This is a genomic window from Staphylococcus sp. HMSC061G12 (assembly GCF_001838465.1).
GTDB lineage: Bacteria > Bacillota > Bacilli > Staphylococcales > Staphylococcaceae > Staphylococcus > Staphylococcus simulans.
In genome coordinates this window covers 1-57,671 of sequence record NZ_KV837068.1, presented here as the reverse complement: position 1 = coordinate 57,671, position 57,671 = coordinate 1, and the positions used below count along the sequence as shown (strand labels likewise).

General features: G+C 35.2%; 58 protein-coding genes and 1 tRNA gene (1 of these 59 running past the window's edge). 9 read left to right on the top strand and 50 right to left on the bottom strand.

Translation table 11 applies throughout. The features are described 5' to 3' along the window. The 10 genes from HMPREF2937_RS06610 to coaBC form a co-directional block, all read right to left on the bottom strand. On the bottom strand, positions 1–893 hold the 5' portion of the coding sequence (locus tag HMPREF2937_RS06610) for a glycosyltransferase (RefSeq protein ID WP_070864258.1). The gene continues 166 nt to the left of window position 1, outside the view; only the first 893 of its 1,059 coding nucleotides appear in the window; its start codon is at positions 891–893; the stop codon falls past the left edge of the window. Continuing rightward, the gene (locus tag HMPREF2937_RS06605) at positions 890–2,275 is read right to left on the bottom strand and encodes a lipopolysaccharide biosynthesis protein (protein WP_070864257.1); all 1,386 of its coding nucleotides are present in this window, start codon (positions 2,273–2,275) and stop codon (positions 890–892) included. The genes HMPREF2937_RS06610 and HMPREF2937_RS06605 overlap by 4 nt, the downstream gene beginning before the upstream one ends. Then, positions 2,262–3,569 (bottom strand): O-antigen ligase family protein, encoded by a 1,308-nt coding sequence (locus HMPREF2937_RS06600; protein WP_070864256.1) that lies wholly within the window; start codon positions 3,567–3,569, stop codon positions 2,262–2,264. The genes HMPREF2937_RS06605 and HMPREF2937_RS06600 overlap by 14 nt, the downstream gene beginning before the upstream one ends. A 90-nt stretch (positions 3,570–3,659) precedes the next feature. Then, the gene (locus tag HMPREF2937_RS06595) at positions 3,660–4,430 is read right to left on the bottom strand and encodes a tyrosine-protein phosphatase (protein ID WP_070864255.1); all 771 of its coding nucleotides are present in this window, start codon (positions 4,428–4,430) and stop codon (positions 3,660–3,662) included. Beyond that, positions 4,427–5,119 carry a polysaccharide biosynthesis tyrosine autokinase gene (locus HMPREF2937_RS06590; protein ID WP_070864254.1) on the bottom strand — a complete coding sequence of 231 codons (693 nt, stop codon included), beginning with the start codon at positions 5,117–5,119 and terminating at the stop codon, positions 4,427–4,429. Before HMPREF2937_RS06590 ends, HMPREF2937_RS06595 begins: the two co-directional genes overlap by 4 nt. Before the next feature lie 15 nt (positions 5,120–5,134). Next, positions 5,135–5,806 (bottom strand): Wzz/FepE/Etk N-terminal domain-containing protein, encoded by a 672-nt coding sequence (locus HMPREF2937_RS06585; protein WP_070864253.1) that lies wholly within the window; start codon positions 5,804–5,806, stop codon positions 5,135–5,137. A 237-nt stretch (positions 5,807–6,043) separates the two neighbouring features. Next, complete coding sequence (locus HMPREF2937_RS06580; RefSeq protein ID WP_023015733.1) at positions 6,044–6,361, bottom strand: hypothetical protein; 318 nt, start codon at positions 6,359–6,361, stop codon at positions 6,044–6,046. Between the two features lie 188 nt (positions 6,362–6,549). Continuing rightward, complete coding sequence (locus tag HMPREF2937_RS06575; RefSeq protein ID WP_070864252.1) at positions 6,550–7,182, bottom strand: NAD(P)-dependent oxidoreductase; 633 nt, start codon at positions 7,180–7,182, stop codon at positions 6,550–6,552. Between the two features lie 302 nt (positions 7,183–7,484). Further along, a complete protein-coding gene (gene priA, locus HMPREF2937_RS06570; protein WP_070864251.1) occupies positions 7,485–9,893 on the bottom strand; it encodes a primosomal protein N' in 2,409 nt (802 codons plus the stop codon). After that, the gene (gene coaBC / locus HMPREF2937_RS06565) at positions 9,893–11,104 is read right to left on the bottom strand and encodes a bifunctional phosphopantothenoylcysteine decarboxylase/phosphopantothenate--cysteine ligase CoaBC (protein WP_070847722.1); all 1,212 of its coding nucleotides are present in this window, start codon (positions 11,102–11,104) and stop codon (positions 9,893–9,895) included. Before coaBC ends, priA begins: the two co-directional genes overlap by 1 nt. A 216-nt stretch (positions 11,105–11,320) precedes the next feature. Between coaBC and HMPREF2937_RS06560 the strand changes: the two genes are divergently transcribed. Next, complete coding sequence (locus tag HMPREF2937_RS06560) at positions 11,321–11,638, top strand: thioredoxin family protein (protein ID WP_002480631.1); 318 nt, start codon at positions 11,321–11,323, stop codon at positions 11,636–11,638. Between the two features lie 71 nt (positions 11,639–11,709). Here HMPREF2937_RS06560 and rpoZ read toward each other — a convergent pair whose 3' ends face one another. Continuing rightward, complete coding sequence (gene rpoZ / locus HMPREF2937_RS06555; protein ID WP_002480630.1) at positions 11,710–11,940, bottom strand: DNA-directed RNA polymerase subunit omega; 231 nt, start codon at positions 11,938–11,940, stop codon at positions 11,710–11,712. Continuing rightward, positions 11,940–12,563 (bottom strand): guanylate kinase, encoded by a 624-nt coding sequence (gene gmk, locus HMPREF2937_RS06550; RefSeq protein WP_002480629.1) that lies wholly within the window; start codon positions 12,561–12,563, stop codon positions 11,940–11,942. Before gmk ends, rpoZ begins: the two co-directional genes overlap by 1 nt. Before the next feature lie 169 nt (positions 12,564–12,732). On the opposite strand from gmk, the gene HMPREF2937_RS06545 reads away from it, so the two are divergent. Continuing rightward, a complete protein-coding gene (locus HMPREF2937_RS06545; protein WP_070864250.1) occupies positions 12,733–14,451 on the top strand; it encodes an Rqc2 family fibronectin-binding protein in 1,719 nt (572 codons plus the stop codon). A gap of 51 nt (positions 14,452–14,502) precedes the next feature. Here the strand turns inward: HMPREF2937_RS06545 and HMPREF2937_RS06540 are convergent, their stop codons facing one another. From HMPREF2937_RS06540 to bshC, 36 genes are all read right to left on the bottom strand, one after another. Next, the gene (locus HMPREF2937_RS06540) at positions 14,503–15,267 is read right to left on the bottom strand and encodes a tyrosine-protein phosphatase (RefSeq protein WP_070864249.1); all 765 of its coding nucleotides are present in this window, start codon (positions 15,265–15,267) and stop codon (positions 14,503–14,505) included. Between the two features lie 149 nt (positions 15,268–15,416). Continuing rightward, on the bottom strand, positions 15,417–15,818 hold the full coding sequence (locus HMPREF2937_RS06535; RefSeq protein ID WP_002480626.1) for a VOC family protein: 402 nt from the start codon (positions 15,816–15,818) through the stop codon (positions 15,417–15,419). A gap of 503 nt (positions 15,819–16,321) precedes the next feature. Further along, positions 16,322–16,513: a hypothetical protein gene (locus tag HMPREF2937_RS06530; protein WP_002480625.1), complete on the bottom strand. Its 192-nt coding sequence runs from the start codon at positions 16,511–16,513 to the stop codon at positions 16,322–16,324. Positions 16,514–16,539: 26 nt separating this feature from the next. After that, the gene (pyrE, locus tag HMPREF2937_RS06525) at positions 16,540–17,151 is read right to left on the bottom strand and encodes an orotate phosphoribosyltransferase (protein WP_023015755.1); all 612 of its coding nucleotides are present in this window, start codon (positions 17,149–17,151) and stop codon (positions 16,540–16,542) included. 1 nt (position 17,152) lies between these two features. Further along, the gene (pyrF, locus tag HMPREF2937_RS06520; protein ID WP_002480623.1) at positions 17,153–17,857 is read right to left on the bottom strand and encodes an orotidine-5'-phosphate decarboxylase; all 705 of its coding nucleotides are present in this window, start codon (positions 17,855–17,857) and stop codon (positions 17,153–17,155) included. Further along, complete coding sequence (locus HMPREF2937_RS06515) at positions 17,857–18,774, bottom strand: dihydroorotate dehydrogenase (RefSeq protein WP_070864248.1); 918 nt, start codon at positions 18,772–18,774, stop codon at positions 17,857–17,859. The genes pyrF and HMPREF2937_RS06515 overlap by 1 nt, the downstream gene beginning before the upstream one ends. Then, positions 18,771–19,535 carry a dihydroorotate dehydrogenase electron transfer subunit gene (locus tag HMPREF2937_RS06510; protein ID WP_060803939.1) on the bottom strand — a complete coding sequence of 255 codons (765 nt, stop codon included), beginning with the start codon at positions 19,533–19,535 and terminating at the stop codon, positions 18,771–18,773. Before HMPREF2937_RS06510 ends, HMPREF2937_RS06515 begins: the two co-directional genes overlap by 4 nt. A 57-nt stretch (positions 19,536–19,592) precedes the next feature. After that, positions 19,593–22,766 (bottom strand): carbamoyl-phosphate synthase large subunit, encoded by a 3,174-nt coding sequence (gene carB / locus HMPREF2937_RS06505; RefSeq protein ID WP_070864247.1) that lies wholly within the window; start codon positions 22,764–22,766, stop codon positions 19,593–19,595. Then, positions 22,759–23,859: a carbamoyl phosphate synthase small subunit gene (locus HMPREF2937_RS06500; RefSeq protein ID WP_002480619.1), complete on the bottom strand. Its 1,101-nt coding sequence runs from the start codon at positions 23,857–23,859 to the stop codon at positions 22,759–22,761. The genes carB and HMPREF2937_RS06500 overlap by 8 nt, the downstream gene beginning before the upstream one ends. Before the next feature lie 6 nt (positions 23,860–23,865). After that, positions 23,866–25,137, bottom strand: a complete 1,272-nt coding sequence (locus HMPREF2937_RS06495; RefSeq protein ID WP_002480618.1) for a dihydroorotase — start codon at positions 25,135–25,137, stop codon at positions 23,866–23,868. Next, the gene (locus HMPREF2937_RS06490) at positions 25,124–26,032 is read right to left on the bottom strand and encodes an aspartate carbamoyltransferase catalytic subunit (protein ID WP_060803937.1); all 909 of its coding nucleotides are present in this window, start codon (positions 26,030–26,032) and stop codon (positions 25,124–25,126) included. The genes HMPREF2937_RS06495 and HMPREF2937_RS06490 overlap by 14 nt, the downstream gene beginning before the upstream one ends. A gap of 30 nt (positions 26,033–26,062) precedes the next feature. Then, a complete protein-coding gene (locus HMPREF2937_RS06485) occupies positions 26,063–27,364 on the bottom strand; it encodes a uracil-xanthine permease family protein (RefSeq protein ID WP_070864246.1) in 1,302 nt (433 codons plus the stop codon). A gap of 221 nt (positions 27,365–27,585) precedes the next feature. Next, on the bottom strand, positions 27,586–28,113 hold the full coding sequence (pyrR, locus tag HMPREF2937_RS06480; RefSeq protein ID WP_057511005.1) for a bifunctional pyr operon transcriptional regulator/uracil phosphoribosyltransferase PyrR: 528 nt from the start codon (positions 28,111–28,113) through the stop codon (positions 27,586–27,588). A 472-nt stretch (positions 28,114–28,585) separates the two neighbouring features. Next, entirely contained in the window at positions 28,586–29,419 is an 834-nt protein-coding gene (locus tag HMPREF2937_RS06475; protein WP_057511004.1) for a hypothetical protein, read from the bottom strand. 84 nt (positions 29,420–29,503) lie between these two features. After that, complete coding sequence (locus HMPREF2937_RS06470; protein ID WP_070864245.1) at positions 29,504–30,466, bottom strand: exonuclease domain-containing protein; 963 nt, start codon at positions 30,464–30,466, stop codon at positions 29,504–29,506. A gap of 161 nt (positions 30,467–30,627) precedes the next feature. Beyond that, positions 30,628–31,545, bottom strand: coding sequence for an RluA family pseudouridine synthase (locus HMPREF2937_RS06465; protein ID WP_023015765.1), 918 nt, complete (start codon positions 31,543–31,545; stop codon positions 30,628–30,630). 12 nt (positions 31,546–31,557) lie between these two features. After that, positions 31,558–32,040 carry a signal peptidase II gene (lspA, locus tag HMPREF2937_RS06460; RefSeq protein WP_002480607.1) on the bottom strand — a complete coding sequence of 161 codons (483 nt, stop codon included), beginning with the start codon at positions 32,038–32,040 and terminating at the stop codon, positions 31,558–31,560. A 129-nt stretch (positions 32,041–32,169) separates the two neighbouring features. Continuing rightward, entirely contained in the window at positions 32,170–32,655 is a 486-nt protein-coding gene (locus HMPREF2937_RS06455) for a CHAP domain-containing protein (RefSeq protein ID WP_070864244.1), read from the bottom strand. A 6-nt stretch (positions 32,656–32,661) separates the two neighbouring features. After that, positions 32,662–33,456 carry a VOC family protein gene (locus HMPREF2937_RS06450; RefSeq protein WP_002480605.1) on the bottom strand — a complete coding sequence of 265 codons (795 nt, stop codon included), beginning with the start codon at positions 33,454–33,456 and terminating at the stop codon, positions 32,662–32,664. A 179-nt stretch (positions 33,457–33,635) separates the two neighbouring features. Then, complete coding sequence (gene ileS, locus HMPREF2937_RS06445) at positions 33,636–36,383, bottom strand: isoleucine--tRNA ligase (RefSeq protein WP_070864243.1); 2,748 nt, start codon at positions 36,381–36,383, stop codon at positions 33,636–33,638. Between the two features lie 234 nt (positions 36,384–36,617). Continuing rightward, entirely contained in the window at positions 36,618–37,232 is a 615-nt protein-coding gene (locus HMPREF2937_RS06440; protein WP_023015769.1) for a DivIVA domain-containing protein, read from the bottom strand. A 26-nt stretch (positions 37,233–37,258) separates the two neighbouring features. Continuing rightward, positions 37,259–38,032, bottom strand: a complete 774-nt coding sequence (locus tag HMPREF2937_RS06435; RefSeq protein ID WP_070864242.1) for a YlmH family RNA-binding protein — start codon at positions 38,030–38,032, stop codon at positions 37,259–37,261. Positions 38,033–38,103: 71 nt separating this feature from the next. Further along, a complete protein-coding gene (locus HMPREF2937_RS06430) occupies positions 38,104–38,397 on the bottom strand; it encodes a YggT family protein (protein ID WP_002480600.1) in 294 nt (97 codons plus the stop codon). 11 nt (positions 38,398–38,408) lie between these two features. Further along, a complete protein-coding gene (locus HMPREF2937_RS06425; RefSeq protein WP_002480599.1) occupies positions 38,409–39,011 on the bottom strand; it encodes a cell division protein SepF in 603 nt (200 codons plus the stop codon). Positions 39,012–39,016: 5 nt separating this feature from the next. Then, on the bottom strand, positions 39,017–39,691 hold the full coding sequence (locus HMPREF2937_RS06420; RefSeq protein ID WP_002480598.1) for a YggS family pyridoxal phosphate-dependent enzyme: 675 nt from the start codon (positions 39,689–39,691) through the stop codon (positions 39,017–39,019). A gap of 19 nt (positions 39,692–39,710) precedes the next feature. Beyond that, on the bottom strand, positions 39,711–40,499 hold the full coding sequence (gene pgeF, locus HMPREF2937_RS06415; protein ID WP_070864241.1) for a peptidoglycan editing factor PgeF: 789 nt from the start codon (positions 40,497–40,499) through the stop codon (positions 39,711–39,713). A 222-nt stretch (positions 40,500–40,721) separates the two neighbouring features. Then, positions 40,722–41,888 carry a cell division protein FtsZ gene (gene ftsZ / locus HMPREF2937_RS06410; protein WP_002480596.1) on the bottom strand — a complete coding sequence of 389 codons (1,167 nt, stop codon included), beginning with the start codon at positions 41,886–41,888 and terminating at the stop codon, positions 40,722–40,724. A gap of 29 nt (positions 41,889–41,917) precedes the next feature. Beyond that, complete coding sequence (gene ftsA / locus HMPREF2937_RS06405) at positions 41,918–43,336, bottom strand: cell division protein FtsA (RefSeq protein ID WP_002480595.1); 1,419 nt, start codon at positions 43,334–43,336, stop codon at positions 41,918–41,920. A gap of 102 nt (positions 43,337–43,438) precedes the next feature. Beyond that, positions 43,439–44,368 (bottom strand): cell division protein FtsQ/DivIB, encoded by a 930-nt coding sequence (locus tag HMPREF2937_RS06400; RefSeq protein ID WP_057510999.1) that lies wholly within the window; start codon positions 44,366–44,368, stop codon positions 43,439–43,441. A 14-nt stretch (positions 44,369–44,382) separates the two neighbouring features. Continuing rightward, positions 44,383–45,732, bottom strand: coding sequence for a UDP-N-acetylmuramoyl-L-alanine--D-glutamate ligase (gene murD / locus HMPREF2937_RS06395; RefSeq protein WP_070864240.1), 1,350 nt, complete (start codon positions 45,730–45,732; stop codon positions 44,383–44,385). A gap of 3 nt (positions 45,733–45,735) precedes the next feature. Then, positions 45,736–46,701, bottom strand: coding sequence for a phospho-N-acetylmuramoyl-pentapeptide-transferase (gene mraY / locus HMPREF2937_RS06390; protein WP_057510997.1), 966 nt, complete (start codon positions 46,699–46,701; stop codon positions 45,736–45,738). A gap of 81 nt (positions 46,702–46,782) precedes the next feature. After that, on the bottom strand, positions 46,783–48,936 hold the full coding sequence (locus HMPREF2937_RS06385) for a penicillin-binding protein (RefSeq protein ID WP_070864239.1): 2,154 nt from the start codon (positions 48,934–48,936) through the stop codon (positions 46,783–46,785). Beyond that, positions 48,917–49,315, bottom strand: coding sequence for a cell division protein FtsL (gene ftsL, locus HMPREF2937_RS06380; protein WP_023015775.1), 399 nt, complete (start codon positions 49,313–49,315; stop codon positions 48,917–48,919). Before ftsL ends, HMPREF2937_RS06385 begins: the two co-directional genes overlap by 20 nt. A 20-nt stretch (positions 49,316–49,335) precedes the next feature. Next, on the bottom strand, positions 49,336–50,271 hold the full coding sequence (gene rsmH / locus HMPREF2937_RS06375) for a 16S rRNA (cytosine(1402)-N(4))-methyltransferase RsmH (protein WP_023015776.1): 936 nt from the start codon (positions 50,269–50,271) through the stop codon (positions 49,336–49,338). A gap of 14 nt (positions 50,272–50,285) precedes the next feature. Next, positions 50,286–50,717 (bottom strand): division/cell wall cluster transcriptional repressor MraZ, encoded by a 432-nt coding sequence (mraZ, locus tag HMPREF2937_RS06370; RefSeq protein ID WP_002480588.1) that lies wholly within the window; start codon positions 50,715–50,717, stop codon positions 50,286–50,288. A 143-nt stretch (positions 50,718–50,860) separates the two neighbouring features. After that, positions 50,861–52,474 (bottom strand): bacillithiol biosynthesis cysteine-adding enzyme BshC, encoded by a 1,614-nt coding sequence (gene bshC / locus HMPREF2937_RS06365; protein ID WP_070864238.1) that lies wholly within the window; start codon positions 52,472–52,474, stop codon positions 50,861–50,863. A gap of 148 nt (positions 52,475–52,622) precedes the next feature. Between bshC and HMPREF2937_RS06360 the strand changes: the two genes are divergently transcribed. Beyond that, positions 52,623–53,069 (top strand): N-acetyltransferase, encoded by a 447-nt coding sequence (locus HMPREF2937_RS06360; RefSeq protein ID WP_002480586.1) that lies wholly within the window; start codon positions 52,623–52,625, stop codon positions 53,067–53,069. Between the two features lie 90 nt (positions 53,070–53,159). Here HMPREF2937_RS06360 and HMPREF2937_RS06355 read toward each other — a convergent pair whose 3' ends face one another. After that, positions 53,160–53,840 (bottom strand): YjjG family noncanonical pyrimidine nucleotidase, encoded by a 681-nt coding sequence (locus HMPREF2937_RS06355; RefSeq protein WP_070848764.1) that lies wholly within the window; start codon positions 53,838–53,840, stop codon positions 53,160–53,162. Positions 53,841–54,186: 346 nt separating this feature from the next. On the opposite strand from HMPREF2937_RS06355, the gene HMPREF2937_RS06345 reads away from it, so the two are divergent. The 3 genes from HMPREF2937_RS06345 to HMPREF2937_RS13985 all read left to right on the top strand — a co-directional run bounded on the left by HMPREF2937_RS06345 (position 54,187) and on the right by HMPREF2937_RS13985 (position 55,821). Continuing rightward, positions 54,187–54,924 carry a hypothetical protein gene (locus tag HMPREF2937_RS06345; protein ID WP_070864236.1) on the top strand — a complete coding sequence of 246 codons (738 nt, stop codon included), beginning with the start codon at positions 54,187–54,189 and terminating at the stop codon, positions 54,922–54,924. A gap of 134 nt (positions 54,925–55,058) precedes the next feature. Continuing rightward, a complete protein-coding gene (locus tag HMPREF2937_RS06340) occupies positions 55,059–55,238 on the top strand; it encodes a hypothetical protein (protein ID WP_002480583.1) in 180 nt (59 codons plus the stop codon). A 79-nt stretch (positions 55,239–55,317) separates the two neighbouring features. Continuing rightward, on the top strand, positions 55,318–55,821 hold the full coding sequence (locus tag HMPREF2937_RS13985; protein WP_023015780.1) for a hypothetical protein: 504 nt from the start codon (positions 55,318–55,320) through the stop codon (positions 55,819–55,821). Between the two features lie 40 nt (positions 55,822–55,861). Here HMPREF2937_RS13985 and HMPREF2937_RS06330 read toward each other — a convergent pair. Then, positions 55,862–55,935: transfer RNA gene (locus tag HMPREF2937_RS06330), tRNA-Arg, on the bottom strand. A gap of 314 nt (positions 55,936–56,249) precedes the next feature. Here HMPREF2937_RS06330 and HMPREF2937_RS06325 point away from each other — a divergent pair. The 3 genes from HMPREF2937_RS06325 (at position 56,250) to HMPREF2937_RS06315 (ending at position 57,624) form a co-directional block, all read left to right on the top strand. After that, positions 56,250–56,384, top strand: a complete 135-nt coding sequence (locus HMPREF2937_RS06325) for a beta-class phenol-soluble modulin (protein WP_002480580.1) — start codon at positions 56,250–56,252, stop codon at positions 56,382–56,384. Between the two features lie 166 nt (positions 56,385–56,550). Continuing rightward, complete coding sequence (locus tag HMPREF2937_RS06320) at positions 56,551–57,210, top strand: 3'-5' exonuclease (RefSeq protein WP_070864235.1); 660 nt, start codon at positions 56,551–56,553, stop codon at positions 57,208–57,210. A 15-nt stretch (positions 57,211–57,225) separates the two neighbouring features. Further along, positions 57,226–57,624, top strand: a complete 399-nt coding sequence (locus HMPREF2937_RS06315) for a YkvA family protein (protein WP_070864234.1) — start codon at positions 57,226–57,228, stop codon at positions 57,622–57,624. The last annotated feature ends 47 nt before the right edge of the window (positions 57,625–57,671 follow it).

Sequence of the window (57,671 nt, the reverse complement as noted above, 5' to 3'; positions counted from 1 at the left end):
TTTGATTGTATTTTATAACCCGTTTCTCCTATTATTTTATAGCTCTCACCAGCATCTGTAGTAACAACTGGTACACCAATTGACATTGCTTCACCAATAACATTTGGAAACCCTTCACTTTTTGATGTCAAAATTAATACATTAATATCATCGTAAAGTTCAAATGGGTTTTTCATTTCTCCGTACCAAGAAAACTTATTCTTGTTATTTCGATTAATATATTTTGAAAATTTATCAAAGCTCATTCCTTTTCCAGCAATCTTCAATTCTACATTCTTATTACTTGAAAATTCATTAAACCCCTCAATAAGCAATTCTTGATTTTTAATTTTATGATATCTCCCTACATATCCAAATGTTAATTTTTCATTCTTATTTGGTTCTTTATATTTATAATTTTTCATCATAAATCCATTTGGTATGACAATTGAATCGTTAAATATTAAACCTGCATTTCTATACTCATTATAAGAAGATTCAGAAACAAATATTGTGCCGTCAGAATGCTCAAAAAATTTATTCAAAAATAATCGTTCAATTAAATTGTATTTTTTGTTTATACCATTTCTAAAGTTCAATAATGTTATTACATTTTTATTAAGATATTTTAATATTGGCGCATATAAATTTGATTTCATCCATGTTTGTAAAATATCAGGCTTAATTTTCTTCACGATCTTGTTTATAAAATAAGGAGTTATTATCTTAGTTAGAATATTGTTCTTTAAATCTAATGAGATAACTTTAACGTTTTCATTTAATTCATAATGACGTTTTGATTTTAGAAGTGTTATTATAATGTGCTGGTTACTATTATCGTTATTTACTATATTTGATAGCATTCTTTCTGCACCACCACTTTCTAAACTTGTTATTATATGTAGTATTTTCAATTATTTCCCTCCTTACTATTAACAAAAAATCTTTTTTTCATTAGGTATGTCAATATCAAAATTTGAAGTAAAATTAGTAATAATGATTTTACTAATATTGTAATATACACGTTTCCTGTATCTATAAATACTGTTGCTAGTATTCCTATTATCATAATAATGACTGAAACCCAAATTCTTTTTGGGAAAAAGTTAATTTGAAAGTCTTTTGCTATTAATTTATATAATAAAATATTGGAAGTGAAAAATGCGATCATTCCAGAAATAGCAGCACTAATTAATCCAATTCTAGGTAATAGTATTAAATTTAATACTATATTAATCACTACAGCAACTCCTGCTGGTATAAATATCAATTTAGTATCTTCCATCATTTGAATTGCTTGACCATATACAAATGAATTGATTCCATGAATAAATGTTAAAATGACAATCATTACAATTATTATCCAACTAGTGCTATAACCAAACCTTTCAAACACTTTAGTCATGTCTGTTGATATAGTTATAAACACTCCTAATATTGGCAATGAAATTATATATAAAATTAAAATATATTTATTAAATTCTCCAATTCTTTGTTTCAAACTTTTTAACTTAAGTATTCTTGGTAAAGAAGCCATACCTAATGCACCCATTACCATATATAAAGAATTGTGTACAAAGTCATAAACTAAAGAGTAATCTCCTGTCCGTGTCACTCCTAATTGATAACTAATCATAAATTTATCAATATTTTGAAGCAAAACTCCTAATGCAAAAGATACAGTTAATGGTATACCATAATAAGCAAATTTATGGATTAATTTTTTTTTAACGTTATAATTTATTTGCTTTTCTCTATGCATAAAAAAGTATACATTAGAAAGTATTATGCCAAGACAAAAGCTTAATAATGCATGCTCGAGTCTTATATTTACACCTATGCTCCATAATGTTAATAAACCTACTACATAAACGAAGTTCTTAATTAAATTGCCATATAAAACTACTTTAGGCATAATTCTCGCTCTATAGTAGTTATTGAGAAATTCATTGGCAATAAAATTCATTAAAATCAATTCAATTAACACTATGTTAATTAAATTAAAGTTCATGATATATAATATTGGCATTATAAAGATACAAATCACAACAATTAAAACTATTTGAGAAGTGATTGCTGTGCCTACTAAATCCTTATACTCATTATAGTATCGGAGCATACCAGATCTTATCCATTGTGATGTTATAATATTCACTAGTCCAATCGATAAAATAATAATACTAAAATAACCATAATCCTTTGCATTCATATTAGTTAAATACATAAATAATATGGCGAAACTTAATATAGCTGGTAAACCTTTAGAGAGTAGATAATATACACTATCCTTGACCATTAACAACAACCTCTTTATCGTATAATATTACTAAGCTAAATAACGTAATACCAAATGTATGATAATACGAAATGAAAAATTGACCAAAGAAAGCAGAAATTATAACCACTAGAAATGGAAGTAAAATAATCGCTTTAGCTTTACTATTCAATAACCATAATTTAGAGGTGAATATAATATACGCAAAAAGTAAAATAACAATAATCAAACCTATTATTCCCCATATAGATAAAACTTCAAGTAAAACATTATGGGTTGATTGAGTGATTGTATAATCTATTTTAGAAAACTTGTCCATATAATTTTGCATACCGACCCCAAACAATAAAATCATTCCATTACTTAATAAAATCATTAAATATTGTGTATATATTGTGAACCTAGATCCTGTAATATCATTTGAATCAAATAGTCTGCTATAGAGAGAATCCATCAACCCTTCGTTAAAAATTAACACACCTATAAATATTGATAATATAATCCCAAACATAATTATAGGAAATATTTTTTTGTCTAAGATACTAAAAAACAGGTAAATAATCAAAATCAAACCTAATACAAGTAAAAATGTTCTTGATAAGGTTAATAAACCAACAATAGAAATTGATACTAATACACCCAGATACCATATATTAAAAGAAATTTTTCCAAAATAATTAAAACTTAATACCATTGTAATTATAAAAGCACAATACTTACCAACTGTATTAGGATTTATAATTAAGCCAGCCATTTCATCTTCTCGTTTGTGTGGCACAAATCCAAACCTTCTTATTTCGTTAAAGAAATCACTAATATTGTATTTAAATATATAAATTCCAGTAGTTATCAATATAAAACCCATTACGCCAAAAATCAGTAAATTAAAAGTACCTTTAACATCAATCGATTTGCTAAAAGTTTCTATAAATCCAAAAAGCAATATACATGCCGCAAAACCAAGTAGTTTTATTATACTCTCATCAAGTCCTGTATTGACGTTAATGAATACATGTGCGCTTTCTATTAAAATTATAAGGAATATTAAGATGAAGGCTTTATTCAATTGAATTTCTTTTCTAAAATGGATGATTAAAAATATTAAGAATAAGATATTGACTAAATACAAAATAGCTCCGCTAGATAACGGTATTAGATATAAATATAACCCCATTAATTGACTGGTGTTTACAAGCAAAAATGCAGTGATGCATAAAAAAGCAAACACAAGTGTTGGTATCGGACTAACTACTTCACTTATAAATTGAAATAAAAATATAAGGAATAGATTAATGTAAAATAAAGTTTTTTTCATATCTTTCCTTTCCTTTACATATGTATTACTTTATGAAATTCTAATTAAAGCTTACTTAAACTTTCATTTTAAAAAGTAATACCGCTAATTTTATTTGGAAAAAAGTCCAAATATTTTCTTCCTTTTATACTCGATTGGTCTCAATTTGTTTATCCTTCTGTTACGGATCAATCTTTCATTATTCATATACAGTTTATTAATCTCTGTTTCATAATTTTTTAATTTTTTATTCTGAAACAAACTAACCGCTTTAAAGGGACGTGTGCTAGTATTATGGGCATCTGATGCAATAAAATGAACTAAATTATGTTCTAATAAATCAATAGAAATTTTTTGTAATTTTTTCCCCATATCTCCAGATAAAGACGAAACAGTTATTTGACTTAATGCACCTATGTTTATTAATCCATACAATAAATTAATATCTTGAGCTATTAATTTATTTCTTTCAGGATGTACTATTACTGGAGTATATCCTCTCGTCTGTACTTCATAAATTAATCTTTGTATATAATTCGGTATACTATTCGAAGGTAATTCCAGCAATAAATAGCTAGAATAGTTTATACCTTTAACTCTACCGTGATCCAAATCAACCAATAACTGATCACTCACTCTAATCTCTTGACCTGGATAAATTGTAATACCCATTTCTTTGATTAATTCATTATTATTTATTTCATTAACATATTTTTCGACTTCGCTAAAATCATTATTATATCTATGATGCAAATGATGCGGAGTAGCAACAATCCCTTTAATATTTTGCGAAGCTGCTTGTCTAATCAAAGCAATCATTTCTTCTTCATTCTTTGGTCCATCATCTATATTAGGAATTATATGGTTATGAATATCAATCATTGTTCTTCTCCATAGTATGCATAATAGCTTGATGACTTGTCTTGGTCTGTTTTATTTAAAACAACACCCAATACTTTGGCCCCTGTTTTTTGAATTAATTCTTTACTTTTTAAAACTGATCTACGATCGTTATTTTTAACATTTACAACTAGAGCTACATAGCCACTGATTTCTGCATAGAGTTGTGCATCTGTGACAGTATTAACTGGAGGAGTGTCTATAATTATAAAATCATATATTTCATTTAACTCTTCTAAAAGTTTTTGAAACTGTAGTGAACCAATCAATTCGGAAGGATTCGGCGGAATGGGGCCAGAAGTTATTAAATCCAAACTAGTAACTTCTGTATTATTAACCGCTTTTTCAATGTAAGATTTATTTATAATCAAATTTGAAAGTCCGTCAATATTTGGAACATTAAATATATAATGCTGGGTTGGCTTTCTCATATCGCCATCAATCAGTAATGTCTTATAACCAGCTTGCGCATAAGCTATCGCTATATTTGCAGAAACTAGTGATTTTCCTACTGTTGGTTGTTCTGATGTAATAACTAATGTTTTTACGTCGTTACCTGCTGTAGAAAACATGATATTTGTTCTAATTCCTCTAAACTTTTCACTAATAACTGATTTTGGGCTATTATGAGTGATTAAGGAATCAGTAAATGTTTCTTTTTTCTTCTTCATCTTCAAACCTCTCCTTTATTTACGATTATCAAATTCAGGAATTGAGCCTAAAACTGGTAAATCCAATATTTCTTCTACATCTTCTTCAGTTTTGATTCTTCGGTCCATGACTTCAATTAATATTATTAATATTACTGCAATAACTAATCCAATAAACACACTAATAATAATGTTTACAAATGGTTTCGGTGCTACTTTTTTGGCATCCTCTGCTTTTGATAGTGTAGAAACGTTATTAATACTCATAATTTGGCTCGCATCTTCACTAAATACTTTTGAAATTGTATTTGCCACTTTCATAGCATCTTTTTTACTCTTAGCTTCAACTGTTATGTTCATTATTTGAGATTCTGCTTGATTATTTACAGTTAGCATGCTCGAAATTTCTTTGGTTGAATATTTACCTTTCATCTTTTTTGAAACTTCATCTAATATTCTAGGACTTTTAATAATTTCTGAGTATGTTTTAACAAGTTGAATATTTGATTGAACTTGTTGGGCCATCATGTCGTTATTCGATTCTTTTTGATTAACAAGAACTTGCGTGGTAGCTGAATATTTCGGTTGAATTACCAAAAAACTCAATATTAAACTTAACAACAAAAATATTAAGGGTAATATCAGTAACAGCCTTATATGTTTTTTTAATGCTGCCATTACTTTACCTAAATCAGTAGATTTTTCCATAGTAACCTCCAAGTATGTATATTACATATTACTTAACGTATATTTTACATTATATAGGATAACATGACGGTTTTGAAACAAATTTTAAATATTTTTACAATCAAAATCAGATTGTAATATTTTTTAATACAACCTACAAAATTATAACAATTACTGAGAGCACCAAAAGTTGTTTGTTACAGGACATAGTTCTTAATAAAAAAGCACCTACCAAGATTTCTTAGTAGATGCTTTAAACTATTGTAAAATAATAAAGAAAACAATAACAAATATGCTTACAATGAACCTTACACTTTGTGCTAAAAAGATGATTTTCCCAAAAGTTCTCTTTTGATAGATACCTATGCCTACTTGGATCATCGCAAACCCAATGATTAAAAGAATCAGAGCTGGTATGAAATTAGCAATTAAAGCTCCGATATCTAACAATAAGCTTCCTACTATTAAGAGGATCATTGTAATTTTAGGTGTTTTCGGATTACGTGCTAACATTAATATCGCAGATAAAAATGTGAAAACTGAAAATGCTATGATAAACGTTTTGAGCAGAATCATAAAATCACTCCTTGATTCCTTATTATACATGAAAATAATCATTACAATATCAAAAAAGGGATATTAACTTACAGTTACCTATATAAAATATATACACCTGTACAAGTTAGTGCATTCGTAATAATAAAACCTCATTAAAAGCAATAGAAAGTTAAATTGCTTTTAATGAGGTTGCTTTTTATTATCAGTTAACCAGAAACTACTGTGATACCTTGGTTTGGATATTGATTATTTTCAGCTTCATCTATAAATGCGTTACTAAAATCACTGTACGATACATAAGATTTATTTTTTGAGTTATAAATAATTGTATCAGTACCCAATTTATAATCGTTGGTTTCTGGACCATTAAAATCAAACATGCTTGCAGGACTTACAAACGTCCAGTCTTTTAGTTTGTCTTGCGCTGCTAGAATATCATAAGCTTCAGCCATTTTTATTGCTGATTCTTTTACAGCCTCTGGGATATTTGGATTATCCGCCACTCTTGTTGTTTTACTATCATCTATAAACAATCTACCTGTTCCACCAACAAACATTAGTTTCACATCTATACCAGCTAGAATATCAATAAGGTGATTGGTCATTTGAATATATAATTCTTCTTTCCCTTTTGGTGCGCCAAATGCGACGAATACTGCATCAAAACCTTCTAAATCTTCACGAGTAATATCTAATATGTCTTTTTCTACATATGGAACATCAAATTGTAATTTATTATGATTTCTGACAAACGCAGTAACTTCATGGCTTCTCTCTAACGCTTTTTCAGTTAAGATTGTTCCTTGTTTACCCGTTGCGCTTATGATTGCTATTTTCATCGTTTCATCATCCCCTTTTGAAAATTAATTATAACTTTGATACTTTACTTACTTTTAACAGTATTGTGCCTAATAAAGACTCCTTAATCGTATATCTATATGAAGTTCGTAAGCAGATAAGCATTTATAATTTAATTTATTTTACACCACTTTTTGTATAGTACGCAATAATAAAGAACTTTCAAAAAGTGTTACACTTATACATTGATGTTGGCTGAAAATAAAAAGATAAGTGACAATCTAAAAAGCATCTAATACTTCCTAAATCATCACTTATCCTTGATTTTATGCTATTTTATTCACTACATCATGACATAAGGGTTTATGTCTATCTTTAATGAAAGCTTATCTTTTTGATAGCGTTCATGATAGTAATCATCTAAATATTGAAGTGCTTTGTGTAATTCGGGTTCACTTTTGTATTTGACTAGAACTTGGAAACGAAATTCTCTATTAATTCTAGCGATAGCTGCTGGTGATGGTCCTAAAATCAAAGCCCGATCCGTAAGATGTTGTAATAATATTTTATGAACATGTGCAGCTGCTTGCATAACTTCTTTCATATTTTGGTGAGAAATCGTAAAGTTAATCAAGAAATAGTATGGTGGATACTTACCAATTTGTCTGTATTTCATTTCTTTATGATAGAACGATAAATAATCATTAAGCTGGACATCTTGTATCGCATAATGATCAGGATTATAAGTTTGAATAATAACCTTACCTTCTTTTTCATGACGTCCTGCACGCCCTGCTACTTGAGTCAATAATTGGAAAGTTCTTTCACTGGAACGAAAATCTGGTAAGTTCAACATAGTATCAGCGTTTAACACACCGACAAGTGTAATATTTGGGAAATCCAACCCTTTCGCAATCATTTGAGTACCGAGCAGAATATCCCCTTTACCATCTCCGAAGTCATTCAATAACTTCTCATGTGCACCTTTTCGTGATGTTGTATCTGCGTCCATACGAATAATCTTCGCATTTTTAAATTCACGATTTAAAAGTTCTTCAACACGTTGGGTACCAGTTCCCATTTGACGAATATGTTCACTTTCGCAGTTTGGACATTTATTAGGCGGTGTTTCTTCATAACCACAATAGTGACATTTCAATTTATCGCTAGATTTATGGTAGGTCAATGAAATATCGCAGTTTGGACATTGCGGTACATGACCACAGTCTCGGCATAATATAAATGAAGAATAACCACGTTGATTTAGGAACAGTACAATTTGTTCATTGCGAGATAAACGGTCTTGAATTGCTTCTCGCAATTCTGTCGAAAACATTGACCGGTTACCATTTGCTAATTCTTCACGCATATCTACAATATCAATTTCAGGTAATGGTTGATTATTCACACGATCAGGTAAGCTTAATAAGTGATAAACTCCCTTTTCAGCACGTGCATATGATTCAAGACTTGGTGTCGCACTACCTAAAATTAATGGACATTGATGGTATTTTGCGCGCCATAATGCAATTTCTTTCGCATGATAACGAGGATAATCTTCTTGTTTATATGTTGCCTCATGTTCTTCATCAATAATAATCATACCCAGATTTTTAAATGGTGCAAAAACACTAGAACGCGCGCCTACACTTACACGTGCACGACCATCACGTATTTTTTGCCACTCATCATAACGTTCGCCTTTTGAAAGACCAGAATGCAATACTGCAACTTCATCACCAAATCTACGTTTAAAACGTAAAACCATTTGTGGTGTTAAAGCAATTTCTGGAACTAACATCATAGCCTGTTGATTTTTTTCTAGAACAGCTTCTATCGTTTGAAGATAAACTTCAGTTTTACCAGAACCTGTTACACCATGTAATAAGAAAGTCTCTTGTTTTTCTTCATCAATAACCTTTTTAATCTCATCGTAAGCGATTTGTTGGCTTGGAGTGAGTTGTCGTTTTTCTTCTTGTTCAAATACTCTTGATGCATATGGGTCACGTTCTACTATGGCATCATACTTCTCTACAAAACCATTACGTTCCAATGTTTTAGCACTTGAAGCTGATAACCCTACTTCTTCAAGTTCTTTTAAAGGAACATCTCTATTTTGTGCATCTAGCAAGTAAGCATAAACATCATATTGTTTAGGGTGTCGTTCTAACATTGCTAAAACTTCATCTGGTTGATGATCATCTCTTATTCGTATTGCACGTTGTGTTTTTTTCTTTGTATTTTGAGACAGTAACGTTTCTTCTCTAACGATACCTTCTTCTAATAAAGGAACTAAATGTTTTAAATCACCATTTTGTTGAGCAGCTTTATAAGCATAACGCCCTTCTTTATTAAAGCGTTTTAAAATGTCATCTGGTATTGATTCATCTTCTACAATTTCAAACACTTTGGTATATCTTGCTTTAATAGCGCTTGGTAACATGGCTTCTAAAATAGAAATACGTTTCGTGACATGATATTTACCATACCAGGCGCTTAAATCAACTAATTCAGGTGTCAGTTCTGGTTTGATATCTTGAATTTCTTGGATTTCTTTTAGTTTAGATAAATCTAGTTCTGGATCTGGTTCCTCAGCTATTTCCATAACATACCCTTGAATGGTTCTGTACCCAAAGGGTACAACGACTCGTACACCAACTTGAATAATGGGTACGAGTCGCTCTGGTATTTTATAGTCAAAGGTAAAGTCTACGTTTTTAGCTGGGACATCTACAATTACCTTTGCATACATTATTTCCACCTACGTTCTAATTCTTCTAAGATTCTTCCAGCAAGCTGCTGTTTCTTACCTTTCTCTATATTAACTGCTTCGTCATTTTTGAAGTATAATGTGACTTCATTATCATCAGAACTGAAACCGATAGATGTGTCTCCTACGTTATTCGCAATAATCACATCTGCATTCTTTTTCTCTAATTTAGCTTTTGCATATTTTTCAATATCTTGTGTTTCAGCTGCAAAGCCAATTAATTTTTGATGCGATTTATGCTCACCTAAATATTTCAATATATCTTTAGTTCGTGTAAATGAAATGGTTAAATCTCCATCTTGTTTTTTCATTTTATGTTCCAGTTTTTCTGATGGTTTGTAATCTGAAACTGCAGCCGTTTTAAAGACAAAGTCCTGAGCATCAAAACGTTCAACTACTGCGTTAAACATATCTTCCGCACTAGTTACAGGTACAAAGTCCACATTTTCTGGTGGCGTTAAGCTTGTTGGACCACTCACTAAAGTTACTTTAGCGCCTCTCTTTTGTAATGCATCAGCAAGTGCATATCCCATTTTTCCTGATGCTCTATTAGACACAAAACGTACAGGATCAATAACTTCGACCGTCGGTCCTGCTGTAACTAAGGCATGTTTACCATTGAACCAATCACTCTCATTGATGACTGATTGATTATTATTTTGTTCCATCGTTTGGCGCATGAATGCCATGATATCCAATGGTTCCATCATACGGCCCTTCGCTACATAGCCGCAGGCTAAAAAGCCTTCACCAGGTTCGGCGAAATGATATCCATCTTCAGTCAATACTTGCATGTTTGCTTGTACTCTTGGATTTTCATACATATGCACATTCATAGCAGGAGCAACAAATTTAGGAACAGTCGTCGCTAATAAAGTTGAAGTAATCATATCGTCAGCAATACCGTTTGCTAATTTACCGATAATATTGGCAGTTGCTGGTGCAATAATCACTGCGTCTGCCCAATCACCTAACGCTATATGTTGAATTTCAGCTGGATTTTCTTCTTTAAATGTACTCGTGTATACAGGATTACGACTGATTGCTTGGAAAGCAAGCGGTGTCACAAACTCTTGTGCATGTTCAGTCAGCATTACACGTACGTCATACCCTGCTTGTGTTAATTTACTTGTTAAATCAATCGCTTTATAAGCTGCAATACCACCCGATACTGCTAATAAAATATTCTTCATCGCAATCTTTGCCTCCAAGTTTATTCTCTCTTTATGTATACGGCTTAATATTAAAAAATGAGTCCAAATGAAATGGCCTCATAATTCATCAATCATTTTATATTTTAACACTCTAGGTCAAAAAAGTCCTTTGCTTTGCAAAGCAATAAAGTTGATTCTCTACCTCTATCCGCGTAAGATAGCTTTCGATACAGACAATAGAAAGAAGGTTTGAAGATGGAGACTTTAAAGCAATATGATGATATTACACAACGCATTGAATCAGAAAATAAATTCTTATTATATGTCATGGCGAATGGTTGCTCAGTCTGCCATGCAGACCAACCTAGAGTAGAAAAATTAGTAAATCAGTTAGAAATACCTGCAGCACAAATTATTGTAAATGATATTCCTGAAGCTGCTGGTCAACTCTCGCTCTTTACTGCGCCTGTCGTCATTCTTTTTAATAATGGAAGAGAATTTCATAGACAAGCACGTATTATAGATTTCGATCAGTTAGAACGTTCTATGGAGCAATTGAAGATGTCTTATTAAATGAAAAACAACCTTTAAAGCAGTTTTTTTGCCTTAAAGGTTGTTTTTAATTTATATAATCACTTTTAAACTCAGTCTTTTGTTTCGAATTCACTTTCGTTTAATTCTGGTTCGATTGGAGTGATTTTGCCATCGGCAATCTCTTCTAGAGCTTCTCCAACTGTTTTAACTGAGTGATATTTTTCTAATAACGCAGTGTCTTTTTTGTCATATAATTCACGTGCGCGTTTGGCTGCCACTGTTGCGATTAAATATTTTGATTTTACTTTTGAAGTTAATTGATTAAGCGGTGGGTATAACATTATTTTTTGGCCTCCAATATCATTTTTCTATACTTTGCTTCTATACGTTCGCGTTTTAGATGTTCGGCTGCAACGATTGCTTGAATACGTTCTTTAGCAAGTTCTACTTCATCGTTTACCACAACGTAGTCATAAAGATTCATCATTTCCACTTCTTTACGTGCTTCTTTCACACGACTTTGAATCTTTTCGTCTGATTCTGTACCGCGGCCGACTAAACGCTCTCTTAAGTGGTCTAAACTTGGCGGTGCTAGGAAGATAAATAATGCATCAGGGAATTTCTTGCGTACTTGTTTCGCACCTTCAACTTCGATTTCTAAGAAGACATCATAGCCTTCATCCATAGTGTCTTTCACATACTGTACAGGTGTACCGTAGTAGTTACCTACATATTCTGCATACTCAATAAATTGATCTTGTGCGATAAGTTGCTCAAACTCTCGTTTTGTCTTGAAAAAATAATCAACGCCATCTTGTTCACCTTCACGCATTTCACGTGTCGTCATTGAAATTGAATATTTGTATGATGTTTTCGGATCATCAAATATTTCTTTGCGGACAGTACCTTTTCCGACTCCAGATGGACCTGATAAGACAATTAGTAAACCTTTTTCATTATCCATGCCTTACGACCTCTCTAAGCTATTGTTGTATTATATAATGATACCATATTCTAAATAAAATTGTATAGATGCCAATAGATAAAATCTTAATTTGGAAGTTTACCATATTCACATGGTACAATAATAAGAACGTAGTACAAGAACGAAAATAAAAAGGTAGCTGATAATTATGGCATTTGATGGCCTATTCACAAAGAAAATGGTAGAAGAACTGTCCTTTCTTGAAGGTGGACGTATTCATAAAATCAACCAACCTGATAACGATACAATTATAATGGTCATTCGTCAGAATCGTAAAAACCATTCATTACTGTTATCTATCCATTCTAATTTCTCTCGTATGCATATTACGAAAAAGAAATATGATAACCCATTTGAACCGCCAATGTTTAACCGTGTCTTTCGTAAACACTTAGACGGCGGAATTATACAAGCAATTCGTCAAATTGATAATGACCGTCGTATCGAAATCGATGTTCAAAGCACAGATGAACTCGGTGATAAAATATATCGTACCGTTATCCTAGAAATTATGGGTAAACACAGTAACTTAATACTAGTTGATGATAATCGCAAGATTATCGAAGGTTTCAAACATTTAACACCAAACACAAACCAATATCGTACCGTTATGCCAGGATTCCAATATGAAGCACCACCTACACAAAATAAAATCAATCCTTATGAAGTTTCAGGTCAAGACGTATTAAAATATATAGATTTCAATCAAGGTAATATTGCGAGACAACTGTTACAAACTTTCGAAGGTTTCAGTCCACTCATTACAAAAGAAATTACAGAACGTCGTCAATTTATGACTACTGAAACATTACCAGCAGCATTCGATGAAGTTATGGAAGAAACTAAACTTAAACCTGTTCCGATTTTCCATAAAAATCATGAAACAGGTAAAGAAGATTATTACTTCATGCGTTTAAAACAGTTTGATGATGACAGTGTGACTTATGAATCACTTGATGAGTTATTAGATCGTTTCTACGATGCACGTGGCGAACGTGAACGTGTTAAACAACGTGCGAATGATTTAGTTCGTTTTGTCCAACAACAACTTCAAAAGAATCGAAACAAACTCGTTAAATTAAACGCTGAGTATGAAGGTACGCAATCAAAAGAAGATATGCAGTTATATGGTGAACTCATTACCGCAAACATCTATCGTATTAAACAAGGTGATGAAACCTTAACTACTGAAAATTACTACACAGGTGAAGAAGTGACAATTAAGTTAGATTCGACTAAATCACCTTCACTGAATGCTCAATATTACTATAAGCAATATAATCGTTTAAAAACACGTGAACATGAGCTTGAACATCAAATACAACTCACAGAAGAAAACATCGCATACTTTGAATCTATTGAGCAACAGTTGGTTCATATCACTGTAGAAGATATTGACGAAATCCGTGAAGAACTTGCAGAACAAGGCTTTATGAAACAACGTCAAAATCGTAAGAAAAAGAAACAACCGCAAATGCAGTTGCAAACTTACCTTTCTACAGATGGCTCAACTATATATGTAGGTAAAAACAACAAACAAAACGATTATCTAACAAATAAAAAAGCACGTAAGCACCATTTATGGTTCCATACAAAAGATATTCCTGGTTCTCACGTAGTCATTTTTGAAGATGAACCAAGCGATAAAACAATAGAAGAAGCTGCAATGTTAGCAGCCTACTTCTCTAAAGCAGGAAACTCTGGTCAAATTCCAGTAGATTACACGGATATCAAAAATGTACACAAACCTTCTGGTGCGAAACCTGGCTTTGTAACGTATGATAATCAAAAAACGTTATACGCCACACCAGATTATGATCACATCCAATCGATGAAAAGCGATTCAGAAAAAGTGAAATTAAAATAATCAATTTACTTTAAAAGCACTCGAAGACAAAATGTTTTCGAGTGCTTTATTTTAAAATATCCAACCTTTAATTTTTTGACTATCAGGAACAAACGGTTCACGCTTATCAATTTCTTCATTTTTAATAATTGCTTCTGCATTCTTGATTAACTTCATCATAGATTCACGAAAATCCAATAACGCTTCTTCTTTAAATAAAGACTTAATAATAAAAGGTCTGGCTTCAAAATCATGCGCATCAGATGCTATAAAATGAGCAAGATTACATTTCATTAGTTCAATCGATACATCTTGAATTCCTTTGCCAAAATACCCTATTAAAGACGTTGAAGTAATTTGACTTAATGCTCCTTGCTGAACTAAGTTATATAAAACACTCATATCTTTCAACAAAGCGATATTACGTTCAGGATGTGCAATGATGGGAATATAACCTAATTCCTGTATATTTTGAAACATTTGATACGTATAATCAGGAATGTCGTTAGGAGGAAACTCAATGAGTAAGTATCTGGACTTGTTTAAACCACTTACCTTTCCGGATTTAATATCTTCAATTAAATTCTGATGAATTCTTACCTCTTGTCCTGGATAAATTTGAATTCCTAAATCTTTAACCTCTTTTAATTTACATAATCTTTTTATTTTTAACTTTACTTTATCAAAAGAATTATCGTATTTATTAGTATAATGAGGTGTTGCAATAATTTTTGTTACATTTTCTTTTTTAGCTTGTCTTAATAATTGAATAGCCGCTTCTTCATCTCTTGGTCCATCATCTGCATCAATTAATATATGATTATGCATATCTATCATGGGTATCACTCCAAAATTCAGACTACCAATCTATCTTTTTAAATGGCGTTTGTTCATAACTCACCTTTATTATATTCTTCTTTCATAGCCTGCTGTAAATAAAAAACAACCCACCTATCAGGTGAGTTGTTTACATATCATTGATGAAATTAATCCATTAATGCTAGTTGGAAATTCACACCGAAGCGATCTTGTATCCATGCGAATTCTCTGTAAGGTCCAAGCTCAGTTTTGGCCATTAAAATGGCACCGCCGCTTTTTAATCCACTGTATAGACGTTCCATTTCCATAGCATTATCTACTGTCACAAATAAAGAAATAGATGGATTCATCGGTATTTCAGTTCCATTAGAATTATCAATCGCCATAATAATTTGGTCTTTTAAACGAATAATTGCGTGTTGGACTGCACCCGCTTCTCCGCTTCCAAACTCATCATACTTCACCATTGAAACTACTTCACTATCTTCAAATACTGAAGTATAAAGTTCAATCGCTTCTTCAGCTTCATTATTAAACATTAAAAATGGTGTTACCTTTGGTATTTGCACACTATCCCCTCCTCATAGACTTACTATTTACTAATCACATAGTAATTTAAAATTAAGCAATTAAAAATCACTATTTTGACACTTAAAACGATACATGAATGACTATACAAAAGCAACTCAACCTATACATAGAACTGCCTTAATTGAGATTGTGTTTTTTCTCAAAAGGGTTAAATTAAGCTAACATTATGAAAGACCAAAAGTGAATCAAACAGTACCTTTTTCTATATGTATGACACAATTCATAGTATAATGACTTTATTCCAAAACAATGAGTAAATCTTAATCAGATGATTGAATGAATGGAGGTCTATGATGTCTCACTTTTTCTTACCTATTTTAGCAATGTTAGCAGTGATTATTATCGGTTATATCTTTATTAAAATATATTTACGCTAGTCTATTTGTCACTTTTGACTTAGACAGATTTTTCTTAAAATCTAAAAATCCGCAATCATAAGCTCAAAATGAGTGTTCATGATTGCGGATTTTGTCGTTTGTTTTTAAATTAAGCCTTTTTCTTTTATATCTGTTTTACATTTCTTGAATATGTTTTTCTCGTGTTCATTCGATAACCATTGATTTTCATCTTGATCATAGTTATTGACCGGCTCACGATAATCTTCATTTGCGGATAAGAATTTATTTAAGTGCGCAAATGGTTTATGAGCAGTTTGTGCATGTGTATTGGACATGGTTCATCCCTCCATCCAATTCCATCTTATGCTAAATTGTCTCTCCATTCAACTAAAGATTGAATATCAGACTCAGAAATTTTGCCTTGTTCTTTAGCCACGTCAATTAATTCGTTGTAGTCACTTAAAGTATAGAACGGAATATCAGCATCTTTGAACATTTGATCCGCTTTAGCAAGACCATACGTAAAGATTGCGACTACACCTAATACTTCGGCGCCAGCTTCTCTTAATGCTTCTGCAGCAACTAATGATGAACCGCCTGTTGAAATTAAGTCTTCAACGACTACGATTTTTTTACCTTTACTTGGTGCACCTTCGATTTGGTTTTGTTTACCATGGCTTTTACTTTTAGAACGTACATAGCTCATTGGCATATCTAATTTTTCAGAGATGAACGCTGCATGAGGAATGCCCGCTGTCGCAGTTCCTGATACAATTTCAGCATCTTTGAAATGTGTTTGAATCAATTCGATTAAACCGTCACGAATCGCGTTACGAACTTCTGGATAACCTAATGTTACTCGGTTATCACAATAAATCGGAGATTTAATCCCTGAACTCCATGTAAATAAATCATTCGGTGATAGTGCAACTGCACCAATATCTAATAATGATTGCGCAATTTGTTTTGACATCTTAACCTAACCAACTTTCTTTAATATGATGATAACTTTCAACCGGATTGTCACTTTGTGTGATTGGACGACCTACTACAATATGTGTAGAGCCCATTTCACGTGCTTTGTCTGGTGTTGTAATACGTTTTTGATCGTCTTGTGCGTAATGTGCTGGACGAATACCTGGTGTTACTTTCAAGAAGTCTGAACCTAATTCTTTTGTCAGTAATTCTGCTTCTAATGGTGAACATACTACGCCATCTAAGCCAGCTTCTTTAGTTAAACGTGCATAGTTTAATACAGCCTCTTCAATTGAAGTTTGGATGTTTTGTTCTTTTTGCAGCATTTCTTCTGTTGTTGATGTTAATTGTGTGACCGCAATAATTTTAGTGTCTTTGTTGACGCTACGTAAGCCTTCAACTGCTTGGCGCATCATTTCAGTACCACCAGCAGCATGTACGTTTACTAAATCTACATTTAAACGTCCTAAACCAGCCATCGCTTGTTTGACTGTATTTGGAATATCATGCAGTTTTAAATCTAAGAAGATTTGGTGGCCGCGTGCTTTAATTTTGTTGATTAATTCAGGGCCAGTTTGATAATAAAGTTCCATTCCGATTTTGATGTATAAAGGTTCATCAAATAAATCTAAGAAATTTTCTACTTCTTCAGCCGTCGCAAAGTCTAATGCGATAATCGGTAAAGGTAAATTACGATTTGCCATTATTTAGTCACCTCAAAAGTCCTTTTGTACAATTCATTAATATGGTTTACACCTAAGTCGTCGAGCAATGCTGGCAGTTCATCAATGATTTCTTTACATACCATTGGATTTTGGAAGTTAGCTGTTCCAACTGCTACCGCATTCGCACCCACTGAAATATAGTCTATAACATCTTGTGCGTTTTGAACACCGCCCATTGCGATAATTGGAATATCTACAGCTTGTCTGACTTGATAAACCATTCGCATTGCGACAGGTTTGATTGCTGGTCCGCTTAAGCCACCGACTGTATTTGCGATAATTGGACGCCCTGTTTTCGCATCAATACGTAAGCCGACTAATGTATTAATCATTGTTAAACCATCCGCATATTGCGCGATTGCTTTAGCCATTGCGACAATATCTGTTACGTTTGGTGAAAGTTTCACGTATACAGGCACTTTAGAAACTGCTTTAACTTTACGTGTCAATTCAGCAGCAACTACTGGATCCACGCCAAACTGCATACCGCCTTCTTTCACGTTCGGACAAGAGATATTTAATTCCAATGCTTTCACATTTGGTGCTTTTGAAATATGTTCAGCCACGTATACATAGTCTTCTTCAGTAGAACCAGCAACGTTTGCGATAATCGGTACATCAAATTGTTCTAACTTCTTAAGTTCATGTTCAATAATGTGATGCACACCAGGGTTTTGTAACCCAATCGCATTAATCATACCACTATCAGTTTCAGCAACACGCGGTGTTTCATTACCATAACGTGCTTCTTTCGTAGCGGCTTTAATCATAATGGCACCCAGTTCACTTAAGTCATAAAATTGACTGAACTCAGCACCGAAAGCAAAACAACCGCTTGCTGGCATAATCGGGTTCTTTAACTCTAATCCTGGAATTTCTACATTTAATCGACTCATAGGATGACTGCTCCTTTCTCAAATACAGGTCCATCTGTACAAACTTTGACATAACTTGTTTCAGATTCAGGTGTATGGCAGACACATGCGTAACATGCACCGATACCGCAACCCATGCGTTCTTCAAGTGATAAGAAACCTTCAACATCTGCTAATTTGTCATGTTCTTTAATGGCTTTTAACATTGGTTTAGGTCCGCATGTATAGTAAATATCATAATCTACCGGCAACTCAGAAATCACATTTGTCACAAAGCCTTTTGCTCCCATTGTGCCATCTTCAGTCACAATGTGTGTTTCACCTAATTGCGCAAACTCATCTGCGTAGAAGACATCTTTTTTACTTCTGAAACCTAAAACATGTACTGTTTCAATACCTTGACGATTCAGTTGTTTAGATAGTTCATATAAAGGAGGAACACCGATACCGCCGCCCACAAGAAGCGCTTTACGTTCTGCTTTTTCAACAGGGAAACCATTACCTAAAGGTGCAATAATATCAATCGCATCATTCTCACGCATTTGAGACAGACGTTGTGTCCCAGCACCTTCTGCACGATATAACATCGTAAAGGTTTCAATTTCAGGTTCGATATGACAAATTGAGATCGGACGTCTCAACATATGCAGTGAACCTTCACCTACTTTAATATGAACGAATTGTCCAGGTTGTGTCATTTTGCGTGTCACAGGTCCTTTTACTTTAATTTCAAAAATGCGGTCCGCAATTTCTCGATTGGATACGATAATGTTTTGTTCCACTGTTAAATCCTCCTTTTAATGTTGAACCTATCTTCATTATAGCCACTTTAACTACTTTTACATACTTCTCATTGTGAATGTCATACTCTCAATCACATTCGTTAACGCATTCGCTGTATCTAATGATGTTAAACATGGCACACCATTTTCTACAGACGCACGTCTGATTTGGAAACCATCTCTTTCAATCGTTTTCCCTTTTGTCATAGTGTTAATGACAATTTGTACGTCACCATTTTGAATGCGATTTAATAAATCATCTTCACCGCCGATTTTACCCACTGTTTCAACCGGAATATGATTTTCAGCTAATTTCGCAGCTGTACCTGAAGTTGCGAGTACTTTATATCCCACTTCATGTAAACGTTTGGCGATTTTAACCATTTCTTCTTTATCTTTATCACTGACAGTAATTAACACTGTACCATGATCTTTTACTTCCACACCGCTCGCAGTTAAACCTTTGAACAATGCTTTTTCTAAAGTTAAATCTTTACCCATGACTTCACCTGTTGATTTCATTTCAGGTCCAAGCGTAATGTCGACATTTTTCAATTTATTAAAACTGAATACTGGCGCTTTAACATAAACCCCTTCTGAATAAGGTTGAAGTCCTGGTTTGTAACCTAAGTCACTTAGTTTTTCTCCTAAGATGGCACGCATCGCAAGTTGTGCCATTGGAATATCTGTAATCTTACTTAAGAACGGTACTGTACGACTTGATCTTGGGTTCACTTCTAAGACATAGACACCATCATGTGCTAATACGAATTGGATATTGATTAAACCTATAATATCCAAGCCTTTCGCAAGTTTCGTTGTATACGCTTCTAAAGTTTGAATCACTTCATCAGATAACGTTTGAGGCGGATAAACTGCGATAGAGTCGCCTGAGTGCACCCCTGCACGTTCAATATGTTCCATAATACCTGGAATAATCACTGTTTCCCCATCTGAAATCGCATCAACTTCAATTTCTTTACCTGTTAAGTAACGGTCAACAAGTACAGGATGTTCAGGACTCGCTTTTACAGCTTCTCTCATGTAGTTTTCTAACTCTGCATCATTATACACGATTTCCATCGCACGGCCACCTAATACATACGATGGACGTACAACAACTGGATAACCGATTTCTCGCGCATTATCTAAAGCTTCTGCAGGAGAAGTTGCAGTTTTACCTTTCGGTTGCGGTACATCGATGGTATTTAAGAGTTCTTCAAACTCTTTTCTATCTTCAGCACGGTTTAAATTCTCTAAAGATGTACCTAAGATTTGCACACCGTGTTTCGCAAGTTTTTCTGCTAAATTGATTGCAGTTTGGCCACCGAATTGAACTACAACACCTTTAGGCTGTTCGAGTTCAATAATGTTCATGACATCTTCTTCAGTTAATGGTTCGAAGTAAAGTTTATCTGAAATTGAAAAGTCAGTTGACACTGTTTCAGGGTTGTTGTTGATGATGATTGCTTCATAGCCTGCATTTTGGATTGCCCAAACGGCATGAACTGTCGCATAGTCGAATTCAACACCTTGACCGATACGGATCGGACCAGAACCAAGTACAATCACTTTTTCTTTATCTGTTACGATGGATTCGTTATCTCTTTCATATGTTCCATAGTAGTACGGTGTCGCAGATTCAAATTCTGCAGCACATGTATCTACCATTTTGTATACTGGTTTAATATCATTTTCATGGCGGAGTCGATAAACATCTTCTTCTTCCATATCAAATCTATGCGCGATGACTTTATCGCTGAAACCATAGTCTTTCGCATATTTAAGATATTCGATATCACCTTTATGTGCTTTTAATTCACGTTCGATATCGATAATATGTTGGAATTTGTTAAGGAAGAAGTAATCAATTTTAGTCATCTCGTGAATTTCTTCGAGTGTTGTACCACAGCGAATCGCTTCACCGATGAAGAAAAGACGTTCATCATCTTGTTGTAAGATACGTTCTTTTATGTAGTCTAAATCGTAACTTTCTCCATTCGGTAATCCTAGATGATGGACACCATATTCTAATGAACGAATGGCTTTTAATAATGATTCTTCATACGTACGGCCGATAGCCATAACTTCACCTGTTGCTTTCATTTGCGTTCCAAGTACACGTTCGCCTTTTTCAAATTTATCAAATGGGAAACGTGGAATTTTAGAAATCACATAGTCTAAAGCTGGTTCAAACGCCGCATAAGATGTGCCTGTGACAGGATTTAACATTTCATCCAATGTTAAACCAACCGCAATTTTAGCTGCTAATTTCGCAATCGGATAACCTGTTGCTTTTGATGCTAAGGCTGATGAACGTGATACACGTGGATTAACTTCAATGATATAGTAATTCATTGAATATGGATCAAGTGCTAATTGTACGTTACAACCACCTTCGATACCTAAAGCACGAATAACTTTTAATGATACGTCACGTAACATTTGATATTCAACATCTGTCAAAGTTTGACTTGGCGCAACAACGATAGAGTCACCTGTATGGATACCGACTGGATCGATATTTTCCATATTACAAACCACAATGGCGTTATCGTTTTTATCACGCATTACTTCATATTCAATTTCTTTAAATCCTGCGATAGATTTTTCAATCAAACATTGTGTAGCTGGGCTATAATGCAAGCCGTTTGTCACAACTTCTTTTAATTCTTCGTCGTTATGACAAATACCGCCGCCTGTACCACCCATTGTAAATGCTGGGCGTACGATTAATGGATATCCCACTTGTTCTTTGAACGCAAAAGCCTGTTCTACAGTGTGGACGATGTCACTTTCAGGAACAGGTACATCTAAGTCATTCATCAAACTTCTAAATAACTCACGGTCTTCTGCTTGTTGAATTGAGCTTAATTTTGTTCCTAATAAACGTACATTGTTCGCTTCTAAAACACCGCTGTCATGAAGTTGAATGGCCATGTTCAAACCTGTTTGTCCACCAAGTGTTGGTAAGAGTGCATCAGGTTGTTCTTTACGGATGATACGTGCGATAAAGTCGTGTGTTAAAGGTTCGATATAAACTTTATCTGCAATTTCTTTGTCAGTCATAATTGTTGCTGGGTTTGAATTGACTAAGATAACGCGGTAACCTTCTTCTTTTAAGGCTAAACACGCTTGTGTACCGGCATAATCAAACTCTGCAGCTTGACCGATGATGATAGGTCCTGAACCAATCACTAAAATGGTTTTAATGTCATTATTTCTAGGCATTGACTGTACGCTCCTTCGCTTTGAATTCTTTCATCATATCAATGAATTGATCGAATAAGTAATTTGAATCAGTAGGTCCTGGGCATGCTTCTGGATGATATTGTACTGAAAAAGCAGGAAGCGTTTTATGTTTTAATCCTTCCACTGTGCCATCATTTAAGGCAATATGTGTGACTTCTAAATCTGTGTGTGCAACTGAAGCTTCATCAATTGCGTAACCATGGTTTTGACTTGTTAAAGCAATTTTTCCCGTTGCTAAGTCTTTAACTGGATGGTTTGCACCACGGTGACCAAACTTCATTTTGAAAGCTTCGGCACCTTGTGATAATGCAAATAGCTGGTGACCTAAACAAATACCGAAGAATGGAATTTTTCCTAAGATACCTTGAATCATTTCCACAGCTTCTGGTACATCTTCAGGATCTCCTGGGCCATTCGATAACATGACACCGTCAGGTGACATGCCAAGAATAATTTCAGCTGGTGTATTGTATGGCACGACAGTTACATTACAACCGCGTGCGTTAAGTTCTCTAACGATATTTTGTTTCTTTCCGAAGTCTACCAATACGACGCTTAAGTCTGAACCAGTTGATACATAAGGTGTTTTCGTCGATACCATCGGTACTTCGTCACGAGAGAGTTCAAATTGTTTAAGTTCTTCTATAAATGCTGGAATATCTTCAGCGTGGTCTGTAAAACCAGCTTTAAGTACTCCGTGTTCACGTATTTTACGTGTGATACTACGTGTATCTACACCAGAAATACCTGGAATATCATATTGAACTAATACATCGTTGAAAGTCTTTTGTTGACGGAAGTTGCTAGGATGCGTACTCGCTTCTTTTACGACTACGCCACTTAATGTCGGTACTAACGATTCAAAATCATCTCTGTTAATACCGTAATTTCCGATTAAAGGATAAGTGAATGTAATGATTTGACCTGTGTAAGACGGGTCAGAAATTGTTTCTTGATAACCCGTCATTGCTGTGTTGAAGACAATCTCACCTTTAGTCAGATTGTCTGATCCCAGCTTTCTTCCTTCATAAATTGAACCATCTTCAAATACAAGATATCGTTTTTCTAACATTGTTGTTTATTCCTCCTTGAATGCCACTTCTCCAGCTACCATTGTTAATACAGGGTTGCCGTATACTTTATAACCGATGAATGGTGTGTTGCTTGCTTTTGAATGGAAATCTTCTGCTTTGATTTCTCTCTCTTCTTCTAAATCGATTAATGTTAAGTCTGCTGTTTTGCCTTCTTCTAGGATGCCATATGGCAAGTCAAAGATCTGTGCAGGTTTAATTGTTAAGTAGTCAACTAATTGTTGTAATGACCAATCTCCATTTTTTACAAAGTGTGTGTAAAGTAATGGGAATGCTGTTTCACTGCCGACAATACCGAATGGTGCTTTTGTCATTGGTTGTGCTTTTTCGTCAGCTGCATGTGGTGCATGGTCAGTTGCGATACAATCAATTGTGCCGTCTAACAATCCTTCAATCAGTGCATCTCTGTCTTCTTTACTTCTTAAAGGAGGATTCATTTTGTACATTGCGTTGTCACCAGGGACATCGTCTTCTGTCATTAATAAGTGGTGCGGTGTCACTTCAGCAGTGACTTTGATACCTGCTGCTTTCGCATCACGGATAGCACGTACACTTTCTTTTGTTGAAACGTGACATACGTGGTAGTGACAATCTGCTGCTTCAGCTAATAATACGTCACGTGCGATTTGTACAGCTTCACAAATGTTTGGAATACCCGGAATACCTAATTCTTTACTGCGTTTCCCCTCGTGCATAGCGCCGCCGTAGATTAAACTGTTATCTTCACAGTGTGCAACTACTGCTTTGTTTAATTTGGCTGCTTGTTGCATTGCTTCATACATTGTGCCGGCTGTTTGTACCCCTACACCGTCATCTGTGAACGCAAATGCGCCGTGCTCAGCTAACCCTTTGAAATCAACTAATTCGCTGCCTGCTTGTCTGATTGTAATTGAAGCGTATGGTAATACACGAACACGTGCGTTATCTTCAATTAATTTGTTAAGTTTTTCTAAATGTTCAACTGTATCTGGTACTGGGCGAGTATTCGGCATTGGACAAACTGTTGTGAATCCACCGCGTGCTGCTGCTTTTGTACCTGTTTCAATTGTTTCTTTATGTTCTCCGCCTGGTTCTCTTAAATGTACGTGTACATCAACTAAGCCAGGTGCTGCGAAGCGACCTTTTGCGTCGATCACTTCAACTTCTGAACCTACTGTGATTTCTGGTGCGATTTCTTTTACTTTGTCGTCTTCTACTAAGATAGAAGCCTCTGTTAATTTACCGTCTTTTAATACTTTTGCATTCTTAATTAGCAACATCGATAAGAACCCCTTTCTGTTGTTCCGCAATAATATGGCTGATGACTGACATACGTAAGAACATGCCGTTTTTCATTTGTTTGAAGATACGTGCTTTTGGCGCTTCTACTAATTCTGTATCAATTTCAACGCCTCTGTTCACTGGTGCTGGGTGCATTACAATTGCGTTTGGTTTCATGCGGTTGTATCTTTCTTTTGTTAAACCGTATTTTTCATGGTATTCATGTGGATCAAAGTTTAATTCTCCGTCATGTCTTTCGTGTTGTACACGTAATAACATCACAATATCCGTTTCTTCGATGACATCATCAATTTTGACATATGGTGCATCTAGAGTATCGTCAATCCATTCATCTGGTGCTGCGAATTTAACGTTAGCACCTAAAGCTGTAAGTGCTTGGTAGTTACTGCGTGCTACACGTGAGTTTTTAATATCTCCGCAGATTAACACGTTTAAGCCTTTGAATTTTTTGTATTCTTCATAGATTGTCATGATGTCAAGTAAGCTTTGCGTTGGGTGTTGACCACTGCCGTCTCCGCCATTAATGACTGGAATATTTAATCCCTCTAATTCTTTGTAGTAATCATTTTGTGGGTGACGGATAACTAATGCGTCTACACCGATGCTTTCTAAAGTTTTGCATGTGTCATATAAAGACTCACCTTTTTTAACAGATGAAGTACTAGTTTCAAATGGAATTTCTTGCATACCTAAGCGACGTTCTGCCATTTCGAAGCTGCATTTTGTGCGTGTTGAGTTTTCGAAAAATAAGTTTGCTACGTATGTGTCATTTAATTTATGAACTTTCTTACCTTGTTTATATTCGATTGCTGTTTCGATAAGTGAATAGATTTCTTCATTTGATAAATGTTCCATAGATACTAATTGTTTCATTGTTAATTCCCCCTAAGAATTGGATAAAGTTTATTTATTTGATGTTTCCGGTTTTACTTTAGGTAAAATTAGGTTCAATACGATACCTGAAAGTGCTGCAAGTGCCATACCTTCAACTTTGACGCCGTGAATATCGAACATTAAGTTTCCGATACCCACCACAAGAATAACTGACGCGATTACTAAGTTACGGTTTTCCGAAAAATCTACCTTGCTTTCAACCAGCATTCTTAAGCCACTTGAAGCGATGATACCGAATAAGAGAATGGATACCCCACCCATGACTGGTGTTGGGATTGATGAAATCAATGCTGTGAACTTACCTACAAATGCCAGGATAATCGCAATGACTGCTGCACCGCCGATAACGTAGATACTGTAAATCTTTGTTATCGCAAGTACGCCGATGTTTTCACCGTATGTTGTACTTGGCGGTCCGCCGATAATACTTGCAAACATTGTAGATACACCGTCTCCGATAATTGATCTGTGAAGACCTGGTTTCTCGAAGAAGTTTCTGCCGACAATCTTGTTGATGACCATTTGATGTCCAATGTGCTCACTGACTGTGACGAACACAATCGGAACCATTAAGAGCACCAGTCCGAAATGGAAGCTTGGATGATAATCTACAAATGGTACATAGATGTGCGGCCAGTCGAACCATGATGCTTTCATCACTAGTTTGAAATCTACGATGCCGAAGATGATGCCTGCGATGTAACCTACAATGATTCCGATTAAAACTGGAATCAGCGAGAAGAACCCTTTCATGTAGCCTTGAACTACTAATGTTGTGATTAACGTGATCATTGCGACAATCAAGTAAGTAACGTTGTAACCTTTCATGTCTGCAGTGTTTTCAAACATTGCCATGTTGGCAGCTGTTGGCGCAAGACTTAATCCGATAACCATGATGACTGGTCCTACTACAACGGGTGGTAACAAATGCATAAGCCAACCGATTCCGCTTAGTTTGATTAAGATTCCGATGATGACATACATCACACCACTCATGAAGAGTGCCACAAGCATGTCTCCTAAGCTGTGAGTACTTAATCCTGTAATAATCGGTGTGATGAAGGCGAAGCTTGAGCCTAAGTATGCTGGAATCATTGATTTTGTAATTAAGATATAAAGCAATGTTCCGATTCCTGATGCAAGCAATGCCGCTGAAATTGGCAAGCCTGTTAGGAATGGTACTAAGACTGTTGCGCCGAACATCGCGAATAGATGTTGTAAGCTGAGGAAGGCCCATTGGCCTGCTTTCGGCTTTTCATTAACATCTAGTACGGGTTTCACCGTTCGCTCAAACATTTGTTCATTTTCCATTTCTCTTTCTTCCTTTCATAAAAAAATCTCTTTACAGCAATCAGCGTGCAAAGAGACATTGTGGGGGAAAGATAAGAAGGTGTTGTCTGTTTGAGATACACGTGTACCTCTTTAGAAGTTGTTTCTTACAAGATTTGTAGCCTCTCGTGCTAGTATTGTAAGTTGACAACAGTTCTTATCTAACCCTTTGTCAGTCTCTCGTACTGATTTAAAAGGGTAAGCTATTCAATTATAACTGCGTTACGACCATCTGTTTCGTCTACATAGACTAAAACTTCTTCGTCTTTCGCAGTTGGAATATTTTTACCTACGAAGTCAGCGCGTATTGGTAATTCGCGGTGTCCGCGATCCACTAATGTTGCTAACCCGATTTTTTGTGGTCGAGAATGTAGTAAGATTGCATCGAGTGACGCACGTACAGTTCGACCTGTATAAAGCACATCATCAATGATGATAACGACTTTGTCTTTAAGGTCTACATCAATGACATAAGACTTCTCAGACATTTTAGGTGTCGGTAACTCTAAATCATCTCGAAATTGCGTGATGTCTAATGTTCCTGTAGGAACACTTACGTCTTCAATTTGTTGAATCTTCGTTTGAATACGTTTCGCTAAAAATTCTCCGCGTGTTTTCACACCAAGCAACACAAGATTTTCAGTACCTTTGTTATACTCTAAAATTTCATGTGCGATACGTGTTAAAGTCCGCTGCATGCCTGCATCATCTAATACAATACGTTCTGTCATTCCCGCACTCACCTTTCCATAAAAAAATCCCATATCTCAATTGAGAGACATGGGACACGAAGAACATGCGAGATTTACTATCTCAACTATTTAAATCAGTAACTGTTTTGTCGGTTACTTTACTAAATTTGTATGGCAATCAGGGTTGGTGAATTGCGTGTTCATACAAAATTACCTCTTAATAAAGTGTTTACTTAGTTACTTTCTCTAGTTTCAACATGTAAATTATCTGCCTTCGGAGCATCTCTGTACTCTCAATTAAAGACTTACGATTTCTTTATTAAACTGTACTAAGTTTAACACAGATAGATGAAAAGTCAAAGGTATTTCAATAATAAAATTGAATGATTGAACTCCAAATAAATATTTAGCTCTGTGATGCATATCCCAAGATCTTTTATATAAAGTACTTTTTTCAAACTATAATTATCACGAGAAAAATCCGATGTTATTGGGGTAACTATTTAAATTTTTATTGCCATAATTTCTCTCGAATAAACCTACTTTTATACCTGTTATTCTCATTTAATATATTATTGAAAATCTTCATTCTAGTTAATGCCGAAATTAATGAAATTACTGATACATATGTAACAATTAACAAGTAATCGTTTCCTAAAACCCTATCTCCCCAATATAAAGGTGATATATATAATACATACGAAAGTATGAATAGCACCCATAATATGTAAGGGATTTGTTTATTACATACTGACCAGTATTTGTTTATTGAAAACCAAGCACGAAATAAGTTTCTTCTACTCACCTTATACACACTTACCTGTTTCTCTCTATCTATTAAATATTCAGCTTTCTCCATATAATAAGCATCTTTATATCTTTTATTATTCAATACTCTGAAATTACTGGTATTACCATCAAATGAGTTTTTTGGTGCCACTTGTACAGTATCTTTAAAATAGTTTTTATGCTTTTTAATGAGAAACCTGACATCATTTTGATCGATAAGCACATAAAACTTATTGCTCAAAATGATAATCATAACCATATCTATAATAAAGTTAATGATTGGTGAAAATAGTGCAATGCTTATTATAAATACTTGATAATAAATAGTGAAAGTTTCTTTTAATGCAAACCAAACAGCCACATTAATTGCTATTACTAGAATGTCAAATAAAGCTATTAGAACCATTGGCGCTAAAACTTCTAAACTAAACTTATACTGTATGTCCAAGAATTTTTTGTAAAATTTCACAGCCAATTGAATTATAAATGTTGTTAATAAAGTTATAATTAACTTACCAGAATTATCCTCTAACAGTGTTGAAAAATAATTCCACATATTTTCACCTCTCTAAATCATTCGTCATTCAACTTGGTCAATCCTTAGTTAAGAAAAAGTAGGTACTGACTACTCTGATCCACTTTATATTTTTATGCTTATTAAATCATAAAAGACATTTTCTGATAAGATTTGTAAATCTTGTCCTTCTAAGATATACTTTTCTGCTTTCCTTAACTTTGCGCTCTTATTACCTTTAACATTTGTACTATAATCAAAATTACCTAATATCAGATAGTTAGTTTTCTTAGTAACACCATTAGCGTTAATTCCACCGATATCTGCAATTGTTTGCATCGCTTCTTTTCTTGTCATATATTCTAATTTTCCAGTTAATACACAAACTTTATCATAAAGTAAATTATTAACTTGAATTTTACTCGTATCTCCTACTATATCTTTTGCATTTAAACTTGATGACTTTTTACAAAACTTTATAAAACTTTGTATTGTTCCGTATTCTTTTTTAGCGACTTCTCTAAGACTTTCAAAAATTTTAAATGTTAGTTCTGCATCAAATGTTGCTCTATGTGCATTACTACATTCAAAATTAAAATATTCAGCTACATCTTTTAATTTATGATGCTTTATTTCAGATAATAACCTTCTTGAGATTCTCAATGTATCAACAAAGTCATTGTCAAACTTAACATCATAATTCTTTTGCAAACTATCATACACAAAATTAATATCAAAATGAGCATTATGGGCTACTACTATCGAATTTCCAATAAAACTATAAAAATCATTCATCACTTCATTTTCAAAACGTGCGTTTTTCAACATTTCATTTGTTATACCTGTTAGTTCAGAAATAAAACTATCTATCGGATATTGTGGGTTTATGAGCTCTTGATACCTTTCTTTCTCAACACCATCTATATATCTAATACCTGCCACTTCAATAATTGCATCATATTTGGAATCAAGCCCTGTTGTTTCAATATCAATAACAACATATTCGTTAGGAAAATCTAATAAATTCCTTCCTTTTTCTCTCTGTACCTTTTCTTTTTTATACCTACCACCTAATTTAATTTCAAACATAAAATTCAATCCCCTTTCTTTATATCTAATTTATAATAACTATGTTATTTAAGCCAGAAAAATTAACATCTAATCAACTTAATTTTATTCATATAAAAATCCCTTGAAACGAACACTTTCATTTCAAGGGATTTTCTATTAGATATTAAGTTTGCTTTTATTTACGCATCTCTTGTACGAATATCTTCAAGGATTTCCTCAAAGTAATCTGGAAGAGGTGCTTTTCTTTCGATATATTCACCAGTTACTGGATGTGTGAAGCCGATGACACCTGCATGTAAGGCTTGACCACCAATGTCCATTGTTTTTTTCGGTCCGTATTTTGGATCTCCAACTAATGGATAACCGATGTATTTCATATGTACACGAATTTGGTGTGTACGTCCTGTTTCAAGTTCACATTCTACTAATGTGTAGTTGTTAAAGTGTTCTAGTACATTAAAGTGTGTAATCGCATCTTTACCATCATCGACAACATCCATAGCTTGACGATCTACTTTATTACGGCCGATTGGCGCATCGATTGTACCGTAGTCATGTGGAATATTACCATGAACTAATGCCGTATATTTACGCGTTACAGTTTTGTCCATGAGTTGTTCCACTAAACCTCTATGCGCAATATCATTTTTCGCAACCATTAATAATCCTGACGTATCTTTATCGATACGGTGGACAATACCAGGTCTGATTTCACCGTTAATGCCACTTAAATCTTTGATTTGGTACATTAAGCCATTTACAAGTGTACCACTGTAATGACCTGGTGATGGATGCACAACCATACCTTTAGGTTTATAAACAATTGCTACATCTTCATCTTCATAATAAATGTCTAGGTCCAAATTTTCAGGTTGAATATCCGCTTCAACCGTCTCCTTCTCCGTCACTTGAACTTGATCATTCTTCTTCATTTTATAATTCGCCTTCACAACTTTTTGATTCACTTCAACTAAGCCTTCTTTAATCCAATCTTGGATTTGACTACGTGACCAATCAGAGTTTTGTTCAGGCAAGAATTTATCTATACGTTGGCCAACGTGTTCATCTTCTGTAATCTGAAAATCAAATTGAGTCATTTCAACACTCCTTTACTTCACTTTATTTTTCTTAGAATCAAACAACAACAAAATCAAAATTAAAATGACACCGACAGTCAAACTAGAATCCGCAACATTAAAGATTGGGAAATCATAACCGAAAATATACGTATCAATAAAATCGACCACTTCACCATTTTTCATACGATCGATGAAATTACCTAACGCACCAGCAAATAATAAACTGATTGCCATCTGCATCCAGAAATGACCTCTTGCTTCTTTAACGTAGAAATAAGTAAGTAACCCTAATACAATAATCGTAACTAAAAAGAAAAAGCCCATTTTGCCGCTGAGTATTCCCCAAGCAGCGCCTGTATTACGGTGAGAGGTGATGTTTAAAAATCCTGGAATGACTGAATATGAGTCGCCTACTGACATTGTTTTTACAATATATGCTTTAGTAAATTGGTCTAAAATCAGTACCGCTAAGGTCACAAATAACGTGGCACCGATGAAATATGATTTTCTCATGTCTTCCTCCTTGAAGCAGTCAGCTCATCTATTGTGTTATCACAATGATGCATACTGACCTTTCACTTCTTCATAACAACATTGTATATTATAACAAATTGCCAGTAGAACAGATACTAAAATTATCAATTAAGCTTCTTTAGTATCTTGTGTCTTTGGATTCTCTTTTGGATGAATATAATGATAGTTTTGAACTTGTTGTGGTTGAATCGTACGTGAAGTCACTTTATGAGGCGCAACGTAATTCATTTCAGTCACATATAATGAACCATCATCATTCACATGTTCAATGTATGCGACATGACCTTCTTCACCTCTTGGTGATTGTAAGAGTGATGAAGCTTTAGGTTGTTGATTCACTGTGTAACCCGCTTCTTCAGCTTTGTCTGCCCAGTACTTCACATCTCCCCAACTTTTACCAATCATATTACCGTCATCTTTGACTTTCTCAAACACATAATCCGTACATTCTCCATCATCGTATGGATTAAATGCCATAGGATCAGGTTTCATCTGTTCAATATAATGTTCAATCTCATCTTGATGGTCGACTGCCACATATGTTGCTCCACCAAGGACGACCAACATAACACCTGCTGAAATTAGTTTTTTCAATGATTATCAGACTCCTAGATAATTAAATCGAAATGCGATACCGTCCGGTCCTTTTAGCCAAGTATGTGTCGTCTCTGGATAATGGAAATCTACCAATGTTAAACCATACGTATCATCATTTTCCATCCGCTGCATACTAGACATCCAATGATTGACAGCTAAAGTATGATGATAACCGTTTGATGACATAAAGAGTGATGATTTATTCACAAAAGAAGATTCTTCTAATCCAAAGTGTGCTAAGTAATAATCTTTCACTTCAGAAATACGTACTGTCTTCAAATGTAAATTACCAATCATACTGTCATCTGGAATACCTTGCCATCCATCACGTGAACGTAAGTTCATCAGTTTAGAGGCATATAAATGTCTTGTATCCATAATCACACGATTCTCTTTATCAAAATCCCAGGTTTCTTCTGGTTGGTCCGCATAAAATTCAAAGCCATTACCTTCAGGGTCTGTAAAATATAATGACGTACTGACATTATGTTCCGCACCATTTAACGGGATTTCATGTTCCGTTAAGTGTGCCATTAAATCCGCTAAATGCGCGTGCGAACCTAAGCGAATACCGATATGAAACAACCCTGCTTCTGATACTAATGGCTCTCTGCCATCATCTATTTGATGTAAGGTAATGCGATGTTTTGAATCTCCTACTTCATATTGAATAGAAGTATACGTTTCATTAATCACATTAAATCCTAATATCTCTTCATAAAAGTGTTTTAAGTTTTCTTTATCTCTCACATTTAACGTCACACCATTGACGTAATGTTTTTCTCCTAATTGACGCAATGCCGTCGCTCCTTTCTGTCTATTTTCATTGACGTTCCATAAGCGTATTACTCATTATACCGAGTTTTCGACTCAATTACTCAGGATTGGCTCACAGTCTATACATTGAAAAAAAGCACTCTGAGGGTTAGTCAGAGTGCTTCATTTTTACTTTAAGCTGAATTTTAACAATGTGTGACTTATAAAGTTTCTACAACTGCTTGGCAACGTGGGCATAAGTGATCTAAGCCATTTGCTGAACCAAGTTCAGTGCTGTAGTTCCAGCATCTTTCACATTTTTCACCGTCAGCGTGAACAACTTTGATATCGCCGTGATAGTATTCAGTACCATCTTCAACTTTATCTTCTACTTCCACTTGAGATACGATGAATAATTGTTGTAAGTTTTCAAAGTCTTTTAAGAAGCTAGTCGCATCGAAGTGTTCATTGCTTCCGATGATCACTTTCGCTTCTAATGATTTACCGATAACTTTGTCGTTACGTGCACTTTCTAAAGCACGGTTCACATCGTCACGTAATTTCATGAATGTGTTCCATTTTTCAAGTAATGCTGTGTCTGGTTCAACTACTTTAGGCATATTTGCTAAATGTACACTTTCTTCTTCTACGTGAGGGATATATGACCAAACTTCTTCAGCTGTATGCGCTAAGATTGGTGCTAATAATTTAGTCATGTCGACTAAGATTTGGTAAAGTACTGTCTGCATACTACGACGTTTTAGTGAATCTTGTTTTTCGATATATAAGATATCTTTACCGTAATCTAAATAGAAGTTACTTAATTCAACGTTGATGAAGTTTTGAACTTCTTGATAGATGTTTAAGTAGTCGAAGTTATCATAGTGTTTGATAATATTCGCTGTGAATTCACGTAAACGATTTAATAAATAACGATCGACTTCTAATAAGTCCGCTTCATCCAAAGCATCTGTGCTTGGATTAAAGTCATTGACGTTACCTAACATGAAACGTAATGTGTTACGGATTTTACGATAAACATCCGCAGTTTGTTTTAAGATTTCATCAGAGATACGTACGTCAGATAAGTAGTCTACACTGCTCACCCATAGACGTGCGATATCTGCACCTTTTTGTTTTACGATTTGATCAGGAACGATAACGTTACCTAATGATTTACTCATTTTCTTACCTTCTCCGTCCATTACGAAACCATGTGAAAGTAAGAATTTATATGGTGATTGGCCACGTGTCGCAACTGAAGTTGTGATAGAAGAGTTGAACCAACCACGATATTGGTCACTACCTTCTAAGTAAAGGTCAGCTGGGAATGATAATTCCGGACGTGTTTCTAATACACCACGGTGTGATGAACCTGAGTCGAACCATACGTCCATGATGTCTTCTTCTTTTGTGAATTCACCATTTGGACTGCCTGGATGTGTGAAGCCTTCAGGTAATAAGTCTTTCGCTTCACGGTCGAACCATACATTTGAACCATATTTTTCAAATAAGTTCGCTACATGATAGATGACTTCTTTATCCATGATGATGTCGCCATTTTCAGCGTAGAAGACTGGAAGTGGTACACCCCATACACGTTGACGTGAGATAACCCATTCGCCACGGTCACGGATCATGTTATAGATACGTGTTTTACCCCAGTCGACTTTGAAGTGTGTTTCTTCAATTGCGTCTAAGATATCTTGACGTACTTTACTGATTGAAGCGAACCATTGTGGTGTCGCACGGAAGATAACCGGTTTTTTCGTACGCCAGTCATGTGGGTAACTATGTGTGATGAATTGTAATTTTAATAAAGAACCATTTTCTTTAAGTAAGTCTGTGACAGCTTTATTTGCTTTGTCGTAGAACATACCTTCGAATTGGCCGCCTTCTTCAGTGAAGACCCCTTTATCATCTAATGGGCTGATAACAGGTAAACCATATTTTTGTCCGACAATATAGTCATCTTCCCCGTGTCCAGGTGCTGTATGAACCGCACCAGTACCAGCGTCAGTTGTAACGTGTAAGCCGTTGATAACTAATGATACACGATCAACAAATGGATGTTGTGTTTCAACATATTCTAATTCTTTACCTGTGAATGTTTTTTCAAGTTCGATTGCGTCTTTATCCCAATCTAATGCTTCAGCAACTTCTTCTACTAAGTCAGTACCTACAACATATTTTTCACCGTTCACTTTATATTGACCATATTTCAATTCTGGATGAACTGTAATCGCAACGTTTGAAGGTAATGTCCAAGGTGTAGTTGTCCAGATAATGAATTTCGCATCTTCATCTACAACACTTTTGCCGTCTTTAACGTCAAATGCCACATAGATAGATGGTGAACGTTTATCATGATATTCGATTTCCGCTTCAGCTAATGATGATTCACTTGATGGTGACCAGTAAACTGGTTTTTTACCTTTATAGATTAAACCACGGTCAGCCATTTCACCGAATAAACGGATTTGTGCTGCTTCATATTCAGGTTTTAATGTAATGTATGGATCGTTGAAGTCACCATTCACACCTAAACGTTTGAAGTCTTTCTTTTGAATATCGATTTGTTCTAAAGCGAATTCCTTACATAATTCACGGAATTCAGATACAGGCATTTCTTTACGCTTAACACCTTTTTTCGTTAACGCTTGTTCAATTGGTAAACCATGCGTATCCCAACCAGGAACATAAGGTGAATAGTAACCTTGCATTGATTTATAACGTACGATAAAGTCTTTTAAAATTTTATTTAAGGCATGTCCCATGTGCAAGTTACCGTTCGCATACGGTGGGCCATCATGTAAAATATAAGTTTCATTTCCCTTATTTTTTTCTAAGATTTTATGGTATAAATCTTGTTCGTCCCATTGTTTTTGGATTTCTGGTTCTTTCTTTGGTAATCCCCCTCGCATTGGGAAGTCTGTTTTCGGCATCAATAGCGTTTCTTTGTAGTTCATTAATTTTCACTCCTTAAAATATAAAAAAGAACTCTAAGTTCAATTAACAGGGACGATTAACCGCGGTACCACCCTGATTAACTCAACTTAGAGTTCTCTTCATTCTTACCTATATGATTGGATAAAACAGTGATATAAGAATTAAACATATATTAGGCTCGCACCATCCCTAACTCGCTGTTATGTTGATATGTTCACTTAATTCTTACGCGTCTGTTTTACAAAATTCAATTATTATTTTTGTTCTTTATCTGCTTCATTTTGTGCTGGTGTGCCGTCTTGTGCTTCAGCTTGTTGCGCTTGCGCTTGTTGTTTCTCTTGTTCAGTCACATCATTTTGATGTAAATGTTGGAAGTTTTCTTCAGTGACTTGTTGTGCATCTAAGTCATAGTTTAATAAGTAATCCCAATCATCATTCTTCAATAAATCTAACTGAGCTTCCACTAACATGCGGAAACGAGAACGGAAAATTTTAGATTGACGTTTCATATCTTCTGTTTGGAAAGATAAACGTCTTGCTTTTTCCACACCGTCATTCACAATACGATCTGCTTCTGCTTTTGCTTTGGCAATAATCGCTTCTGCTTCTTTTGTCGCAGCCATTTTTGTTTCTTGGCTTGCTGATTGTGCTTGAACTAAAGCGTCACTTACTGATTGTTGTACTTCTTTGTACGCTTTTAAGTTATTTTCTTTCTCTTCTACAACTGTTTCAAGTTGTTTTTTCTGTTCTTTTAAATGTTCAATTTCTTGACTGAGTTGGCTTAAATAATCAGCGACTTCAGTGGGTTCAAGGCCATTCTTAATTCTAGAAAATTCTTTGTTTTTAATTTCATTCGGTGTAAAAGACATCTTATATTGTCCTCCTTAATCATACACTATTTGAATAAAGTTTCATATACTATGCGCAGTTTGTCTTTCTTTGTTTTATGACCGATTTCAGTCACTCTCGCACGGCCATGTCCTTGTATCGACAGCAAATCTCCAGGTTCTAGTTGGAAATCTGGACGTTCAATAATTGTATGATTCACTTTGATACGTTTCTTTTCAATATATTGTTTCGCAATTGAACGTGATTTACGAATCATTTCCTTCAACACAACATCTAAGCGCATTGCGCTGACCGTTGCTTGATGGAGCGTCCAATCCTCTTTTGATTGTATCATATCTTCTAGTGGTACTTCATGCAGTTTGACCGGTACACCCTTGATTCGCTTTAATTTCAACATTATATACGATTTAATATTCTTTGTCAAAATAAACTGAATTTTATCGCCTACAATAATATCACCGAGTTGATCGCGTTCAATACTGAGTGACATCAACGTTCCAAGCACATTACGATGATCAATTGACGCAAACTTTTCAGGATACTCTAAATCAAACAGCACCAGCTCAAAATCTTCTTCAGTCGGTTCAAAGTAATCTGGCGCAATTACTGCACGCTTACGTTCACTAGATGGATTGCCGCCATTAAATGAAACCTGTAAATCATCGAAACTATTGACGATGACTTCTAAAATATATTGTGCTCTTGGATCTAGAAAGTGTGTTAACACCGGCGCATAATTGCGTTCTGCTTGTTGTACTTTATCCATCAACATAGTGATGATAGGTTGTTCTTCTCTTCTAAAGTGTTGATATATATCTATGTGAATTCACCCCTGACAAAAGAAAAAGGCAGCCTGATTCCAATGAAATTCGGCATACCTTTCATGATTTATTAAACTAATTGTTGCAGAATCAGTACGAATATCGCATGTAAGCCTCTTTGGAAGAATATCAACACAAAGATAGCGGCTAAACTTGAGATATCAATCATACCGATTGGCGGGATAATTTTACGAAATGGTGCTAAAAACGGTTCGTAAATCTTACGTAGGAAACGTCCAAATGCAGAACCTTGCGCATTCGGTATCCATGACATAAAGAAGTATAAAATCATACCCCAGTAATACACTGTCAACAATATCTCTATCGCATTAAATAAGAGCGCTAAAACATTAACTAAACTCATAGCTGGTTACCTCATTCATAATCAAATTCAGACGTATCAATATCTTCTGTAATACTGCCAGCTACTTCTACGTTATCTGGTGTACATAAGAAAATATCATTACCGACACGTTGGATGTCTCCACCGATTGCGTATACTGTTCCGCTTAAGAAATCAATAATACGTTTCGCAGAAACATTGTCAATACGTTGTAAATTGACGAGTGTCGCACGTCTATTCTTCAACTCATCCGCAATATCTTGCGTATCTGAGAAGACACGTGGCTCGAATAAACACATTTTTGAACTTTCGTGCAAGTTCCCAGCGTTCATATTGACTACATTTCTTGAAGGGTCATTGTTTGTGTGATTAGCCATTTGATACTTCCTTTCATTGGAAGACGTCTGCAATCGATTGCTTTGTGTTTGACGTTTAGGGACAGTCTTAATTGCTCGCTGTCTTTCATTATAATAATTATTATTGTTTGTTGATTGCGTTTGCTGCGCTGTTGTAGTAGCTTGTGTTTGAGGTTCTGGTTCAGCTTGTGCAGTATTTTTTGTAGGTTGCTGACGATCAGCAACTTCCTCTTCTTCTTCTATGACAAAAAAATTGTTAAATAGGTCTTTTAAAGCCAATTGGCTCACTCCTCTTTCCCTACTAGTTTAGTACCGATTCGTACGAAGGTTGCGCCTTCTTCTGCAGCAATTTCATAATCATTACTCATGCCCATAGATAATTCAGTGCATGGCGCATAATCTAATTGTTTTGCTTGAATTTCATCACGTTTATGTCTTAATGTTTCAAAAATCTGTCTAATTTCTGCTTCATCTTCTGTATAAGGTGCCATTGTCATCAGACCCACGACTTGAATGTTCTCATATTGTTCAAGTAATTCGATAAATGCATCTACTTCTTCTAAAGCAAGACCATGTTTACTTTCTTCTTCAGAAACATTCACTTGAACAAAACATTTAACGACATGTGATGCGCGTTTATTGATTTCTTTCGCTAAACTTTTACGGTCTAATGCATGTAAGTAATCAATGTCATCGATAACTTCTTTGACTTTACGTGATTGCAATGTACCGATAAAGTGCATTACCACGTCATCTGGCAATGCTTCTCGCTTAGCTTGGAAACCTTCCAAACGATTTTCCCCAAAATGTCTGATGCCAGCATCATATGCTTCTTTAGCTCGCTCTATTGTAACATATTTTGTTACAGCAATCACGTTCGGTCTGGTGTCACGATGGACTTTCTCAAGACTTTTCGTAATATGTTCGTTGATTTGTTCTAGATTTTGTTTCACATTCATTCCAATTACTCCTTACTTCTTACTGTCCGATAAATGCCAACATACGGCCAGTCTTACTTTTTTCTACCCTATATGAAAAGAATAAGTCCAAATTCTCAGAAGTCGCATAATCTGTTACGTCAATATTTTCACTCGGTACACCTGCTTGGATAAGTAATTGACGATTCGCTTCTTTTAAATCGATGCCATGACGATCTTCGCCACGTGTGTCAATAAATGTTGATGCATCAACAGGTAAGGCTTCAAATTGCGCTTTAATGTCATCATTAATTTCATAACTATTTGAAGTCGCAGGACCTATCACAACTTGCAGGTCTTTCAAATCAAAAATGATATGTTCTAAAATTTCTTCTGAAATACGGCCAACTGTACCTTTCCAACCTGCATGTGCTAATGCAATAAAATGATGCTTTGGACTATAGAAATAAACAGGTACACAATCGGCATAGCACATCGTTAATAATACATCTGAATCATATGAGTACATACCATCTACTCCATGCAAAGCATCTGTTAATGTATCGATGTTTGTATTTGCGTCTTCTGTTGTCACTTCAACAACATTTGTGCCATGTGTTTGAATCGGGAAGATCCATTGTTTTCTATCATAACCGATGGCATCAGCAATGATACGTTGATGGGCATGTACATTTTCAGCAGCATCATCGATATATAATGCCATATTAAACGCGTTTTCTGGATACGGACTCTGTCCACCTTCTCTGGTAGTGAATCCTAAAGTAATCCCTTCTGATTTCGCATCAGTATGTTCTAAATAATGTGGTTGTTTGCTAAAATTTTCTGGCATAATAATCTCTCCTATTTATAGATTGATGCCTTTTAAACTAGGTTGTTAATTTAATAGTAAAGCTAATTGCGCTTATATTCAAATATATAAAAAGTGTCATCAGATCAATCGATCTGATGACACTTTAGATTATTGTTCTCACTAGACCACTCGATGACCTGTTGCATCTAATCTTGCGTGATACTATGGTTGATTGCTCAATGCAAACTTTATAGAAAGAGATTAACGTCTAGTTCTTCTTGAACGTCTTTCTTCTCTGTTTCTGATGAAGCTTGGAATATCATCTTCTTTAGTAGTGTGTGTTCTTGATTCGCTTGATGATTCAGAACTATGAGATCTTGGCGCATGACCGATACCTTCGTCGCTTGAAGCACTTGTGCTTGTTGCGCTAGATCCGAAACCTGTATTAGATTGTTTACGTGCATGAGTTGCTGGTTTGTCTTCGAAACCAGTCGCAATTACAGTAACTACGATTTCATCTTGTAATTCAGGGTTGATAACAGTACCGAAGATCATGTTTACATCTTCATCTGCTGCATCTTGTACAATGTCAGCCGCTTCTTGCGCTTCGAATAAAGATAATGATTCTCCGCCTGTAATGTTCATTAGGACACCTTGTGCACCAACGATTGATGTTTCAAGTAATGGAGAAGAAATAGCTTTTTTAGCTGCTTCAACTGCACGGTTTTCACCAGAAGAAACACCGATACCCATTAATGCAGAACCTTGGTTAGACATGATTGTCTTGACGTCTGCAAAGTCAAGGTTTACTTCACCAGATACTGCGATTAAGTCTGAGATACCTTGTACACCTTGGCGTAATACGTTATCCGCTTCTTTGAACGCTTCCATCATTGGCGTAGATTTGTCAACGATGTCTAATAAGCGGTCGTTTGGAATTACGATTAATGTATCAACAGCTGCTTTCATTGATTCTACCCCTGCAGCAGCTTGAGTTTGACGTTTACGTCCTTCGAAACTGAATGGGCGAGTTACAACACCAACTGTTAATGCACCCATTTCTTTCGCGATCTTAGCAACAACTGGTGCAGCACCTGTACCAGTACCGCCACCCATACCAGCAGTTACGAATACCATATCAGCGCCTTGGATAGCGTCTTCGATTTGCTCGCGAGATTCTTCTGCAGCTTTTTTACCAATTTCTGGGTTCGCGCCAGCACCTAAACCACGTGTTAATTTTTCACCGATTTGGATTCTGGACTCAGCTTTAGATAAGTTTAATGCTTGACCGTCAGTGTTGATTGAAATAAATTCAACATTGTTCATTCCGTGGTCAATCATTCGGTTAACAGCGTTGTTACCTCCGCCGCCGACACCAATGACTTTTAACGTCGCTAAATGATTAAATCCTTGTTCAAATTCTAACATTTAAATTTCCTCCTAGTTTTAATGGGCAATCAATCAAATAGAGATTTCAATAATTTTTTAAATTTACTTTCTTCTTGTTTCTCATGAGATTGGTCTGAGTTATAATCAGTTTCTTGCTTAGTATTGTGTGTTTCTGGTGTTTCAGAAACTTCGTCTGTTTCAATTGATTCACCTGAAGCAGGTGTTTCATGAGTCGGTTTAGCTTGTTTTTTCTTGAACCAGTCGAAACCGCTTGCTTTTTCAGTATGCGGCTTAGGTTCTGACTCGATTACTTCCTCTTCAAATTCTTCATTATCATGATTACTAATTGTAACATAATCTAATAATTCATCAAAAGTGATACTGCTAGAAATCGTTGAAATTGCAGATGAGAATTCAGGTTTTCTGATTCCCATTTGTGAAGGTGTATGTATTCTTACCTTCTCATTAACCATATCTTGCAATAATTCACGAACACCTAACAAGTTTGCTGAACCGCCTGTTACCACAAATCCGCCGTTGACTTTCGTCAATCCTAATTCTTGCAGTAAATCAAAGACATTGAAGAAGATTTCTTCTACACGTGCTTCTATAATATCTGCTAAATCTTTTTGCGTGAATTGTGCATCTTCATCACTATCGATTTGTTCAACAGAGAAAACATCTTGATCTGATGCTGAGTTATAGAATGCATGACCATATTGATGTTTCACTTTTTCTGCTGTCGCATAAGATGTATTAAGGCCTTGCGCAACATCATCAGTGATATCACGTCCGCCCATTTCGAATGAATCAGCGTCAACTAACTCGCCGCGTTCGAAGAATGCTACTTGCGTTAAATCTTGGCCAATGTCAATCACACATGCGCCTAACTCTTTCTCAGTCGGCGTCAAGATTGAGCCATAGTTGTATGCATCAGAATAAACATCTAATACATCCACACCGCAAGCTTCTACACATTTAATTAAGTTGACAAGAATTGATTTTTGAATCGCAATAACACCTGATTCAACTTTTAACGAATGTCTTGCAATCAATTCTTTCGGATCAGAAACTTCGTTGTCGCCATCTACGATGAAACGAATTGGGAATGTATCCACCACTTCAGTTTCTTCAACGTCGTTTTTATCTCTGATGCCTTCTAACACAGTTTCAATGTGTCTTCCGTTTATTTCAGTATCTTCATAAAATTCGATTTCATTGGTTTCATCATAAACTTCAGTAGCGACAATCGGCAATTTCAAGAATACTTCTTTAATATCAACGCCTGACGCGATTGAAGCTTTCTTAATTGTATCTTTAACAGCTTGTTTAGCTAAATCGAAATCATCGATCAAGCCATTCTTAATTCCGCTTGTATAGGTTTGTCCTGTACCTATCACATTAATTCCATTATGAAATTTTTCGCCTACTATTGTTTTTACACTAGATGAACCAATATCTACACTTACATAGTAATGTTCCTCCATAGATAGGCACCTCCTGACAATTTCTTTAAAAAATACACTATAGTTAGTTTACAATACGTTTCTATGGTTGTGAACTATAAACACATGATATTCAAGACTTTTTTAATTATTTGTACTACTTTCTTTCTGAGAATTATCTTTTGTTGTCTTATCATCTTTCATTTGGTCATTAATTTTGTTCAAAGTATTCTGCAATTCATCTTTCGCTTTATCTTCCATTGCTGTACCTTCTTTCAATTTCACACTGCTGTCTGATGATGTTGATGAAGAAGATTTGTATGGAATAAATGAAGCACCGACATATAAATCAATATAACCTGATTTTTTCAATTCACCAGAGTCATCACGTTCTAGTGCGCTGACCATTTCAGGATAATATTTTAATTTATCGGCAATCGTGCGTATATTGCCGATGACTTGAATGCCATCTTTCATATACAATCTGATTTTATTGCGGTTGTCTTTATCATCCGCATATTCTACTTCAGAAATCGATTGTCTGATTTCTGTCGGTATTTCCGATAAAGCTTGAATCATTTTATCGCGTCGTGATTCACTAAAACCTGATATCACTGGCGCATCATTCGGTACTTGTCCTTTATAATCTTTTAAAATATGATCATTTGAAAGCACTGGATGATATTTGCCCTTATCTTCTAACAATCCGACCAATTGATACTCAGAAACATTCACCTCTAAATTATTCGGCAATTTTCTCTTGATCTGTACGTCTTTAACGAAAGGATTTTCTTTCATTTTGTTGATGGCTTTCCCTTTGCCGAACATGTAGATTTTAGTATCTCTCTTTAAATCCAAAGCTTGTTTCGCTTCTTTATCAGAAAGATAATGGTTGCCTTTAACCTCTACATGGTCAATATTACTAATTGGCGTGAACATATACAATACTATCAGAATAATTAACGCTATGAGTGTTCCAAATATTATAAGTTGAACGCGCCGCTGTTTTGCTCTGCGTTTTCGGCGTTTTTCTTTTAAGTACTCTGAATCAATTTTTCGTACTTTGTCTGCCATCCATCATCACCCTCCTACTTCGAAGGGAGATGTGAACGAAAACTGTCGATGAAAACATCTCCTCGTTCTTCAAAAGTATTGTATTGATCCCAACTTGCACATGCTGGTGATAATAAGACCACATCATTTGGTTCAATAATATCTTGAACTTTCTCCACTGCGTCTTTAACATCTGTTGCACGTACCACATACTTGCCTTGGCTTTCACCAAGCTTCGTCAACTTATCTTGTGTTTCACCAAAGGTCAACATCACACGCACATTCTTCATGTATGGAATCAATTCATCAAATCCATTTCCGCGATCTAACCCGCCGCACAACCAAATGATCGGTTGTTCGAATGAATTCAACGCAAATTGCGTTGCTAAAGTATTCGTTGCTTTCGAGTCATTATAATATTTGTTCGTTTTGTTCGAACCAATATATTGCAGACGGTGTTTGATACCTGAGAATGTTGTTAGTGTATGAATGACTGCATCAATAGAAACACCTGCTAACACTGCTGCAAGTACAGCAGCTAAAATGTTTTCTAAGTTATGTTCACCAGGAAGCACAATATCATCTTTATGAATAATACGTAAACCATTCAAGACGATATATCCGTCTTTCATATAAATGCCGTTAACTTCTTGATTTGTAGAGAAATAATATGTTTTGGCTTTTAAGCCTTCTGTTTCAATCAAATGACGTTGACTGTAATTACAAATCAAGAAGTCATCTTCAGTTTGATTTTTATAAATACGTCGTTTCGCATCACGATAGTTTTCTAAAGTACCGTGATAATCTAAGTGCGCTGAATAGATATTCGTAATAATCGCAATATGTGGACGATACGTATCGATACCAAGCAATTGGAAAGATGACAACTCAGTAATTAAGTAATCTTCAGATTTTGCTTCTTGTGCAACTTTAGATGCTACAAAACCGATATTGCCTGAAAGCAGACCTATTTGTCTGCTGTTGTCGAACATGTCGCCAATTAACGAAGTCGTTGTTGTTTTACCATTTGTCCCAGTTACCGCAATAATCGGTGCTTCTGAAATCAAATAACTCAATTCGACTTCCGTTAATATTTTCAAACCACGTTTTTCTGCTTCTTCAATCAATGGCACAGTATAGGGAATACCTGGATTTTTAACAATGATTGGATTGTCATCCAATAAAGATAATGGATGATGTCCCCCGATGACAGTTAAACCCATTTCTTTTAAATCTTTCGCATGCGGATCTTTGGAAAGGTCCCCGCCATCATTGACAGTAACTTCTGCACCAAGATGGTGTAGTAATTTAGCCGCTTCATATCCGCTTTTCGCTAATCCAACTACTAATACATGTTTTCCTTCTAATCCTTTATATTTAAGCAATGATTAATGCACTCCAATCCATAAACCTATCAAGCCTGTGATGAGTCCTGTAATCCAAAATACTGTCACAACTTTCCATTCATTCCAGCCGCATAATTCAAAGTGATGATGTAACGGACTCATCTTGAATATACGTTTGCCTGTTAATTTGAATGAAGCGACTTGTAAAATAACTGATAATGTTTCAGCAACAAATACAAATCCGATGAACAATAATGAAATTTCCGCGTTTAACATAATTGATACAGTTGCGATGATACCACCTAAAGCTAAGCTGCCTGTGTCTCCCATGAATACTTTTGCTGGGTTGACGTTATAGAATAAGAAACCAAGCAATGCGAAGACCATAATAATACAGAATGTACCTACTGCATGATTACCAAGCATAAAGCTCATAATCGCATACATAGAAAATGCAATAATAGATAAACCTGTCGCTAAACCATCTAAACCATCGGTTAAGTTAACCGCGTTAGAGAAGCCGACTTGCCAGAAGACAATGAAGACGACATAAACGACAGAAAGCGGAATTTGTACTGTTGTAAACGGAATGTGAATGCCTGTCGCAAAATGAATCATGTTAAATGTATCACTCAAGATAAAGAAGATAACCGCAATCGCAATTTGTGCTAAGAATTTTTGCTTACTTGTTAATCCTTGGTTATTCTTCTTCACGACAATGATGTAGTCATCGATAAAGCCGATTAAACCAAAACCGACTGTCACAAATAACAATAGAATAAACGGATTCGGATTATCTGAGAAGATAATCGCAATTAATGTTGCGACGATAATACTGATTAAGAACGTTAATCCACCCATCGTCGGTGTACCTGTTTTCTTCATGTGGCTTTTCGGGCCTTCTTCACGGATACTCTGTCCAAACTTCATCCTTTTTAATGTTGGAATCAGTATGGGTACTAATACTGCTGTAACTAAAAATGCGACAATTGCTAAAACATAAACCATATTGTTCTCCTTGTGTATCTTAATTTAATTTTATATGTAAGATGAGGGATGGATACCAAACGTATCCATCACCTCTTGATGCTAATCTGCTTGTGGTGCGGACAATTTCACTTCTACTTCTTTTTTATCTTTCAACGACGTATTCGGGCTGATAGATTGTTCAGAAACAAAGCCATTACCTTTCATTTTAACACGAATTCCTGTTAATGATTCGAAAGCTAAGACATCATCTTTACTCCAATCTTTCATATCAGGCATTGTCATGTCACCATCTGTTTTCATAAAGACTTTACTGTGCAGTAATGTCTTTTCATCAGCTTGCGGTAATTGCTGTGCAACCGTATCGCCTTCACCGATGACTACTGGTTTCAAGTCTTTGTTTTTCACAGCTTCTTCAGCTTGATCCACAGTCTCGCCTGAAACATTTGGCACTTTGCCGAATGAATCTTTAGTTGCTTTTTCATTATCTTTACCGACATTTAAATACTTCAATGTATTTTCCATAATTGGATTAAATGCCGAGCTGACATTCATTTCATAAGCTTCTTGTTTATTTTTCTGAGCTAAGCTCATCCCAGCATAAACAATAATTTCAGGATTTTTGCTTGGCGCATGTCCGATAAAGCTTGAGAAGTATGGATAAGGACCTTTAACGTAACCGCCGTTTTCAGGGTCAGCTACTTGGGCAGTACCTGTTTTACCACCAATACGATACCCTTTGACTCTGAAGTTTTGCGCATGACTTTTCTTGCTGTTAACAACTAAGTCCAATTCTTTTTTCACTTTGTTCGCGGTATCTTCCGTAATTGGTTTGCCCGCAAATTCTTTCTCACCTTTATATAGTGTATCGTTTTTAACCGGATTGTCTATACTACTTACGAACCAAGGTTTAACCATATTCCCTTTATTAAAGAATGCAGTTTGTGCTTGCAGCATTTGGATAGGAGTGACTGTTGTAGATTGTCCAAATGCTGTTGTTTTTTGTTGTAATTCATTATCCCAGGCAATACCGCCCGCTGCTTCACCATCGAACATACCGCCTGTTGGTTTACCGAAACCGAATTTCTCATACCATGATTTCATCTTGTCAGATCCAACCATATCTTGAAGCTGCATCATCAAGGTGTTGGATGAATAAGTGAAACCAAGACTCATTGGAATTTTACCCCAACCTGTATTGTTCCAGTCAGAGATTTCAGAACCCATGATATCTCGATGACCTGATTTATATTCCTTATCTGGTTTGAACTTACCTTCTTGAATCGCTGCGGCTAAACCATACGTCTTGAAGGTAGAACCCGGTTCATACGTATTTTGATATAGGTCATTCGCCCACTTCTTACCGAAGTCTTTTCCTGTTTCAGGGTTGAATGTCGGACGTTGACTGAAGGCTAAGATTTCACCTGTATGTGCATCCATAACTACCGCAAAGGCATCTTTTGGTGCGAAACGATCATCTAATTTATTCAAGGCTTCCTCTACAAAGACTTGGATGTTTGAGTCAATCGTTAAATGCACATCATCTCCACGTTGCGGTGCTACTTCTTGTTTAGAATTTGGTGCGATATAGCCCCAAATATCATGTACATAAGATAACATCCCACGCTTACCGGATAAATAGCTGTCGAAGATTTTTTCAACACCCATGGCACCTTTTAATTCTCCATTATCTGGATTCTTTTGTGCCATTCCAATTAAGTGAGAAGCAAAGTTTCCATTAGGATAGAAACGTTCTGTTTCAGGATATAACGCAACACCAGGCAATTTCATTTTTTCGATTTTGTCTTTTTGTTGATACGTTAAGTTGCTACCCTTACGGCCGAACTCAACTTGGAACGCTTTTTTGTTATCTAACATTTTTTCAATTTCTTTAGGTTCCATATCGATGATAGTTGCGAGCTTCTTAGCCGTTTCTTTCTTATCAACCACATGACGTGGCTTGTCTGAACCTTCATCAGCTTTCTTACTGACAACTGCTGTCAGTTTAAAGCGTTCAACGTCTTCTGCGAGGACTTTGCCATTACGGTCATAAATCTTTCCTCGTTCTGGTTGTTGTTGTGTTTGAACTAAATATTTTTCATTGGCTTTCATCACTAAGTTTTGTCCTGAAGAATGCCCTGTCAACATGACAAAGGCATACCTTAAAACCAATAGAAAAAAGAGCAGTCCGAACAAGCTGACGAGGAGGACTGCCCCTATTTTATTTTTTTTAATTTTAATTTTTCGCTTCGGCATTATTACGCACTACCTTTACATTATCGTTCTTTAAGCTCATGCCTTGTTTTTGAGCTTTATCGTAAATGCGTTCATAAGAAGAGTTCTTTTTGATTTCTGATTTTAATGCGCTGTTCTGACTTGATTGTTGTTCGATTTTATAATCTAAATCAGCAATTTTACCCTTAGTATCATAAGCATCCATTTTTAATGAAAGTATATAAATACTGATCATTGCAATCACTGCGACTAAAGATATGTATAATACCTTCTCAAATTTAGTGAGTTGTACGACAACCTTGCGCTTAACTTTCTTAGTCGGCGATGGATTGACTTCTGGGGTTTGTCTGGCGGGTTCATATTGTTCGGTATAAGGTTCATAGATTCTTTCTACAGCCATAGCAGTTTGTCACTCTCCTATCATTTTAAAATCTCTGCTACACGCAATTTCGCACTGCGAGCGCGGTTATTTTCTGCTAAATCATCATCGGTTGCTGTAATCGGTTTGCGGTTAACACGTTTTAATTTCGGTGTATATTCCTCTGGAATAATAGGTAAACCACGGGGAACTTCAGGGCCTTTTTCATATTCTTGGAAGATTTGTTTGCATAAACGGTCTTCCAACGAATGGAAAGTAATCACTGAAATGCGTCCGTGTACTTTGACTCTTTCAATTGCTTGCTCTAATGAGTCCTCGAAAGCTTTCAATTCATCATTTACAGCAATTCTGATAGCTTGGAAGACACGCTTCGCAGGATGCCCGCCTTTACGTCTTGCTTTAGCAGGAATACCTTCTTTAATAACGTCAACCAGCTGTAAAGTTGTTTCAATGGGTTCATGTTCTCTTGTTTTTTCAATTCTTCTGGCAATCTGTTTAGAGAATTTCTCTTCACCATAACGATAGAAGATTCTGACTAAACTTTCATAAGGCCAGTCATTCACAACTTCATAAGCTGATAAAGGTTGTGTCTGGTCCATACGCATATCTAATCTAGCATCTTGGTGATAACTGAATCCTCGCTCCGGCACGTCTAACTGTGGGCTTGAAACGCCTAAGTCATAATAAATGCCGTCTACTTTGTCAATGTTCAAATCATCAAGGATTTGATTGATTTCTCTGAAATTACTGTGCACAAAAGTGACACGATCTAAGTGGTCCTTTAAGACCTCTTTCGCATTTTCAATTGCTGTCATATCTTGGTCTATCGCAATCAAATGTCCTTTGTCATTGAGTTGATTTAATAAATAAAGGGCATGGCCTGCTCCACCAAGTGTACAGTCTACATACACACCATCTTCTTTTATATTTAATTCGTCAATGGTTTCTTTTAACATGACACTTACGTGATGAAACACTTTCATTCCTCCATTTAAAAATCAAAGTCTATCAAATCTTCAGCGATATCTTCGAAACTGTCTTCAGATTCTTCATAGAAAGCGTTCCATGTAGATCTGTCCCAAATTTCGATGCGGCTAGAAACACCAATCACTGTACATTCTTTAGTTAAATTAGCGTACTCCCTTAAATTTTTAGGGATATTAATACGCCCTTGTTTATCAAGTTCCACTTCAACAGCACCTGAGAAGAACATACGCATAAACTTACGTGCGTCTCGTTTTGTCATCGGTAATGACTTCATTTTCTCCTCAATATTCTGCCATTCTTCCATAGTGTAACCGAACAAACATTTATCAAGGCCTCTGGTAATAATAAAACGTTCATTCAATTCGTATCTGAATTTAGATGGTACAATCATGCGTCCTTTTGCGTCTAATTGGTGTTCGTACTCACCCATGAACATTTATATCACCTCACCTTATTTATAATTTACCACAACTCACCACTATCCTCCACTATTTATGTGAACATATCGAAAAAAATTCATTTTTAGCATAAAAATAGCCCGTGCTCAAGACTGCGAGCACGGGCTAAACCCTTGATTCCCTAAGGTTTGATAATAATTTGATTTAAAGTGTAACGAAGTGGTGGATAGGTGGAGGGACTGAACACATCCATCCCAAAATCATTCATAATTTGTAGCGCATTCCAGATTCTTTCTTGAAGACCGCCCATTGGGTGGAGGGCATCGTTAATTTCTCTGAAATGTTTCATGCTGATCGCATTTTCCCTCTCGATATTATGGAAATAACGTTTTCTAAGATAATCATACTGCGTATGATGAATTTGATTATTTTTAATCACTAAATTCTTATTATCTTCATTATCTTTTACTTCAGCTAATAACTGCTTATAGACTTCTTGCTGATTCTCTTGAAGCGCGTCTAATTGTTCTAGGAAATTATCAGATGCATGCGCTCTGATAAACTTATCTTTCTCATCATCAATACCATTGGTAATCACATCTTCAGTATTAATTTCATAGCGATTCAATAGTTTTTCAACGCGTGGTGTTAAATAAGTTATTTTCATACGTGGCAAGACAATCGGCATGTCTACATCTAAAACATCAAATGCACCTTTTAATTCTGCCCAGTATTTAATTTCACTTGGACCGCCGATAAAGCTGAGCGTATTGAACAACCACTCTTCCATAATCGGTCGTGTCACCACGTTGTTTGAAAAACGTTCAGGTTCTTGTTCTAAGATTTCAAGCAATTCCGCTTCTGTATACCCAGTTTGAGACTTACTTGTATAGAACTTACCATCTTCAAAAGTCAATAATTGACGCATGTCTTCTTCATGTAAGAATAGATGCACATTCGTGTCAGTTTGAATCATCTGACTGAACCCTGCTTCTACTGTACGTGCTTGTTGTTGTCTAAAGGCATTATCTACCGCTTCATGTTGTTTCAACATTTCTTTTAATATCGGTTGTTCAAGCTGACGCAATTTCAGATCTTGCGCATCAATGAATAGTACACCGTAATCTTTGAAGACTGTGTGTAATAACGCTTTGAAAATATCCGTCCACGTTTCATATTTTTGAATTAGAGACAACATTGTCTCATGCAGTACTTTCGTATGTTCTGTTTCTTGAAGCTGCCCCATAAATTGATCTAATGCTTCAATTAGTGCTTCCTTATCAGGCGTATAGCGTGAAACGTTACTTTCAGGCGGTGTCATAGTATGATACTTTACCTTCTGCAACATCGCTTTTTTTGGATTAAAGACATACGTGTGATTCACTTCATCAAAGTCGTGGTCCTCTCCGGCTATCCAAAAGACCGGCACTACTTCTTTTTGATATTCATCTTCTACTTGAAGACTTAAATTAACAATCGATAATATTTTATGAAAAGTATACAGCGGTCCCCCGAACAACCCTGCTTGTTGTCCACCGATGACTACTTTAGCTCCTCGACTTAATTTATCAATACTCTCTCTTTGTTGATCAGATAAATCTAAATCTGACATATATTCACCAATAATAGAAGCTAATGCTTTCTCCCTGCCGTTGCTTGGCTTGTTTAAAGCTTCTTTAAAGCTTTCAGGAGACATCGCATCATATTGGTAAAATGAATTAAGCACTGAATCGCTTGATTTTAATTTTGTCAGAAACTGATCATTCTCATTGATATTTGCGGTTAAACAATCCATACACTTTTCTCCTTAACTACTGTGTTTTCTCAATCATAGTATAATGTCTATTTCTATATAACACAATTTAACGGCTTATCGTATTCAATGCGTGTAAGCGCTATTTAATATATAATATACTTAAGAAAACAAAAGGGGGAGAAATAAAATGGGCAACATAAAACACTTAGATATTAACTATAAGACGGATGAATTGTTTGAGAACTTTAGAGAAACAAGTAATCCTAACCTCGCCTTTATTGATGAATTTGCGGGTGAAATGATTGACGCAAGTTCAGAATCACCATTTTACGGCATTTTTGTCGGGGAGAAAATTGCAGCGAGAATGGCGTTATATGAAAATGGCGAAGTTGAAGAACAATACTTCCCTGACTACGATCATTACTTAGTATTATGGAAACTAGAAGTATTACCTAATTATCAATCAAGAGGACTGGGCACAGAATTAGTAAACTTTGCGAAAGAAAAACACTTACCAATTAAAGCTATCGCAAGAAACCAATCTAAAGATTTCTTTATCAGACATGGTTTCAAAGATGTCGAAGCAAAGAACCCAGAAGGTTATGATGTATTGATTTGGGAACCAGGCCACTAAGATACACAAACAACCTTGGCATTTAATAAAAATCACTATTAAAACATAGAAATACGGTCTTGCATGTGGTGATGCAAGGCCGTATTTCTATTATAAAATCGATTTGATTTCATTTAAGTTTTTAATTTCATAGTCTGGCTGAATCTGCGTTGTATTTTCTTTACCTCTATAGTTAAACCAGCATGTCGCAACACCTGCATTAATACCACCTTGGATATCAGATGTTAGCGAATCACCGATAATCAATGTACGCTCACGATCCGCATCTATACGGTCAAATACATAATCAAAGAATTCCGGCATCGGTTTTTGGAAACCTGTCACTTCTGAAATAAAAATATCATTAATCATCGATTCAAGCGGTGTTTGGGTCAGTCTGCGTAATTGCGTATCTTCAACACCATTCGTCACGATATAAAGCTTCGCATGATCTGCCATATATTGAATGGCATCTAAAGTATCAGGAAAATACTTTACCGGTGCTGTCGCAAGACCATCGCGGAACATCACATCCGCTTCATGTCCATTTACCTGCATCCCAAAACGATTAAAATAATTAATAAAACGCTCAGTCAGTACTTCTTCTTTTGTTAACTTATTCTCTTGAAACGCTTCCCAATGCGCTTGATTCACTTCTTTAAATAACGCTAAATTTTGATATGTCGGATCAAGTTGATATTCTTTGGCTAAATGAAAGAATGCTTGGTCTTCTGCATCATGAAAGTCCACAATCGTATCATCAAAATCTAACAGTATCGTTTCATACTTCATTGTTTCACCCCCATTATTCCTCATGGTAGTTGAATTTATAATATCTTGCAATAGCACTATACGTCTCTTACAAGATTTAAGCAATTAACCCATCCAACATTTAATTGTGAAACTATATTTTGTTAGATATACTAAAGAATATAAACAAACATCAATCACCTATTTGGGTATGGGAGATAAAAATATGACCTTCACCGCAACTACCTTTTTAACTTTATAGCTGCTATTCACACTTGTCTTTATTATCTTTTTATTCTTTACATTAAACGCTTTAGGTAAACAAGCTCGATACAAATTCAAATTGACTATTACATTGAGTTCTTTATTGTTAGGTCTCATTTGTTTTGTGGGTATTTTCACGGATCAATCACTCTACAAAAACATCAATACAAAGTTTTCTTTCAAAGATAAACTGTCCTTCTTAGACAAAAGAGATAAACCAAAACCTGCACCTCAACCAAAACAAGACACAAGTCAAAATCAAGATACAGAACACCACTATTCTCGTGATGAGATAAAATCTAAAGGATACGAATATGAACATGACTATTTCCCGGTCGATTTTAAACCTACAACCGCTTCAGGCAAAACGATCAAATCAAAAGCTGAAGCATTAAAAGTAGGCCAAGATATTGAACCTGGATATTACCGTATTACTCCTACCGGCAAATCGTCGTCAGGAATTATCACAATGAAAAACCCTTTTGATAAGGAAGCAGAGAGTCAATTCCTTTCAAAAACTTCTGGCCCCTCTTCATTTACAACGTATCTTGTCGAAGGTCACACGCTCGTATTGAATGAAAAAGAAAAAGCAAATCACACTGAATATATCATCGCACCAGAAAAACATAAGATGCGCACAAGTCTCACACCTGGTACTTATATCGTCGGTACCGATGTTAAACCTGGTAAGTATAAAATCAAATCAGATAACAGCGGGAATTTTATCGTGACAAGCAATAAAAAAGATGGTCCTAAATATAATGAAATCTTAAAAAAGAACTTCATCAAATCTGTTTCACTCGATAAAGGAGACATTATTTATATTAAAGGACGTCCTATAGTGAAGCTCTCACCCCAATAGCTCATTTGCCTATCGTTATTAGCTGGCGTATAATTAAGTTCGCATGTATTTAAATTACCCTTAGACTATAATCAATGGATTAAGGGTAAATACATTATAAGAGATGTATTAATGTTTAAAGGGAGTTGAATTCAATGAATCCACGTTTAAAACGCGCGTATCAGTCATACATTGAGAAGTTTGGTGAACAACCACCAAAACCTTATATGAGTACTTTAAGTGAATACGAACAAGAAGAAGTCATCAACCAACGTATCAGAACAAACACAAAATTCTCTGATGATAAGTACTATAAAAAAATACCAGTGAGATAAATTCGATCTATTAAAAAGATGTACCTTAGTTGGTGCATCTTTTTTTAAAATATACTCATATCAACTAGGAGGTATTAAGATGGAACAATTAGGATTTCGAGAAAGCTTCATTGAAGGAAGCATTCTTGCAGAACTTGATAAAAAACAGAAAAAACAATGGAAAGAATTGAGTATTGAAGATAAGCGCCACTTTATAAAGCTTTACAAGGAAATCTTTAAATTTAATAAAGAAAAGTTTTATCAAGACTTGGAACATATATTTCAAGAAAGAGGAATTTTAGGTGAGGAAAAGACACCAGAACAAATACAACATGATAAATTGATTGATTTCTTTAGAACACAAGGTATACCTAATCCAACCGAAACAACAATAGAAGCATTTAAGTTCCAACAAATTTTCGCTAATTTCGATAACTTCTATCATGTAATGGGACAATTCACTTTCAATATAGAGAAACAAGCACAATTTAATTACTACATGTCTCAACAAAAGCAAAATTTTATACACATCGCACAAAGAGACAAGATAATCAAACAAAATGATGAAATCATAGAATTACTTAAAAAAATTGCTGATAAATAAGAAAAAACCCATAACCACAAAGGTTACAGGCTTTAAGCGACGTCCTGGGAGGGATTCGAACCCCCGACCGATGGCTTAGAAGGCCATTGCTCTATCCAGCTGAGCTACCAGGACATAATTTTTTAACACAAGAATTATTATATCTAATTAAAGTATTTAAATCAATACCATTCATAATAATTTCTGTTATGATTTTTCACTTTAGAAGATGTATTGCACTTATCATGACAAGTATATCACTTTTCTCAAGTAGAGAACAGTTAGGAATGCCTAAGTGTCAAGAATCTGTCAGATATACCACGGGTATGCATAGAACATTGTGAGTTAAGGAATTTAGCCCAATTAGATAAAAGATGATTGTATAGTAGAGATATCAAAGGTTGGTATTCCACTTAACCTTAAACAATACAAATATTGAGGTGACAATCATGGAAGGTTTATTCAACGCAATCCAAGCTACAATTGAAGCAGCTCAAAACGGTCAAAACTTAGAATTAGGTAAAAACATCGTAGACATCATCACAAACGGTGCTAGCATTGTTAGTAAACTCTTTGGTATCTAATATAATGCCAAACATTCACCATATTGTTTTAGTGAGAAGATCTAATAAGGTCTTCTCTTTTTTGTGTTCGAATTTATGGATTACTTTCCTCACGACCTTAATCTAAGCACCCTCCTACTATTTTATTGTAAAATAGTTATACACTTTAACTGATGGAGGTGGCGATGTGGATCAAGAAGAATTGAAACGTTTAAAAACAGAAAATGAATTACTTGTCATGAAATTAAGACTTAAAGAAAAGTATATTAAAGAATTAGAAGCTGAATTAAAACAACGCAAAAGATTGCCGATTCATTATATAAAATCACAAACACTTGCGGACCACTTTGTCACACTCAAAATTGAAACAACCGGTTTAAGCTCTGATTTTCATGATGCTTTTCAAATTGCACTCGTCGAATTTAAAGATGATCAAATGATAAATCAATATATGAAATACTTTCGACCTACACGCTTATTAACAAGAAAAGTGATACAAATGACAGGTGTTACGAATGAGTTCTTAGAAGACAAAGATTTTATTGAAAAAGAAGATATAGAAGCCATTCGTACATTTATTGGAGATAAACAAATCGTAGCACATGCGGCAACTTTCTCTATGAAATTCCTATTACGTTATTTCGACGACTTTAATATAGATATGCCTGAATATACTGTGCTAGATACACTCCCTCTTGCGAGAAAGTTAGTGAAAGATACACCTAATCATAAATTCGACACTTTAAAGACATACTTTAACTTAGAAAACTATGAATCTGAAGATGCTTTAACCGATGCGATAGTAACAGGTCAACTTGCTTTGAAGCTAAATAAACTAAAACAATAAAGAGAGACTACATTTATGAATATCAATTTCTTACCTGCTTTGAAATCATTTGTCGCTAAAATGAACCAAGAACTGCTAGTACTCTATTTATCATCGAAGGATCAACGCACACCAATGACCGTTAAAATACTTGCAGTCTGTATCGTTACTTATGCATTAAGTCCGATTGATTTGATTCCTGATTTCATCCCTGTTTTAGGTTATCTAGATGATATTATTATTGTGCCATTAGGTATTGCCTTGTGCTTAAAATTAATACCTGAACCTATTCTTCAAGATAATCGTCGAAAAGCATCTAAACTCAATAAAAATATCCTTTCACAAAATTGGTATGCGGGTGTTTTGATTATCATCTTGTGGATAATTGTTATAAGTGTGATTGGTTATTTTATTCTCAAAAACTTTTTCTGGTAATTATCATACCTTTAATCGAGTAGGAGAGTAATCATTAATTGACCACT

Excerpts from the sequence above, each read along its gene's own strand:
- HMPREF2937_RS06560 (WP_002480631.1), top strand. The coding sequence starts at position 11,321 with ATGGAGACTTTAAAGCAATATGATGATATTACACAACGCATTGAATCA.
- HMPREF2937_RS06595 (WP_070864255.1), bottom strand. The coding sequence starts at position 4,430 with ATGATTGATATTCATAACCATATAATTCCTAATATAGATGATGGACCA.
- HMPREF2937_RS06325 (WP_002480580.1), top strand. The coding sequence starts at position 56,250 with ATGGAAGGTTTATTCAACGCAATCCAAGCTACAATTGAAGCAGCTCAA.
- HMPREF2937_RS06485 (WP_070864246.1), bottom strand. The coding sequence starts at position 27,364 with ATGGAAAATGAACAAATGTTTGAGCGAACGGTGAAACCCGTACTAGAT.
- HMPREF2937_RS06590 (WP_070864254.1), bottom strand. The coding sequence starts at position 5,119 with ATGAAGAAGAAAAAAGAAACATTTACTGATTCCTTAATCACTCATAAT.
- carB (WP_070864247.1), bottom strand. The coding sequence starts at position 22,766 with ATGCCTAGAAATAATGACATTAAAACCATTTTAGTGATTGGTTCAGGA.
- HMPREF2937_RS06360 (WP_002480586.1), top strand. The coding sequence starts at position 52,623 with ATGGGCAACATAAAACACTTAGATATTAACTATAAGACGGATGAATTG.
- HMPREF2937_RS06530 (WP_002480625.1), bottom strand. The coding sequence starts at position 16,513 with ATGTCCAATACACATGCACAAACTGCTCATAAACCATTTGCGCACTTA.
- HMPREF2937_RS06580 (WP_023015733.1), bottom strand. The coding sequence starts at position 6,361 with ATGATTCTGCTCAAAACGTTTATCATAGCATTTTCAGTTTTCACATTT.
- ftsA (WP_002480595.1), bottom strand. The coding sequence starts at position 43,336 with ATGGAGGAACATTACTATGTAAGTGTAGATATTGGTTCATCTAGTGTA.
- mraZ (WP_002480588.1), bottom strand. The coding sequence starts at position 50,717 with ATGTTCATGGGTGAGTACGAACACCAATTAGACGCAAAAGGACGCATG.
- HMPREF2937_RS06500 (WP_002480619.1), bottom strand. The coding sequence starts at position 23,859 with ATGTTAGAAAAACGATATCTTGTATTTGAAGATGGTTCAATTTATGAA.
- ileS (WP_070864243.1), bottom strand. The coding sequence starts at position 36,383 with ATGAACTACAAAGAAACGCTATTGATGCCGAAAACAGACTTCCCAATG.
- pyrE (WP_023015755.1), bottom strand. The coding sequence starts at position 17,151 with ATGTCAAAACAAATTGCGCAATCATTATTAGATATTGGTGCAGTTGCA.
- HMPREF2937_RS06605 (WP_070864257.1), bottom strand. The coding sequence starts at position 2,275 with ATGGTCAAGGATAGTGTATATTATCTACTCTCTAAAGGTTTACCAGCT.
- HMPREF2937_RS06585 (WP_070864253.1), bottom strand. The coding sequence starts at position 5,806 with ATGGAAAAATCTACTGATTTAGGTAAAGTAATGGCAGCATTAAAAAAA.
- ftsL (WP_023015775.1), bottom strand. The coding sequence starts at position 49,315 with ATGGCTGTAGAAAGAATCTATGAACCTTATACCGAACAATATGAACCC.
- pyrR (WP_057511005.1), bottom strand. The coding sequence starts at position 28,113 with ATGACAGAACGTATTGTATTAGATGATGCAGGCATGCAGCGGACTTTA.
- gmk (WP_002480629.1), bottom strand. The coding sequence starts at position 12,563 with ATGGATAATGAAAAAGGTTTACTAATTGTCTTATCAGGTCCATCTGGA.
- coaBC (WP_070847722.1), bottom strand. The coding sequence starts at position 11,104 with ATGAAGAATATTTTATTAGCAGTATCGGGTGGTATTGCAGCTTATAAA.
- bshC (WP_070864238.1), bottom strand. The coding sequence starts at position 52,474 with ATGGATTGTTTAACCGCAAATATCAATGAGAATGATCAGTTTCTGACA.
- mraY (WP_057510997.1), bottom strand. The coding sequence starts at position 46,701 with ATGGTTTATGTTTTAGCAATTGTCGCATTTTTAGTTACAGCAGTATTA.
- HMPREF2937_RS06420 (WP_002480598.1), bottom strand. The coding sequence starts at position 39,691 with ATGAATGTGAAACAAAATCTAGAACAAATCAACGAACATATTACGAAA.
- HMPREF2937_RS06475 (WP_057511004.1), bottom strand. The coding sequence starts at position 29,419 with ATGTGGAATTATTTTTCAACACTGTTAGAGGATAATTCTGGTAAGTTA.
- rpoZ (WP_002480630.1), bottom strand. The coding sequence starts at position 11,940 with ATGTTATACCCACCGCTTAATCAATTAACTTCAAAAGTAAAATCAAAA.
- HMPREF2937_RS06575 (WP_070864252.1), bottom strand. The coding sequence starts at position 7,182 with ATGAAAATAGCAATCATAAGCGCAACGGGTAAACAAGGAACAATCTTA.
- pgeF (WP_070864241.1), bottom strand. The coding sequence starts at position 40,499 with ATGCCAGAAAATTTTAGCAAACAACCACATTATTTAGAACATACTGAT.
- HMPREF2937_RS06495 (WP_002480618.1), bottom strand. The coding sequence starts at position 25,137 with ATGTTGCTAATTAAGAATGCAAAAGTATTAAAAGACGGTAAATTAACA.
- HMPREF2937_RS06465 (WP_023015765.1), bottom strand. The coding sequence starts at position 31,545 with ATGACTCAATTTGATTTTCAGATTACAGAAGATGAACACGTTGGCCAA.
- HMPREF2937_RS06490 (WP_060803937.1), bottom strand. The coding sequence starts at position 26,032 with ATGAAACAATTAGTATCTATGGAACATTTATCAAATGAAGAAATCTAT.
- ftsZ (WP_002480596.1), bottom strand. The coding sequence starts at position 41,888 with ATGTTAGAATTTGAACAAGGATTTAATCATTTAGCGACGTTAAAAGTC.
- HMPREF2937_RS06340 (WP_002480583.1), top strand. The coding sequence starts at position 55,059 with ATGAATCCACGTTTAAAACGCGCGTATCAGTCATACATTGAGAAGTTT.
- HMPREF2937_RS06600 (WP_070864256.1), bottom strand. The coding sequence starts at position 3,569 with ATGAAAAAAACTTTATTTTACATTAATCTATTCCTTATATTTTTATTT.
- priA (WP_070864251.1), bottom strand. The coding sequence starts at position 9,893 with ATGTATGCAAAGGTAATTGTAGATGTCCCAGCTAAAAACGTAGACTTT.
- pyrF (WP_002480623.1), bottom strand. The coding sequence starts at position 17,857 with ATGGCAAATCGTAATTTACCTTTACCGATTATCGCATTAGACTTTGCG.
- lspA (WP_002480607.1), bottom strand. The coding sequence starts at position 32,040 with ATGAGAAAATCATATTTCATCGGTGCCACGTTATTTGTGACCTTAGCG.
- HMPREF2937_RS06430 (WP_002480600.1), bottom strand. The coding sequence starts at position 38,397 with ATGAGTTTAGTTAATGTTTTAGCGCTCTTATTTAATGCGATAGAGATA.
- HMPREF2937_RS06515 (WP_070864248.1), bottom strand. The coding sequence starts at position 18,774 with ATGAGTCGATTAAATGTAGAAATTCCAGGATTAGAGTTAAAGAACCCG.
- HMPREF2937_RS06440 (WP_023015769.1), bottom strand. The coding sequence starts at position 37,232 with ATGTCTTTTACACCGAATGAAATTAAAAACAAAGAATTTTCTAGAATT.
- HMPREF2937_RS06545 (WP_070864250.1), top strand. The coding sequence starts at position 12,733 with ATGGCATTTGATGGCCTATTCACAAAGAAAATGGTAGAAGAACTGTCC.
- HMPREF2937_RS13985 (WP_023015780.1), top strand. The coding sequence starts at position 55,318 with ATGGAACAATTAGGATTTCGAGAAAGCTTCATTGAAGGAAGCATTCTT.
- HMPREF2937_RS06540 (WP_070864249.1), bottom strand. The coding sequence starts at position 15,267 with ATGATAGATATGCATAATCATATATTAATTGATGCAGATGATGGACCA.
- HMPREF2937_RS06385 (WP_070864239.1), bottom strand. The coding sequence starts at position 48,936 with ATGCCGAAGCGAAAAATTAAAATTAAAAAAAATAAAATAGGGGCAGTC.
- HMPREF2937_RS06400 (WP_057510999.1), bottom strand. The coding sequence starts at position 44,368 with ATGGCAGACAAAGTACGAAAAATTGATTCAGAGTACTTAAAAGAAAAA.
- HMPREF2937_RS06470 (WP_070864245.1), bottom strand. The coding sequence starts at position 30,466 with ATGTTTGAAATTAAATTAGGTGGTAGGTATAAAAAAGAAAAGGTACAG.
- HMPREF2937_RS06315 (WP_070864234.1), top strand. The coding sequence starts at position 57,226 with ATGAATATCAATTTCTTACCTGCTTTGAAATCATTTGTCGCTAAAATG.
- HMPREF2937_RS06355 (WP_070848764.1), bottom strand. The coding sequence starts at position 53,840 with ATGAAGTATGAAACGATACTGTTAGATTTTGATGATACGATTGTGGAC.